This is a genomic window from Kerstersia gyiorum (assembly GCF_004216755.1).
Taxonomy (GTDB): Bacteria; Pseudomonadota; Gammaproteobacteria; order Burkholderiales; family Burkholderiaceae_B; genus Kerstersia; species Kerstersia gyiorum.
In genome coordinates, this window is record NZ_SGWZ01000008.1 from 115,344 (window position 1) to 170,092 (window position 54,749).

At 61.5% G+C, this 54,749-nt stretch carries 52 protein-coding genes and 4 pseudogenes (1 of these 56 only partly in view); 21 read left to right on the forward strand and 35 right to left on the reverse strand.

What is annotated here, in order from left to right; genetic code table 11:
• The 6 genes from EV679_RS17225 to EV679_RS17250 form a co-directional block, all read right to left on the reverse strand.
• Positions 1–504 carry the 5' portion of an efflux RND transporter periplasmic adaptor subunit gene (locus EV679_RS17225; RefSeq protein ID WP_130487875.1) on the reverse strand. Its footprint begins 426 nt before the window's first position, so only the first 504 of its 930 coding nucleotides appear in the window; the start codon lies at positions 502–504; its stop codon lies off the left edge, out of view.
• Positions 497–730 carry a DUF1656 domain-containing protein gene (locus EV679_RS17230; protein WP_341272974.1) on the reverse strand — a complete coding sequence of 78 codons (234 nt, stop codon included), beginning with the start codon at positions 728–730 and terminating at the stop codon, positions 497–499. Before EV679_RS17230 ends, EV679_RS17225 begins: the two co-directional genes overlap by 8 nt.
• Positions 681–2,819, reverse strand: a complete 2,139-nt coding sequence (locus EV679_RS17235) for an FUSC family protein (RefSeq protein ID WP_242611520.1) — start codon at positions 2,817–2,819, stop codon at positions 681–683. The genes EV679_RS17230 and EV679_RS17235 overlap by 50 nt, the downstream gene beginning before the upstream one ends.
• A 117-nt stretch (positions 2,820–2,936) precedes the next feature.
• The gene (locus tag EV679_RS17240; RefSeq protein WP_130487876.1) at positions 2,937–3,869 is read right to left on the reverse strand and encodes a LysR family transcriptional regulator; all 933 of its coding nucleotides are present in this window, start codon (positions 3,867–3,869) and stop codon (positions 2,937–2,939) included.
• A 128-nt stretch (positions 3,870–3,997) separates the two neighbouring features.
• Positions 3,998–4,858, reverse strand: a complete 861-nt coding sequence (locus EV679_RS17245) for a DMT family transporter (RefSeq protein ID WP_130487877.1) — start codon at positions 4,856–4,858, stop codon at positions 3,998–4,000.
• Between the two features lie 7 nt (positions 4,859–4,865).
• Positions 4,866–5,750: a MurR/RpiR family transcriptional regulator gene (locus tag EV679_RS17250; protein WP_130487878.1), complete on the reverse strand. Its 885-nt coding sequence runs from the start codon at positions 5,748–5,750 to the stop codon at positions 4,866–4,868.
• Between the two features lie 75 nt (positions 5,751–5,825).
• On the opposite strand from EV679_RS17250, the gene EV679_RS17255 reads away from it, so the two are divergent.
• Positions 5,826–6,722: an oxidoreductase gene (locus EV679_RS17255; RefSeq protein WP_130487879.1), complete on the forward strand. Its 897-nt coding sequence runs from the start codon at positions 5,826–5,828 to the stop codon at positions 6,720–6,722.
• 31 nt (positions 6,723–6,753) lie between these two features.
• On the opposite strand, the gene EV679_RS17260 is transcribed toward EV679_RS17255, so the two are convergent.
• The 9 genes from EV679_RS17260 to EV679_RS17315 form a co-directional block, all read right to left on the reverse strand.
• Positions 6,754–8,751 (reverse strand): relaxase/mobilization nuclease domain-containing protein, encoded by a 1,998-nt coding sequence (locus EV679_RS17260; protein WP_130487880.1) that lies wholly within the window; start codon positions 8,749–8,751, stop codon positions 6,754–6,756.
• A 448-nt stretch (positions 8,752–9,199) separates the two neighbouring features.
• Positions 9,200–9,799 (reverse strand): S26 family signal peptidase, encoded by a 600-nt coding sequence (locus tag EV679_RS17270; RefSeq protein ID WP_130487882.1) that lies wholly within the window; start codon positions 9,797–9,799, stop codon positions 9,200–9,202.
• On the reverse strand, positions 9,796–10,341 hold the full coding sequence (locus EV679_RS17275; protein ID WP_130487883.1) for a DUF2840 domain-containing protein: 546 nt from the start codon (positions 10,339–10,341) through the stop codon (positions 9,796–9,798). Before EV679_RS17275 ends, EV679_RS17270 begins: the two co-directional genes overlap by 4 nt.
• The gene (locus tag EV679_RS17280; protein ID WP_130487884.1) at positions 10,338–10,622 is read right to left on the reverse strand and encodes a chromosome partitioning protein ParB; all 285 of its coding nucleotides are present in this window, start codon (positions 10,620–10,622) and stop codon (positions 10,338–10,340) included. The genes EV679_RS17275 and EV679_RS17280 overlap by 4 nt, the downstream gene beginning before the upstream one ends.
• Positions 10,619–11,257, reverse strand: coding sequence for a ParA family partition ATPase (gene parA / locus EV679_RS17285; protein WP_130487885.1), 639 nt, complete (start codon positions 11,255–11,257; stop codon positions 10,619–10,621). Before parA ends, EV679_RS17280 begins: the two co-directional genes overlap by 4 nt.
• Before the next feature lie 289 nt (positions 11,258–11,546).
• Entirely contained in the window at positions 11,547–12,395 is an 849-nt protein-coding gene (locus EV679_RS17295; RefSeq protein WP_207224962.1) for a replication initiator protein A, read from the reverse strand.
• Positions 12,396–12,421: 26 nt separating this feature from the next.
• The gene (locus EV679_RS17300) at positions 12,422–12,706 is read right to left on the reverse strand and encodes a helix-turn-helix transcriptional regulator (RefSeq protein ID WP_027016806.1); all 285 of its coding nucleotides are present in this window, start codon (positions 12,704–12,706) and stop codon (positions 12,422–12,424) included.
• A gap of 111 nt (positions 12,707–12,817) precedes the next feature.
• Positions 12,818–13,588 (reverse strand): DUF2285 domain-containing protein, encoded by a 771-nt coding sequence (locus EV679_RS17305; RefSeq protein ID WP_130487888.1) that lies wholly within the window; start codon positions 13,586–13,588, stop codon positions 12,818–12,820.
• A gap of 321 nt (positions 13,589–13,909) precedes the next feature.
• On the reverse strand, positions 13,910–14,257 hold the full coding sequence (locus EV679_RS17315) for a DUF2958 domain-containing protein (protein ID WP_130487890.1): 348 nt from the start codon (positions 14,255–14,257) through the stop codon (positions 13,910–13,912).
• Between the two features lie 271 nt (positions 14,258–14,528).
• Between EV679_RS17315 and EV679_RS17320 the strand changes: the two genes are divergently transcribed.
• Positions 14,529–14,825, forward strand: a complete 297-nt coding sequence (locus EV679_RS17320; RefSeq protein WP_130487891.1) for a helix-turn-helix domain-containing protein — start codon at positions 14,529–14,531, stop codon at positions 14,823–14,825.
• A gap of 9 nt (positions 14,826–14,834) precedes the next feature.
• On the opposite strand, the gene EV679_RS17325 is transcribed toward EV679_RS17320, so the two are convergent.
• The 6 genes from EV679_RS17325 to EV679_RS17355 all read right to left on the reverse strand — a co-directional run bounded on the left by EV679_RS17325 (position 14,835) and on the right by EV679_RS17355 (position 21,121).
• The gene (locus EV679_RS17325) at positions 14,835–15,782 is read right to left on the reverse strand and encodes a restriction endonuclease (RefSeq protein ID WP_130487892.1); all 948 of its coding nucleotides are present in this window, start codon (positions 15,780–15,782) and stop codon (positions 14,835–14,837) included.
• A gap of 703 nt (positions 15,783–16,485) precedes the next feature.
• Positions 16,486–16,659: a hypothetical protein gene (locus tag EV679_RS17695; protein ID WP_165390084.1), complete on the reverse strand. Its 174-nt coding sequence runs from the start codon at positions 16,657–16,659 to the stop codon at positions 16,486–16,488.
• A gap of 108 nt (positions 16,660–16,767) precedes the next feature.
• Positions 16,768–17,082 (reverse strand): DUF736 domain-containing protein, encoded by a 315-nt coding sequence (locus tag EV679_RS17335; RefSeq protein WP_028624809.1) that lies wholly within the window; start codon positions 17,080–17,082, stop codon positions 16,768–16,770.
• A 774-nt stretch (positions 17,083–17,856) separates the two neighbouring features.
• Positions 17,857–18,066, reverse strand: a complete 210-nt coding sequence (locus EV679_RS17345; RefSeq protein WP_130487893.1) for a hypothetical protein — start codon at positions 18,064–18,066, stop codon at positions 17,857–17,859.
• Positions 18,067–18,127: 61 nt separating this feature from the next.
• A complete protein-coding gene (locus tag EV679_RS17350; RefSeq protein WP_130487894.1) occupies positions 18,128–20,212 on the reverse strand; it encodes a ParB/RepB/Spo0J family partition protein in 2,085 nt (694 codons plus the stop codon).
• 81 nt (positions 20,213–20,293) lie between these two features.
• Positions 20,294–21,121 carry a DUF932 domain-containing protein gene (locus EV679_RS17355; RefSeq protein ID WP_130487895.1) on the reverse strand — a complete coding sequence of 276 codons (828 nt, stop codon included), beginning with the start codon at positions 21,119–21,121 and terminating at the stop codon, positions 20,294–20,296.
• An 865-nt stretch (positions 21,122–21,986) separates the two neighbouring features.
• Here EV679_RS17355 and EV679_RS17360 point away from each other — a divergent pair.
• On the forward strand, positions 21,987–22,658 hold the full coding sequence (locus EV679_RS17360; protein ID WP_130487896.1) for a hypothetical protein: 672 nt from the start codon (positions 21,987–21,989) through the stop codon (positions 22,656–22,658).
• 407 nt (positions 22,659–23,065) lie between these two features.
• On the opposite strand, the gene radC is transcribed toward EV679_RS17360, so the two are convergent.
• Positions 23,066–23,575 carry a RadC family protein gene (radC, locus tag EV679_RS17365; protein ID WP_130487897.1) on the reverse strand — a complete coding sequence of 170 codons (510 nt, stop codon included), beginning with the start codon at positions 23,573–23,575 and terminating at the stop codon, positions 23,066–23,068.
• Positions 23,576–24,078: 503 nt separating this feature from the next.
• Between radC and EV679_RS17375 the strand changes: the two genes are divergently transcribed.
• Positions 24,079–25,383, forward strand: a complete 1,305-nt coding sequence (locus EV679_RS17375) for a hypothetical protein (protein ID WP_130487898.1) — start codon at positions 24,079–24,081, stop codon at positions 25,381–25,383.
• A 101-nt stretch (positions 25,384–25,484) separates the two neighbouring features.
• Here the strand turns inward: EV679_RS17375 and EV679_RS17380 are convergent, their stop codons facing one another.
• Complete coding sequence (locus tag EV679_RS17380; protein ID WP_130487899.1) at positions 25,485–26,552, reverse strand: PDDEXK nuclease domain-containing protein; 1,068 nt, start codon at positions 26,550–26,552, stop codon at positions 25,485–25,487.
• The gene (locus EV679_RS17385; RefSeq protein WP_130487900.1) at positions 26,549–27,751 is read right to left on the reverse strand and encodes a tyrosine-type recombinase/integrase; all 1,203 of its coding nucleotides are present in this window, start codon (positions 27,749–27,751) and stop codon (positions 26,549–26,551) included. Before EV679_RS17385 ends, EV679_RS17380 begins: the two co-directional genes overlap by 4 nt.
• A gap of 803 nt (positions 27,752–28,554) precedes the next feature.
• Here EV679_RS17385 and recA point away from each other — a divergent pair.
• Entirely contained in the window at positions 28,555–29,628 is a 1,074-nt protein-coding gene (recA, locus tag EV679_RS17390; RefSeq protein ID WP_068374759.1) for a recombinase RecA, read from the forward strand.
• Between the two features lie 5 nt (positions 29,629–29,633).
• Positions 29,634–30,500, forward strand: coding sequence for a recombination regulator RecX (recX, locus tag EV679_RS17395; RefSeq protein ID WP_242611521.1), 867 nt, complete (start codon positions 29,634–29,636; stop codon positions 30,498–30,500).
• Positions 30,501–30,578: 78 nt separating this feature from the next.
• Here recX and EV679_RS17400 read toward each other — a convergent pair whose 3' ends face one another.
• Positions 30,579–31,493 carry a LysR family transcriptional regulator gene (locus EV679_RS17400; RefSeq protein WP_068374763.1) on the reverse strand — a complete coding sequence of 305 codons (915 nt, stop codon included), beginning with the start codon at positions 31,491–31,493 and terminating at the stop codon, positions 30,579–30,581.
• A gap of 411 nt (positions 31,494–31,904) precedes the next feature.
• Between EV679_RS17400 and metE the strand changes: the two genes are divergently transcribed.
• Entirely contained in the window at positions 31,905–34,202 is a 2,298-nt protein-coding gene (gene metE / locus EV679_RS17405; RefSeq protein ID WP_130487901.1) for a 5-methyltetrahydropteroyltriglutamate--homocysteine S-methyltransferase, read from the forward strand.
• A 225-nt stretch (positions 34,203–34,427) separates the two neighbouring features.
• Here the strand turns inward: metE and EV679_RS17410 are convergent, their stop codons facing one another.
• A complete protein-coding gene (locus tag EV679_RS17410; RefSeq protein WP_068374769.1) occupies positions 34,428–34,895 on the reverse strand; it encodes a MarR family winged helix-turn-helix transcriptional regulator in 468 nt (155 codons plus the stop codon).
• Positions 34,896–34,945: 50 nt separating this feature from the next.
• Between EV679_RS17410 and EV679_RS17415 the strand changes: the two genes are divergently transcribed.
• Entirely contained in the window at positions 34,946–35,566 is a 621-nt protein-coding gene (locus tag EV679_RS17415) for an FAD-dependent oxidoreductase (protein WP_165390085.1), read from the forward strand.
• 63 nt (positions 35,567–35,629) lie between these two features.
• Positions 35,630–36,043, forward strand: a complete 414-nt coding sequence (locus EV679_RS17420; protein WP_130487903.1) for an FAD-dependent oxidoreductase — start codon at positions 35,630–35,632, stop codon at positions 36,041–36,043.
• A 215-nt stretch (positions 36,044–36,258) separates the two neighbouring features.
• On the opposite strand, the gene EV679_RS17425 is transcribed toward EV679_RS17420, so the two are convergent.
• From EV679_RS17425 to EV679_RS17450, 6 genes are all read right to left on the reverse strand, one after another.
• Positions 36,259–37,677 carry an efflux transporter outer membrane subunit gene (locus EV679_RS17425; RefSeq protein WP_130487904.1) on the reverse strand — a complete coding sequence of 473 codons (1,419 nt, stop codon included), beginning with the start codon at positions 37,675–37,677 and terminating at the stop codon, positions 36,259–36,261.
• A 10-nt stretch (positions 37,678–37,687) separates the two neighbouring features.
• On the reverse strand, positions 37,688–38,617 hold the full coding sequence (locus EV679_RS17430) for an efflux RND transporter periplasmic adaptor subunit (protein WP_130487905.1): 930 nt from the start codon (positions 38,615–38,617) through the stop codon (positions 37,688–37,690).
• Positions 38,610–38,804, reverse strand: coding sequence for a DUF1656 domain-containing protein (locus EV679_RS17435; protein WP_130487906.1), 195 nt, complete (start codon positions 38,802–38,804; stop codon positions 38,610–38,612). Before EV679_RS17435 ends, EV679_RS17430 begins: the two co-directional genes overlap by 8 nt.
• Positions 38,794–40,806 carry an FUSC family protein gene (locus EV679_RS17440; protein ID WP_130487907.1) on the reverse strand — a complete coding sequence of 671 codons (2,013 nt, stop codon included), beginning with the start codon at positions 40,804–40,806 and terminating at the stop codon, positions 38,794–38,796. The genes EV679_RS17435 and EV679_RS17440 overlap by 11 nt, the downstream gene beginning before the upstream one ends.
• Positions 40,807–41,049: 243 nt before the next feature.
• Positions 41,050–41,982, reverse strand: coding sequence for a LysR family transcriptional regulator (locus tag EV679_RS17445; protein WP_068374787.1), 933 nt, complete (start codon positions 41,980–41,982; stop codon positions 41,050–41,052).
• Between the two features lie 152 nt (positions 41,983–42,134).
• Positions 42,135–42,749 (reverse strand): DJ-1/PfpI family protein, encoded by a 615-nt coding sequence (locus EV679_RS17450; RefSeq protein WP_130487908.1) that lies wholly within the window; start codon positions 42,747–42,749, stop codon positions 42,135–42,137.
• A 115-nt stretch (positions 42,750–42,864) separates the two neighbouring features.
• Between EV679_RS17450 and EV679_RS17455 the strand changes: the two genes are divergently transcribed.
• The 4 genes from EV679_RS17455 (at position 42,865) to EV679_RS17470 (ending at position 46,264) form a co-directional block, all read left to right on the forward strand.
• Positions 42,865–43,416 (forward strand): TetR/AcrR family transcriptional regulator, encoded by a 552-nt coding sequence (locus EV679_RS17455; RefSeq protein ID WP_130487909.1) that lies wholly within the window; start codon positions 42,865–42,867, stop codon positions 43,414–43,416.
• Between the two features lie 161 nt (positions 43,417–43,577).
• The gene (locus EV679_RS17460; protein WP_274519722.1) at positions 43,578–44,489 is read left to right on the forward strand and encodes a helix-turn-helix transcriptional regulator; all 912 of its coding nucleotides are present in this window, start codon (positions 43,578–43,580) and stop codon (positions 44,487–44,489) included.
• Between the two features lie 172 nt (positions 44,490–44,661).
• Positions 44,662–45,912, forward strand: coding sequence for a multidrug effflux MFS transporter (locus EV679_RS17465; protein ID WP_068374862.1), 1,251 nt, complete (start codon positions 44,662–44,664; stop codon positions 45,910–45,912).
• Between the two features lie 64 nt (positions 45,913–45,976).
• Positions 45,977–46,264, forward strand: coding sequence for a YciI family protein (locus EV679_RS17470; protein ID WP_068374795.1), 288 nt, complete (start codon positions 45,977–45,979; stop codon positions 46,262–46,264).
• 175 nt (positions 46,265–46,439) lie between these two features.
• On the opposite strand, the gene EV679_RS17475 is transcribed toward EV679_RS17470, so the two are convergent.
• A complete protein-coding gene (locus tag EV679_RS17475) occupies positions 46,440–47,312 on the reverse strand; it encodes an EamA family transporter (protein WP_130487910.1) in 873 nt (290 codons plus the stop codon).
• A gap of 62 nt (positions 47,313–47,374) precedes the next feature.
• On the opposite strand from EV679_RS17475, the gene EV679_RS17480 reads away from it, so the two are divergent.
• Positions 47,375–47,917, forward strand: coding sequence for a MarR family winged helix-turn-helix transcriptional regulator (locus tag EV679_RS17480; protein WP_068374806.1), 543 nt, complete (start codon positions 47,375–47,377; stop codon positions 47,915–47,917).
• Between the two features lie 28 nt (positions 47,918–47,945).
• Here EV679_RS17480 and EV679_RS17485 read toward each other — a convergent pair whose 3' ends face one another.
• A complete protein-coding gene (locus EV679_RS17485; protein WP_068374807.1) occupies positions 47,946–49,085 on the reverse strand; it encodes a hypothetical protein in 1,140 nt (379 codons plus the stop codon).
• A gap of 419 nt (positions 49,086–49,504) precedes the next feature.
• Here EV679_RS17485 and EV679_RS17490 point away from each other — a divergent pair, with 419 nt between their 5' ends.
• The 6 genes and pseudogenes from EV679_RS17490 to EV679_RS17510 all read left to right on the forward strand — a co-directional run bounded on the left by EV679_RS17490 (position 49,505) and on the right by EV679_RS17510 (position 54,089).
• Positions 49,505–50,887: a replicative DNA helicase gene (locus EV679_RS17490; RefSeq protein ID WP_068374865.1), complete on the forward strand. Its 1,383-nt coding sequence runs from the start codon at positions 49,505–49,507 to the stop codon at positions 50,885–50,887.
• 242 nt (positions 50,888–51,129) lie between these two features.
• The gene (locus EV679_RS17495; protein ID WP_130487911.1) at positions 51,130–52,329 is read left to right on the forward strand and encodes a tyrosine-type recombinase/integrase; all 1,200 of its coding nucleotides are present in this window, start codon (positions 51,130–51,132) and stop codon (positions 52,327–52,329) included.
• Positions 52,326–52,757: pseudogene (locus EV679_RS17500) on the forward strand (DUF1016 N-terminal domain-containing protein); the annotation flags it as partial. The gene EV679_RS17495 and the pseudogene EV679_RS17500, both read left to right, overlap by 4 nt.
• Positions 52,756–53,106, forward strand: a pseudogene (locus tag EV679_RS17505) (DUF2285 domain-containing protein); the annotation flags it as partial. The pseudogenes EV679_RS17500 and EV679_RS17505, both read left to right, overlap by 2 nt.
• Positions 53,100–53,204: pseudogene (locus EV679_RS17770) on the forward strand (DNA-binding protein); the annotation flags it as partial. The pseudogenes EV679_RS17505 and EV679_RS17770, both read left to right, overlap by 7 nt.
• A 26-nt stretch (positions 53,205–53,230) precedes the next feature.
• Positions 53,231–54,089 (forward strand): annotated as a pseudogene (locus EV679_RS17510) (replication initiator protein A).
• 162 nt (positions 54,090–54,251) lie between these two features.
• Here EV679_RS17510 and EV679_RS17700 read toward each other — a convergent pair.
• On the reverse strand, positions 54,252–54,392 hold the full coding sequence (locus tag EV679_RS17700) for a hypothetical protein (RefSeq protein WP_165390078.1): 141 nt from the start codon (positions 54,390–54,392) through the stop codon (positions 54,252–54,254).
• On the opposite strand from EV679_RS17700, the gene EV679_RS17515 reads away from it, so the two are divergent.
• The coding region (locus tag EV679_RS17515) for an AAA family ATPase (protein WP_165390086.1) at positions 54,391–54,749 on the forward strand (359 nt) is incomplete at its 3' end. The two genes, EV679_RS17700 and EV679_RS17515, sit on opposite strands and share 2 nt — an antisense overlap.

Genomic DNA, 54,749 nt, shown 5'->3' on the forward strand with positions numbered 1-54,749 from the left:
TGTGATATAGCCATCCGCTGGCGCGCGCAGGACAGTGCGCGCCAGGTCGAGTTTGGCCTTGTCCACATCGACTTGCGCACTGCGCTGTTCAGCCTGAGCCGTCGCCACTGCTTGGGCCGCTCGCTGGATTTCTTCAGCAGGAACCAAGCTCTCCATGCCCTGACGTCGCTTAGCATCCTCGACTTTTTGGCGCAACAGAGCCGAGGCAGCAGTCAGTCGAGCTTCAGCTTGCGCCAAGGCCAGAGTGAAACTGGCAGGGTCAATGCGGTAGAGCATCTCACCCTGTTTCACGTACTGATCGTCTGACACAGCGACTTCGACCACGCTACCTGAAACCTCTGGTGCCATGCGTACGATCTGCGCACTGACGCGGCCATCGCGTGTCCAAGGAGCCAGAACATAGGCGTGCCAGAGCGCATCCACGAGCCATCCGGCAGCCACAACAACAATCAATGTAAGTCCCGCCCGTATGAGCGGCTTTACTGAAAATGAAATCTTAGACATAGATAATCAACACTGAAACGAGACAGAGAGAGAGGGCGAATTCGAACAGGCCGGGGTGCCAGACCCACCGCAATACGCCGCTACGCGCAAGTACGAACCGAACCCCCAAATAAATCGGCAACGTGATGCACGCATAAACAAAGAATGGCGGCAGGTAAATGCCTCCCAACGAAAATTCACTGAGCATTGGTTTGGCTTCCAGATCGTTTGGAAAAGTAATCAGCATGGTTTTCCAGCAATACAGCAATGTCGAACAGGACGACTTTGAGTTGCTGGATTTCGGCCATCGTGGTGCCATCTATGGCCGCTAGTCTCGCCAATGACTTGGCGGCACGGCGTGCGTGTTTTGCAGCCAAATAGGGCTGGCTCGCACGATGACTCATGCTGCGAAGCGCATTCGCTAGAACATGATGTAAGCCGGAGTTCTTTGGAGCTCGCTGCAGCCACTTGCGCACACGCAGGACTTCACGGCCCAAATGAATGCTGGCCAGAGCATTGGATATGGCTCGATCCATCACCTCCGGCTGGGTCTTGAGTAATGCACCGAGTTGTGCCGTACGATGCTGTTGACGCCATTGCCATGTGTTCACATCCGTCCGCACCCCTCTCAATGTGCCGATCGCTTCATCTCGGATTGTTTGACTTAGTCTTGCTGCGTCACGTGACAAGTTGCGCGGCAGCACGACCCTGAACCCGAGCAGCGTAAAGAACGTCGCCAATATCCAGGCCACAGAACCATTGAGAAATACGGCAAAGTCGTATCGCATTAGATTGTCTGGGGCCGCTAATGTCGTGAATGCAACGAGATAGGCCACGCCAGCCAATGCATAACGAGGCACCGTCGTTGCGTATATAGCTGGCAACCAGAACAAACCAAGGATCAGCAACAACAATGGCAGCCCGGAGACATAGGGAAGAATGACAAAAGAGCAGAGAAATGCCATCACAACCGCGGCCACTGTTCCTTTGATGAATTCGACAGCACCGAGCGCAGGATTGGGGGCGGTAGATAGCAACGCACAAGCGGCGGCCAAACCCGCCAACATCATGGCTCCGTATGACCATCCGGTTGCTATCCAGAACGCGCCACCGAACACGACCGTCAGCAACGCTCGCAGCCCGTTCTGAATCGCTGCCGACGTGTCTCGATAGAACGGCACAGAAACTTGGGCTGCTGTGGGACGGGGGAAATGGAAGCGCTGTATTCCCTTCAAAGCCTCCAGATAATCGTCAAGTTGTTCGATCAGGCGGTCGCCCGCGATCATCAGAGCGGAGTGTTCCAGCGCATCATCGACCGCAGCCTCAAAGAGCATGTTCATCAATCGTGCTCGCACATCTGACAAGAGCTGAATGGCATGCGCCATTTCTTTGGTGCTTGGCTCCTTCGCGAGTGCCAGACTTGCTTGCTGCCATGCCTGTTCCCACGCAGGCTGTAGTGATCTCAATGCGTTAAGACTTGCACTGTTCTCCTGCATAGGAGGAGCGCCACCTACCAATGCCGAAAACAAGGACACCATCGTCTGGCGCACCGTGCCAGCACGCTGCGCCAGGTCAGCGGATTCGGCTTTACCTAACGCAAGCAAGTCGTCCACCCCATAGACTTCGGTGATGAGGTTGCGCCTACCAAGCTCCAGAGGTTTTCCACCAGGCGCGTCACCCCCATGAATCGCTTGGTGATTCGTTGAAAGAATGCTTGCCGTTGTCGCTGCAAGGCGATTGAGCTGACTCGCCAGGCGACTGCGCACGCTTTGGGTACTGAAGAGGGCAGACACCACCGCCAGGCACACCACACCAATCAGCACGGACGCACCGCGTCCCATGACTTGATCGAAGGTGAGTTCGGGATGCTGCATGGCACCGTACGCAGCCAACCCCACGGTGTATCCCGCCAGAGTTGCACCGTAGGCGCGAAAATGGCGCAGGAGTGTCATACCCGCTACACAAATTCCCAGCCATAGACCAAACCCCAGCAAGAATAGCCAAGGCATCTGACCAAATGCGCTCATCAAAACGAAGGCTGCCAACATGCCGGTCAAGGTGCCCAGTACCCGCCAGGTTCCTTTTCCGATCACGGCCCCCTGTACCGGGCTAATGACAAGCAGCACGCTGGACGCAGCAGAATACGGTGCGTGCAGATCCAATAAGTAAGCGACAACGAGTGCCAACCAGGCGGCAAGAATTGAACGCATGACATAGGTCGCGCGCGGTGTCGTCAGGTCGAGGTACGGCAGCCCATGCGCGAACCACCCCAAAATTTGGGAAAAACAGCGCGAAAGGATGCTTAGAGATGCCGAAGGCACGTTCGCGGAACGCACGATAAAGCCCTTCTACAGTGATTAATACGCATCACTGTAGGCATCGCCGATGATTCCGAAAAGTGAATTTATTGCACCATTATGAGTGCATGAAACGCACTCAATCCGGGATTGATCTCATTTTTTTGAACGTTTGGGTGCCTGAGCTTCATCCATGTTGCAGAGTACATGGATCGTATTGCGCAGCCATTGATGGGCAGGATCACTATCCAGGCGCGGGTGCCACGCCTGTGTCAGCAGCACTGTCTCCAGGGGCGTCGGTAGTTCAAACAAGCGAATATTCAGTCCTGCCGCAAGCGCGCTACTGGCCAGGTGCTTTGGTAGCGGTAGCAGCAAATCCGAATCCTGCAGCGCAAACAATGCGGTGTAGGGGCTGGGTACGACCAAAGCGACATGTCGGCGCAACTCTTGCATCTCTAGAGCGGCGTCAATCGGCCCTACAGCCTTCCCGCGTCGCGACACGTTGATGTGCTCCCAACGAGTAAGGCGCTCGGGCGTGATTTCATCGTCAAAAATCGGATGATGTGCTCGTGCAACGCCTACGAACGTTGTGGTGAAGAGCGACTGCACACGAATCTCTGGCCCTAGCTTACGCGAAGCACTGATAAACAAATCAATGCGGCCATTACGCAGTGCCTCTTCATCTACGTCGTCTTCCTCCGGAGAGAAGCGCAGCATTGCACGCGGCATGTCTGAGGCCATTGCGGCCAACAGATGGCCCAAATAGATACTCACGAACTCATCTGTGGCACGGACGTTAAAGCGCCTATCCAGCGATTTCAGGTCGATCTCGGTGTCAGATTCAAAAACCTGCGTGGCTTGCTCGACTGCCATGCGCACCTGCTCGCGCAGCGCGAGCGCCTTCGGCGTGGGCATAAGCTTGCGGCCGACCTGGACAAACACCGGGTCGCCGAGGGCTTCTCGAATGCGGCTCAAGGTGCGGCTCATTGCTGGGGAACTCAAATTCATGCGGCGCGCAGCCCCGATGACGCTTCCTTCATCAAGTAACGCATCCAACGCCAGTAGCAAGTTGAGATCAGGGCGCGACATGGCTGGCCTCCTATAGTTTACCTTCATGCAATCATATGGTCTTTTTAATTGCGAATAAAGCACTCGTTGGACAGAGCCCATTCGGTTCAGCGTTAAGTGATGAATGCACACCAAGGTGGCGATGAGCATCACAGACTGATCGCCGCGATTCCGATCAGCACGACCACGGCACCCACGATGCGGCGCGCGAGATGGTCCTCACGAAAGAGCAGATACGCGAAGAGGGAACCGATGATGATGGACGACTCGCGCAAGGGGGCGACAAGCGCAAGGGGTGCCGCCAGCATGGCATTCAACACCAGGACGTAGGCCAGTGGGGAGAAGATGGCCACGATTAGAATAGGCACGGCATTGGTACAAAGTGCTGCGGGGATGTGTTGTCGCTGCCGCAGTGCGCCCGGTGTCAGAGTCAAGCTTTGCAGCAGAAGCGTTCCCGCGTAGTAGCTCACTGGTGCGACATGCAGCGACGTGACCGCGTAGCTGTCCCAGATGGTATAGCTGGCGATGGTGGCACCAGTGGCGGCCCCCCAAAGCATCCCTTGGAGTGGGCGGCGACTGCCGCTTCGCAGCGGGTTGCCTGTGACGACAAGCGCGCCTGAGACGACCAGGAGTGCTCCGAACAACGCGACGATGTTTAGCCGCTCGCCCAGAACGAGAATCGCGAACAGCATCGTCAGCACTGGCCCCGTGCCACGAGCGATCGGATAAACCACCCCAAGGTCGGCGCGATCGTAGCCAGCCTGCAAGGTCAGCGAGTACGCGATGTGCAATGCCGCCGAAACAGCCGCTGCCACCACCAGCTGCCCATCCATCGTCTGCTGCCCTTGCACCATAAGACCGACCGCGACAGGGATCCACAACAGCGTCGAAGCGCAGCTGTAGGCCCAGACGAACAGCAAGGTGTTTCCCCGTTTGTACTTCGACGCCAGGTTCCACACCGCATGCGCTACCGCTGCGGCAAGAACCATGGCAATGGTATCGGGCTGCATCAGGGGGTCAGGAAATGTCAGGCAGATCAATGCCTGCCCGCTCCGCCAAGCGGCTGCGATCTGGGTCGCGCAGCGCAAGAGTGGCGACCAGCGCGTCAAGAACGACGAGTTGCGCCAACCGACTTCCCGCAGCGGCCATCTGTGCCGGTAGCGGCGCGCCGCCGACGACAAGTGCGACATCCGCGAGAGTTGCCAAAGGCGTGTCGTACTGGTTGGTGATAGCAATCAGCGAGGCACCGGCCGATGACGCTGCGTCGGCGACAGCAAGCGTCGATGACGTGCGACCAGTCGAACTAACCGCGATGAAGACATCGCCTGAGCCCATGAGCCGCGCTGCGATCATAGCCGACAAGTGATCCGGAACGCCCACAGTCATCACGCCGACCGCGCGCAGACGGAAGACCGCATCGGCGGCCACCGTCGACGAAGGACCGGCACCGAACGCAAAGACCTGCCGCGCGTCCTTGATCAAGCCGACGGCCTTGTCAAGCGAAGAGATTTCGATAGCCCCGCCCAGCGCAGTCAATGCGTCGGTACCGGCACGAATGGAGGTTTCCAGCACGGAGCCCGACGTTGCATCCGCGCTGAGTACTTCGGGCGGAGCGAAGAACCGGGCTGTACCGCGAGCACGCGCAATTTCGATCTTCAGCTCGGGAAAGCCGCTGAACCCAAGCGCACGCGCCGCGCGGATAACCGTCGGCGGTGAAACGCCGGCCCGGGCAGCAACCTGGGCGGTCGTGCTGGCCCCAACGAACAAAGGGTCGGTGAGCAGCAGATCGACAACTTTCGCCTCGCTCGCGGCGAGGTCGCCACTTCGCGCTTGAATGCTACCGATCCATTGCCGCAATTGTCGCTTGCTATCTGTAATTTTATTACCAGTATCGTTATTCATGTGTAATATATTACTCTCACCGAGCAAGTAGCACAACAGGCCCATGCACAGATGCCGTTAAAGGAATCCGCTTTCATGAACACTGAAATCAATACTGCTGTCGCTGTCGTGGGGCCCGGCGCGATCGGCACCACGGTCGCGGCAATGCTGCATGAGGTAGGCCGAACGCCTTTGCTGTGTGGAAGGACTCCCCGCGATCACCTGACGCTGCTGGAAGATGGCCACTCCATTACCGTGCCCGGCCCGGTTCGGACGAGCCAGAAGCAGATCACTCACACGGCTGATCTTGTGTTTCTGGCAGTCAAAGCCACACAGATTGAGGCGGCCGCAGACTGGCTGGCCGCGCTGGTCGGGCCGCAAACCGTTGTGTGTGTTTTGCAGAATGGGATCGAACAGGTGGAAATAGTTCGCTCACACTTGCCACGCGGGGATATCGTTCCCGCTGTCGTGTGGTTCCCGGCACAGGCGCAATCCGATGGCTCGGTCAGCCTGCGCGGCGAGGCGCGTCTGACTCTGCCAGACACGGCTGCCGCTCGTGTCGTGGCCCAGGCACTGCAAGGGACGCGGTGCGCCCTGGACTTGGCCGAAAACTTCAGTTCCTTGGCTTGGCGCAAGCTGTTGCAGAACGCGGTGGCTGGACTCATGGCGCTCACGCACCGCCGTTCGGGCATGTTCAGCCGATCTGACATCGCTGGCCTAACCCTTGCCTATGCGCGGGAATGCCTGGCCGTGGCCCGGGCTGAAGGCGCAGAACTCGGCGACGAAGTGCCGCAGGAGATTCTCGAAAAATTCCAGATGGCACCGGCGGACATGAGCACCTCCATCCTCACGGATCGGGAAGCAGGACGGCCACTCGAATGGGATATCCGCAACGGCATCATCCTGCGTCGCGGCCGGATTCATGGGGTTTCGACGCCGATCAGCGACATCCTGGTGCCGCTGCTCGCGGCTGCGAGCGACGGTCCCGGCTAAGGTGCATTTGCTCTCTTGAATACACGCCGTTTCAACCAACGGTTGGCCCACGCTGCCTCCCAATCTCCCAGGACACGCCACTGCCGCGCATGGTCGCGGCTATCTGCTGCCCCAGACGCTGTTCGATCATCGGCCGCCACGGCACTAGGCTGAACCCCATGCCGTCATCCAGCATCGCGTAGCGACCGCTGGCGAGCATGACGGAGCGCTGGTAGATGCCGGCCACGCGCTGCCCGTCAGTGATAGGTCGATGCTCCAGGCCGGTTTCAGCGGCGATGTCCTGTGCGGCCTGTGTTAGTTCCCGGCTGCGCAGCGTCGCCAGCAGATTCCGAGCGAGGATCACGCGCTGGCCGCGCCGCTCGGCCAGCCCCTGTTCTTCGAGGAAGTCGGCACGCTGCTGTATGGCCTGCTTGGCTTCACCGCCAAAGCCCAGGTCGCCCAGGCCCGAGCCGCCGCCGATCAACTGCTGGTCGAGCCAGGTTGCGCCGATCACGCGGGCCTGCCGTTCGATGGGCAGGTGCGATTTCAGCTCCACCGCCACACCGCCCAGCCGTTGCGCGTCGTACTGGCGGCCACGCTCGGCTAGGTTGTCCGGCACCTTCCATAACCCCTCGGCCACGCGCTCCACGATGCCGGCCCGGCGCAGGGCTTCCAGCCGGCGGACGTGGGCCGCGACGACTTCCTGCGGGTCGCGGCCGGGCTTGGCTCGGCCTTGCTCGATCGCCAGGTGATGATGCGTGCGGTACAGGCCACCGCTCGCCAGCGCGGCGATGTTCTTGTCGGCTGCGCGCACGTCGGCCGAACCCTTCACTTCCACTACCGCGCCAGTGGGATAGTTCGCCAGTTCGTCGCGGGCATTGAGCGCGACGTAGTGAGCCTTGCCGTCTGTGCCGTCGATGACCAGATAGCCGCGGTCGTGCAGTTCGTCGGCCAGCCCCTTGCCGGCCACGCGGCCGACGATGATGCGGCCGTCGTCGCCAGGCTCGAACACCGCCAGCTCGCGCGGCTGGCCGCTCATGGCCCGCTGCATCGTTCGGATGATGTCGCCACGCTCGCCCAGGGCGCGCAAGGTCTTCTCCGCATCCGCATGGACGGCCCAGGTGCCGGGCTGCGTTTCGTCAGCCAGGCCCAGGCGCTGCAAGCGTTGCAGGCGGCCAATCAGCAGCAGGCGCTGGCGTTGCAGTCGGGGTTCGCTGAAACGCTCGATCTGCACCCGGCCGTCCTCGCCGGCCTCACGCTGCAACGTGCGGTCGAGGCTCGTCCACCGCTCTTGCTCCACCTCGCGCTGCAAGGTCTGCTGGATCTCCAGCTCGGTGCGCGGCCCCAGCCATTCCGTCGCCAGTTCGGCGGCCCGGTGGCGGAAGCCGTGGGCGATGTAGTCGCCGGCGATGATGAGGTCTTTACCGGTGTCGTCGCGCCCGCGCACGATCAGGTGGGTGTGCGGGTTGTCGGTGTTCCAGTGATCGACCGCCACCCAATCCAGCCGCGTCCCCAGGTCGGCTTCCATCCGGTTCATCAGGTGCCGGGTGTAAGTGCGCAGGTCGTCCAGCTCGGCCCCGTCCTCCGGGGAGACGATGAAGCGGAAATGGTGCCGGTCGTCGGCGGCCCGTTCCTTGAAGCCATCAAGGTCAGCCTCGTCGGTCTGCGGCCCGTAGGCCCGCCCAGGTTCGCCATCGCGGCCCGCGCCGTCGCGCTCGATGTAGCGCAGGTGCCTGGCGAGCGATTGCGGGCTGGCGTTGCGCTGGTTGACGAGCAGAGTCTTAATGGTCACGCGCCGCGACATGGGCGTTAGCTTCGCCCCGGCGAAACGCGCTGCAGTATGGCCGCGCCCCAGGCGCGAGCCGGGCCGCTGGCCTGCGCGCTGGCCCGGGCCGCCGGACGCGGCGGAATGGCGCATCGAGGACTTGCCGCCGCTGGCCTTGCCAGCCTGCTTGAGGACCTTGGAAACAAAGCTCTGGCCCTGGCCTTTGCCCCGGCTCTTCGGGGCGCTGGGGCGCACCCGGAAATCGTCGTCGCGGCGGTCGGTCATGGCTGCGCTCCCTGCAAGCTGCGGCGTGTCCTGTCGGGCGAAGCACGCGGACATGCCAGCATTGGTGCGACCCTCGCGCCCCACGCGGCACGGCGGCGAAGCCGCTGCGTGCCGCGCCACCCCCATGTGCAGACAGGCTTTCGACGCGGCCCGGTGCCGCGTCCTTTTGTCTTGCCTTCCGCCTTTGCCCTTCGCTGTCGCTCCGGGCATCGTCGGCCCGGTGGCGCTGCTGCACCCGCAGCCAGCCCACCGGCGAACGCGCAGATAGACAAGCCTGGGGCCGCAGGCCAAGCGCGTTCGAGGCAAGACGCCTGCACGTTGGACGGCTGCGCCGAAGGCAGCGCGAAGTGCGGTGCGAATGCACCCGCACTGCGCGCGCGACGACACGGCGACGAACCGTAGAACGACATGCCCGATGGCACGCCGGAGCGCAGCGAACTGGTGGCCATCATGGGCGTGTCTCCAGCCAGATCGGATGCGCAACGCCGATCACGGCGGATGCGCTGACCGGCCCGAAATACCGGCTGTCGAACGACGCCGGATTGGTCACGCTCAACAGGAACAGTTCGCCCGGTTCAAGGCGGCGGCAAAGCGGCAAGGATGGCAGCGGCCGGCCCAGCCGGTCGGCTGGCAGCGCGGCGGCCACCGGCACGCCGTCGATGTGTACTTGACCGGCAACGATGCAGACGTGTTGCGGCGCGACCGCGCCCACACGTTTGAGCAGCGGAACGTGTGCCGGTAGGTAGCCGCGCTGCGCAGCGAGCGCGGCAACATCTGGCGGCAATGTGGTCAGGACGATGCTGCCCACGGACAAGGCACGTGGCAGCGAATCGGCACCGTGGCGCTGCGGATCGACGCGATACCAACCGACCGGAACGCTGTCGGACGGGTTGTAGATCAGGCGTGGCAGCGGCTGCACGAAAGCCGCCCAGGCCAGCGCAGCGAAGCCGACGGCGGCGAAGCCCGCCAGCATGAGGCGAGCGCGCAGGTGCGAGCGAGGAAGCGGCGCGGCTTTGGGTGTGCCTGCGGCGGTGGGATGGGCCGTCATGGCAGTGCCCTCCCGGCCAGCCAGGCGGCGTGCCGCTCGGCGGTGTATTCGGGCAGCGGCAAATGCGCGGCGAGCCGGTTGGCGAGCATGCGCCAGTACGCGGGCGACACGTCAATGGCAGCGATGCCCAGCGCCTCGATGCCGTCGATGCGTTCCAGCACGGCGCGCACATTGGCGTCACCTTCGGCATGCACCAGCAGGCACGCGCCTGGCTGCACGCCGGGGATGCGCTGCACGGCATCAAGCGGTGTAGCAGCCTGCATCACCATGAGCTGCCAGCGAATCGTGCCGTAGTCGTTGGCCTGCCAACGAACGCGGCAGAGCATTGCACCCGGCAGGAACACAGCGCAGCGCCGCCAGCGGTCGAGCTGAAGCGTGCGCGCCGGTTCGCCGAAGCGCAGGTAGAGCTTGAAGCGCGGTTCAATGTAGGCAAGCGATACGCGCGTCAACGGCGCGCTGCTTGGCTGGCTGGGCGGCGCAGCGCGCGCAGCCGTGACCGCGATGGTGGGCGGTGCGGCAGCAGACAATGCGGATGTGGTCATGGCGTGTTCTCCCTGCGGTGTTCTGGAAACTCGCGCTCCAACAAACCGCGCAGCAGGTCGGCCACGGTCATGCCTTGCGTAAAGGCCGACACCTTGATGCGCGCCCGCATGGCGGGCGTGATGTCGATGGTCAGGCGCGCGGCGTAGAGGTCGCCCTTGCCCAGCGCATCGGCATCGCCCTGGCGAATCCAAGCCTCGGCGTGTGGATTCGCAGGTGGACGTGCGCCAATGCCGACGCGCTTGGGCGGGCGTTTGCCGGTGGGTGGCGGTTTCGCTGTCATGACGGCCACCGCAGTAGTTCATCAACCAGCGCGGTGATTTCCTGCGCTGCCGCGCTATCGGGGGCTGTCTCCCGCGCCAATCGACCCGCAGCCACGCTGTCGGCAAAGACGATGCGCTGACGCACCTCGCTGCGCAGCGCTGGCAACGGCTGTTCGGCCAAGGCTTGCCGTGCTTCGCGCCCGATTACCGTGGTGCTGACGCGCCGGTTGATGACGAAGGCCGCGCGTAGCGCAGGCCGGAACACCTGAGCCTCACGGATCAGCGCCACCATCTCGGCGCTGGCCCACAGGTCGTAGGGGCTGGGTTGTACCGGGATCAGCACCCGTTCGGCCGCCAGCAGCGCAGAACGCGCCAAGGCGGCAATCCTGGGTGGCCCGTCGATGATGACGTGATCGGCTCGCCTGGCAAGCTCTGGGGCTTCCTGGTGCAGTGTTTCGCGCGCCAGGCCCACGGCGCTGAACAGCCGGGGCAAGCCCTGCTGGCTTCTGCGCTGTGTCCAGTCCAGTGAGGAACCCTGCGGGTCGGCATCCAGCAGGACGACTTGCAGGCCGCGCAAGGCCAGTTCACCCGCGATGTGCGTGGCGAGCGTGGTCTTGCCGACGCCGCCTTTCTGGTTGAGCAAGGCGACGATCATGGCGCGGCCCTCCAGCTTGGAGGGCCGGACTGTCTTTGCCGTGCCGAACGGGGTGATTTTTGCGGCTTTGCCTGGCTGGTTTTTCGGCCTGCAGCAGTTGTCCACCGCAATGCTGTTTCTCTATCAATAGTTAGAGAATTTAAGTTAGTAATGTTAGAGGGGGCGCAAACCTGCGCCGTTACTGGCTTTCCGGCGTTTTCGTACTCCTGATAGCACGATAGGCGTACTCCTGATAGCACGACACCTCTTACTCCTGATAGCACGATCCCATCCACAGCTTGTCCCGCTGTTATCCCCGTGCCGTCTGCGGCACGGGCCGGAAGGTCAGCAATTCCATGTTGTCCTCGGGAATCCGCACGATGCCAAGCTCGTACCCCGGCAGCGATTGCCGAGCGACCAGCGCCCGCAGGTCGTAGGCGAAATCCGAAAACCGCGTGCTGCTGCCCGACTTGCGGTGCAGGTGCCGGAAGTCGAACTGCCAGCCGTATTCCTGCCTGCCGCCATGCTTGCGCACCAGACGGTACAGCCATCGCTCGATGCCGCCGGTCAGCCGGAAATACGTCGGGTCGATGGTCAACACTAGGGCCGCATCCACCACGCCCGCATAGAACCAGTCCGGCAGGATCAGCTCGATGCCCAGCGGTGTGCCGTTGGCATCGGCCAGTTCCTTCCATTCGTTGATCCACGAAAAGCGGTGCAAGCGCCTTCCCGTGGTTTCGCGGATGGACGTGGCCACCGTGGTCGATTGCAGGCGATCCAGCGCGGCTTTGAGGCGCTGGTAGTCGCGTATCGACTTGCCGCGTCCGATGAAGCGCAGGATCTCGTAGGGCGTGGCCTGCATCCGCCGGGACGGCTGGATGCCCGCGTCCTTGGCTTCGACGATCTGGCTGGCGGCCCAGATCAGGATGTCCGCATCCCAGATGGTGGCGATGCCGTGCTCCTGCGTGCCTTCCACGCGGATGGTGATGTTGCCTCTGCGGAAGTCGATCGGCGCGGTGCGCCGCGACTTCGCCAACGAGAAGAACGGATAGGCCATCAAGTCCTGGGCATCGCGCGGTGCCATGTCCTCGCCCGGCAGTGCGCGAAACAGGTCGAGCTGTTCGCGCTGCTGCAAGGCGTGCCCTGGCGGGCGAGACATGGCGATGACCACCCACGCGCCGACGGTCAGCGGCCGTCACGGTAGTCACCCGCGTGCCGTTCGGCATATTCCGGGTCGGAAGTCGCCTCATAGCTGCGCGCATCGGCCCAGGCATCGAGGTCGCTAACGGCGTACATGACGCGCCGACCGAACTTGCGGAATTTCGGCCCACCGCCGATCACGCGCTGCTTCTCCAGCGTGCGTGGCGAAAGGCGCAAGTAGTCGGCGGCCTCGTCGTTGGTCAGGTAGCGTTGGGGCTGCGCGGGCGCAGCGACAGCAGCGGCGGCAGGCCGCAAGGGAGCGGGTCGCATGGGGTGTACCTCCATCAAGCCCGGCCACACCACGCGGCCGGATAGAGGCACTTTCAAGAAAGATGGGCTTCTTGCTAAGGGACGAAATGAAGGGGCTGCAAAACGTCCCCCTCACTGCGCTGCAACTGGCGGGAGCTGCGCCAGGCTGCGATAGCCGCCGCGCATCAGCGCCTCGCCACGCCGCACCAGCCGGCGTACACGAGCGCGCAAGGCGCTGTCCTTGTGCCAGTCGGCCGCGACGGCATCCGCGCCGAACAGCCCTTCGGCCACTTCGCGCAAGGACGCGCCCGCCAGGGTCGCGTCGAGCGCCTGCAAGGTGTGCACTTCCTGAAGCTGGCTTAGCGAAGGCCGGGGCCGCGCAGTGGCGACAGGAGCGGCATCCACCGCAGCGGCCAGCCTGTCCCACTCGACGGCAAGTGCGTGGTATCGAGCACACGGTACGGCGCAAGCCCGGATGGCATAGGCGTAAGCAATGCCATCGGCCAAGCCTGGCGCGAGCACGAAACGCAGGCAGCAGCCGGGCCAGCGCGCCATCAGCACCAAGCGCTTGCCGTCATGGATCAGGTGTTTGTGGCCCGGCAGCTTCCAGAACTCAAAGCACATGGCATCGGGCGGCGGATCGGCATCCGGGTAGAGCTGCACCACGGCATCGTGATCGGGGAACCAGGCCGGGTGCGCGTCCCGCGCATCCAGGGCGGGATCTTCCAGCAGGCGCAGCCCCCAATGCCCGGCGGCATCCGGTTGGCGACGACGGCGCAGCCAGTCGTGCCGATAGTCTGGATGACGGCGCAGGTACTCCCATGCCAGCGCCGGGCCATCCAGGTGCAGAACGAAGAGATAGGCCGCCGTGGCATACCACGGCTCGGCACTGCGATCAGCCATACGGCAACCTCCCTGTGCTGGGGGTGCGTCGCCACGGCGAAACGGCGTGCTACGAGGCCATCGTCAAAACGTCATGGGTGAAGCGTAAACTGGCAGTGTCAAGACCGATGAACTCCGATGCGTTGCTGAAATCGTCCGAGTGCGACGGCGGCAACGTACTCCAATGGCATGCCGCGTCGGTCAGCTTGCCGCAGCCCGCGCCAGGCATCATGACCGTTTCGATCTGGCACGCACCGCTTCGGTGCAACACTGCCGATTCAGACCGAACGGGTCACAGACCAGACCGAAATAGACACAGTGCGCCTCGCTTCGCGGTGGTGCTCAATCGGTGATGGAGCCGTTGTCTTCGGCCAGTCGCAGGTATTCCGACAGCCGCCGCGCCGGCTGGAAGTAGCGATCCCGCATCACGGGCTGCTGGCGCGGCCCGACGATGGCGGCCAGGTCGGACAGCTTCACCGTTCCCAGTGCAGGCATGCCAATCCCCAAGTCGATCAGGCCTTGGGCGGTATCGCCATCGGCTGGGTCGAGCGAGGCCAGCAGCCAAGTGGCATGCGCATCTGGCGTGAACAGGCGCACCACAGGTAGCGGGTCGGTGTCCTGCCCGGCAGCGCGGGCCTGGCCGTTGGCCAGCAGGCGCGTACGCTCGTCGGCGGTGATGAGTGGAGTCATGGCCGTACTCCCACGGATGTACGGAGCAGTTGAGACGCTTCGCCGCTTTCCCTCGAAAACGCAGATGCGCAAGCCCACGCATCCGCAGAAGCGTGGAAGCACGAAGGCACATGCACGGAAGTCAGGAAAGACACAGATCAGGCTCTCCGCTTTTGAAGAAAACCGCCAATGCGGATTTCAGTAAAGGCACAAAAGTGAGAAATGAACACTATAGATTGTAGTCCTATAGGGCGCAACGGGTTGTCATTCTGGATTTTGGGGAAAGTTCAGAATGACAGCGTTCAAGCCATCGTTGCCCGATGCACTGCGGCGGATCAGAAAGGCGCGTGGTCTGAGCCAGGAGGCGTTCTCGGATGTTTCCAGCCGCACCTACATGAGTACGCTGGAGCGCGACCTGAAAAGCCCAACGCTGAACAAGCTGGCCGAACTGTGCGAAGTCATGGAGGTTCACCCCCTCACACTGCTGACGCTGGCTTATGCTGGCAACGATGCGCAACGGATCGACCAGCTCTTGGTACAGGTGCGGGGGGAGTTGGGAGCTATGTTTACCGACGGCAATGCCCCATAGGGGAATTGACTAGACGCCGCCAAGTCGAGGGTGCCGAGACTTAGGAGCCATCAGCCGACCTTGAGCATCGAAATTAAACTCCCTCAGTTTTTCATCTGTGAGAATACGCGCGGGCTTGCCTGTCTCATCAAGTACAACAAGCCGATATGTACTGTTATCAGTGATCTCGAATGTTGACGTATGGGTTTCGACTGGGATCTCATATTCGATCCCACTGATGCAGGCAAGGATGCCATTGGCCCGGATGTAGTGATCGGGCAGCCAATAGCACGCCCGATATACACCATCCCCCGAAGTATCGCCGTAGCCCCTCGATGTCAGTTCGTAGAGTGACGTAATTCTTTCACCGCTCGAATCAAATAAATGGTCAACGACTGCAGCGACTTCCATCTGAGCCTCAGCCTTTGGCATGGACTCGAATAGTCTGGCACGCCCCTTGGGCGACCAATGAACCGTCCAGACTGCCTTGTCTAATTGGGCTATGTGATACCTACCAGTGACACGAATAGTCTTGACGAACCCCTGTTCGTCAAGCTGTGTACTTTCCCTCAAGCCTCTGAGTAGGATCTCTTTGCCAGCCATTTCCTTGGCTGCCCTGGCATACTGCAGGGCGGGTTTTGTATAGTCTGTGGCAGACCAGAAAACTCCTGCGGCCACATCTGGAAGATCTATCAGCGCACCAGCAAGTTTTTGCAAATCGGGGCGACCAACCTTTCCGCCACGATCTGTGTAGTCCTTCGCTTCCCCCATCGTTTTGGCATCTGCAGATTGATGAAGGACATCTACCTGGTAATTGCTACCTGAGTACGCGCCCTTAAGAGTGGTGTCGTGAGTGACATCGCCATTCTCCTCGGTGACGTAGGTGGCGATTGCTGCCAGCCGTTCGAAAGCAGCTCCCGCTTTCGCAGGTGCCGATCCAAAGATTTTTCGATAGAGGTCGTCAATAGGCGAAGTCATCTTTTCTCGTATTTCTCAGTGAATGGGCAGATGTCGATATAAAAGAATGCCCGCCAAAAGGCGGGCATTCCGAAGGCAAGCACCAGCTATTACTTATCAGTTGCCTTTACCAAGAACTTCCAGGTATTAGCCCCCTTGCTGTCGCTGCAATTGGCACAAGGCGGGAGTTTGGTGCACTCGCGATTCATCACATCTTCAAACCCACACGCCTGGCATTTATAGATGCCAGGCCCCCCGGGCTTCTCCCCAATCTTCCGCACCAGCGCATACTGATCCGGTTTGTTGGATTCCATTACCACGTTCTTGTCAGCGTAAAACGCCATCGTTTGCCCCCCCTTTACGTTGATGTCGTAATATATCGGACGCCCTGTGCATGCCGATCTTCCATATGTGATGCTCGATGGGGGAATTTCAAGAGCGATCAACGCATCGCTCCGATGAAACAACCCGAGGACTTGCGCAAAAGCAAGCAAAGCACGCAACGCCGAAGGTGCGAAGGCGTTAAGGATTGGAGCCGAAGGGCCGTGACGCCAAAGGTGGCACGGGGCGAAGCCCGCAAAGCCTGGCGGTGCAGCGCACCGTAACGCCATGGACTTCCGATTGATACCGCACAGGTCACGCGTGCAGGAAGCCCGACCGAACTAAAAATTAGGGTTCCAGTCGCAACTTTATTGTCATCGCCGCCGTCCCTACGAAAGCCTCTTCACTGGCCTGCAACCATTCCATGATCTACAAGCGTTAGTCCTGCAAATGCGGGGACTCGGCTTTGCAGTAGCTCCAGCAGCTCCCTGATTTCATCGACACGCTTGTGCGCGCCGCCGCCAACATCCTCCAGCGACAGCGCTGGCGAAACTCTGGATTTGAAGAAGTCGGACATCCGCCCCTCCCGAGAGGAAGAAGCTGGCCCGCCTGCTTCTGACATTACGTTGTGCTGTAAAAGCAGCACAGCACCACGCCACTCCGGCGGGGTGCTGGCGACGGTCGGTTACGCCGCCTTGGGCTTGCTGCGCGACCAGATCAGGTCGTGCGTGCCGTCCTCGCCTTCGATCAGACGGGCATAGACCGTTGCAGGGAACGAAGGATCGTCCAGGGTCACGGACACATAGGGGCGTCCGGCCTCACTGGTTTTCTTCCATGCCGCGCCTATGTCGTGACCAGCCGCTTGCAGGCGGTAGTCGGGTGCGCTTTCGTTGTCACCTTTGTCGTTGGGAACCAGCTTGACCTTGACGTTGAGCGTCAGGGTGCGAAGCGTGCCGGTGAAGCCGTCTTTCTCTGCGGTGAAGGTGCCGATGTTAGCCACGATGATTTCTCCTTTCGGGTTGAACAAGGTCGCGCCAGTGCGTCCTTGTTGTGATCCGCCCGGCGGGGGATGGGCTGGCCGCACCGCGGAGCGGTCGCAACAATGTGGAGAACCTGGAGGCGAAAAGAATTTGCCCCGCGAGGAATGCGCGCAGCGCAGGGGAAATTGTTTTCGCCGCAAGGTTGCGGTCATAAAGCCCAAGGCGCAGCCGCGCCACCGCCAGGATTCACGACAAGCCAAGGACGCACGGGCCGCCTCTCCCGAATGGAGACATGACCGACTCGGCATCCTCGCATGACAGCTTCACCGGCTTGCGCTCTGACGCGGCTAGGTCAATGCCCCAGCAACAAGGTAAGAGCGCTCCTGCCACAACTCGCGGCCACATACTTGATGCGTGGCGTGGAAGCTCCACATCGAGGCCAGGTGGTGTGTCGGTGAACCGTCCTTCGTGACGTACAGGCAACGAACCGCCAGCGTCGAGCACGGCACGCTTTCGTGCAACCTGCCGCAGCAAGCCGGGGCGTAGCCCCACAAGCGCCGCCCATTGCGGCGAGGTGCTGTCGGAATGTCGGCGGCGCGTGCGCCGCTGCACTTGCATGGCTTCAATGGCTTTTGCGCACAAGGCGACTTGTGCGCGGCCCCTTTGCCGCCTGACCGAAGGCGGCAAAGGGGCGTTTTGGCTTTGAGCCTTGAAACCGGGCGCGGCCACCGCCGCGCCCGGATTTTTGGTATTCCCGCGCCCAAGACGGAACGGCTTGGGCGCGGGGCTGCTCCCTATTCTTTAGTTTCGATGATCCACCACACGACACGCGGCAAGGCGCGGCCCGTGATGGGGTGTAGGTCGGTCAGGTCGGCGCGGGCTATCCAGCCGCGAGGCGGGCGGTAGCCACGCACGTCGCCATCGCCATGCCAGCGGCGGGCACGTATCGTGCCGTGGGCGTAGGTCGCGGCCATGCGTGGGCGGTTCGTGGTGTTGTGGCTCATGGGGGAATCCTCGGCATGATAGCGCCCCGGCCGGAACCGGGGCGCTATCTGTGGTGCGGGGTCAAGCGGCCAGTGCCTCGGCTTGCGTCTGCTCATCCGCCACGGCGGCGACTACCTCCTGTGCTTCGGCTTCCTCGTCTGTCGTCACGTCCTGCGCGGCCTGCTGCGTGGCTTCGGCGGCGAAGATGGCAGGCATCCAGCCGGTGCCAGCGGCCAGCCGTTCTGCTTCGCTGGCAATGTCGCTTTTTTTCAACTTCGCCAGCCGGCTGACGCTTTCCGGCGCGAAGGCGCCCACAGCTTCCAGAATCGCGGCCTTCGGCACATGCTGGAAATAGCCGTCTGCGGTCGGTTGCCACCATGCCGCCATGTCCAGCCCCACCGCCTGCGCCAGTTCGCCACCCGGCTGGTGCTGCGTGGCGCGGGGCGTCACCACATCGACCGTGGATGCCACGCATACGGCCAGCAGGCGCACCAGTTCATCCTGCGACTTCGCCAGCAGTGCGGCAAACAGTTCGGCGCTGTCCTCCGGCAAGGCTTCACCCGCTACCTGTTGCAGTTCGCGCAGTGCCACGGCGGCGGGCGATTCCGGCCAGTCCGGGGCCATGCCTTCCAGCCGGTCTTGCTGGGTCAGCTTCACGCCCAGCGGCAGGTCGTGGCCGTAGTAGCTGCCGTGCAAGGCGGTCTGCACCATGCCATGCACCAGCGCAGCCAGCGCGACTTGTGGATGCCGTGCGACTTCGATTTGCAGCGCGGCGGTACGGTGGGCACTCAACCGCTGCGCCAGCCGGTCGGACATGGCGGCGGGCTTGGGGGCGTCGTCGGCTTCCTCGCCGGTGTCGTCGTTCCCGGCTTCGCCCTCGCTGCCGAAACCTTGCCGCAGCCGTTCAAGGGTGCGCAGTGCCTTGGCCTCGGCTTCGCGCAGCAGGCCACGATGAATCACGGCCTCGCCGTTGCGGTCGATGGTGACGATGGCACCGGCGGCAGCCTTGACGGCTTCCCCGTAGTCCTGCAAGCCATCGTCCAGCGCCTGCAACTGCTCGCCCAGGCGTTCGCCTTCCTCCTGCAAGGCATCGGCCTTTTCTTCATCGTCGGCGTCCAGGGCGGCATCCACGGCCTCGGCCAGCGCCTGCATCTTGGTTTGCAGCTTCTCGATGCGTTGGGCTTCGCGCTTGTTCGGGCTGCGGCGCTGTCTCGGGGCGCGCTGGAAGGCTTGCAGGTCGGCATGGGTCGTGCCGGGGGTGGCATCCACCCACGCCCAGCCTTCGGCCTTCACCTCGGCGGCAAGGCTGGCCAGCTTGTCCTGCGCCAGCCGTTCCAGCAGCATGGCATCGGTCAGATACACGCCGCTATCGGCTTCAGCGAACAGATCGCGGCGGGTGCCACCGCCTGCGGCCTCGTAGGTGTCCAGCCCGACAAAGCGCACCAGCGGATGCCGATGGGCATCAATCTCGCGCTCGGTCAGGCGGTCGCGCAGGTTGTGCGGGCTGCGCTGCCATGTGGGCGCATCGTAGAACGCGGCTTCTTGTGCAGCATGGTCGTCGGTGATGGCAAGGGCCATCAACTGGTCAAGGCTCACGGCCTCGGCTCGGTAGTCGGCCAGCAGGCGCGGCGACACGTTGGCAAGTTTCAGGCGGCGCTGCACCACCAGCGGCGTGACGCTGAAATCTGCAGCAATATCCTCGATGGGGCGGCCTTCGGCCACCAGCGCGGCAAATGCCTCAAACTGGTCGGCGGGGTGCATGGCTTCGCGCTGCACGTTCTCGGTCAGGCTGGCCGTGCGGGCGGTGCCATCGGCCACCAGCAGGCAAGGCACCTCCCATTCCTTGCTGATGCGGTGCTTTTTCGCCAGCAGCTTGAGGGCGGCAAGGCGACGGCCTCCTGCCACGACTTCGTAACGCTCACCGTCAGCGGTCGCGGTCACGATCAGGTTCTGCAACAGGCCGACACGCTGGATGCTGGCGGCGAGTTCGGGAATCGACATGCGCGGGGTCTTGCGCACGTTGCGGCCCGTAGGGCGCGATACCAGCCGCGACAGCGGCACAAGAATCAGATTCTTGCTCGGGTCGGCGGCTTCCAGCAGCACGGCAGGCGCGGCGCTGGCCGTGGCGTCGATGGCTTGGGCTTCGGTATGGTTGATGGCGTTCATGGTGAAAACTCCTTGCGATGATGGAATGCAGCAGCGAATGACGCGGCAAGGGTTGCTGCCTGCCCCTGCCGCGCAGGGGAATCAGGCTTTCAACTGGCGCAGGCCATCGGCCAGCAGCCACAGGGCGCGATTGAGGCGAATATCGGAATCAATGCCCTGCACCGGACGGGTCTGCTGGCGGCGTCCGTTGGCGCTGCGCCCATGCAAACCGCCTTTGGTCAGGTTCTCTTGGGTGCGGTTGAACACGCTCCACAAGTCCGGGCGGCGGTCATCGAACCGGCGCGGCATCAGGATTTGCGATTCGGTAATGGGTGCGGGCTTATTCGGGTCGTCGTACTTGAGCGACAGCGCGGCGCGGGCGAACACTTCGGCCTCGCCTTCGTTCAGCGTGATGGCCTGCATGGATTCGCGGGATTCCAGCGCACGGTCAAAACCGTGCAGTACCTGATAGGCACCTTCGATCACTTGCCCGGCCACGTCGCCTTTATGCGGCACGCGCACATCGGCCACGGTGTCACCGCACACCAGACCATTGCTGCACACGAAGCGGAACATCCCGGCCAGCATCTGGTAGCTACTGGTGCCATCATGAGAGTTCAGCAAGATGATTTCGTTGGCTTCGCCTCGGGCGCTGATCTGGCTGGCATGGCGCAGCCGGATCATGTGTTTGGTGTAGTCGCGCCGGTCTTCGTAGCGGGTGCGGGTCTGCGTCACCATGAAAGGCTGAAACCCTTCCTTGCGCAGTTCAGTCAGCACCGTGGCGGTGGGGATATAGGCGTACCGCTGGGAGCGGCTTTCGTGGGGCGCTTCCGCAAAGATGGACGGGGCCACGCGGTGAATCTGGTCATCGGACAGCGGGGAGTCGCTGCGCAGTACCGGGGAACGGGAAGCGAAACGGGATGCAAGCATGGTCTTTCTCCTGACGAAAAGGGTTTGCTGTTCAAACCGCACACCGGATTCCTAGATTCGGAGCCCAGCCTTTCGGCTGTTCGGTGCGGTTGGCACGAGGAACCCGGTTGGCCCTGTTGCCACCGTCTTTCCTGAGTTCATCGCCCGCGACGGTCAGGAGCCCACGGACGTGGGCCGTCAAGGAGACAAGCGGCAGGTAGGTGCGGCCCGCAGGCGCAGCCGAGGACACGGCCTGACGCGCCTTGATGGCACGCGGCCACGGGCTACAGTCGCGAGCAAGGTGATGGAGTCAGGAGAGACGGCTGGACATGGCAACGGCCGCCGCGATGTGCAGACCGCACGCAAGCGAAGCGCGCAGGCCCGAAGCTGGAAGCCGGGCCGTAGGCGTCAGCCGAGCGGAGCGAGGGAACGATGGAAGCCCGTCAGGGGCGAGACTCGCGTAGCGAGGCTCGATGCCACGCACGACAGCGCGACCCGGCCATGCCTTCCCGGCCGGGGGACGCTCAGATCCTAAAACGATGGCCACGAGCGCTGTTCATTCGAGCCCACGCAACCAGTTTTACAGACCCTCTTCCTACAACCATTACCCCGGAGCACATAGAGCACAGCGAGCACATGGAGAAACGGGAGAACATTGAGCACCACAAAACTATATCAAGCCAATGATTTATATGTGATTTTTTAATATTTATGCGCGGATTCGCGCATCACAACCATCCTAATTGCTCTAGACAGACCAACTTAACCATGAACAATCCATTCAAAGCATCACCCAGCAGCGTGAAATTCAGCGCATTGAATCATTGAAGTTGCGCGGATTCAGGGCTCTAATCTGTCCATCCAATAAATTACTTTGAGGACTGACATGGCAACCCAAAAGCAATCTCGGAAACGGCGGCTCAACATGGCCGAACGGGCCAAGCAGCAGATGGAAATCCAGTTTCCAGACCATCCGGACGAACTGCTCTGGCACCGCACACTAAATGATGGCTATTCGACCATCCCCCGCACGCTGCCGCTAGCGATGCAGGCGATTGACGCCCAATCCAAAGGGCAACCGGCTGGGCACACGCTGTTGTGTTTGTGGATTCGCGCTCCTGACTATCCCTTTCTCATGATTGAGGCGCCAGCGACTTTCGCAGCTGAAACCGGATTCGACGGCGAACGTGCAGTTGATACCTGGCGGCGTCGCATGCGTACGCTGCGCGATCTCGGATTCATTGAGGCGAAGAAGGGGCCAAGCGGCGACTTTCATTATGTGCTGCTGCTCAACCCCAACGTGGGCATCGAAAAGCTGAGGCGTGCAAACAAAGTACAGGATGTACTGTACGGACGCTTCCGTGATCGCTTGATTGACATCGGTGCGCAGCATGACATCACGGACTACGACGAATACTGTGAGCACATCAATAAGGAAAAAACTAAGGCGACCACGAAGATCGCAAAGAGCCCTGCTGCGTCCAAAGTATCGACCAAAGCGCCCAGCGTCTCTGCAACGCCTAAGTCGAGAACCCGTTCAAGGCGCAAGGAGATCTGACAATGATCAGAAGCAAAGAACCTCCAGAAGAAAGCAGCTTGTTTGGTCGCTGGGCGCGATGGGCGGCGGCACCGTACTGTGAGTTCAAGGACGACCGTGCCCGCTTGGCTGCACTTGTTGCGCGTGATGTACGCAAAGTGCTTATCACGGTTGTACTCGCGTTTACTGGCGTTTCGCTACCTTGGAGTGGGTGGCTTGGCCTTTTCTTGGGATGAGTCTGGTGTCTCGCTCAACACTAGCTATCCAAGCGCTAACCTGGCGCAGCCTGTTCAGCGATATGCGGGAGCCCCAAGTCGGCACAACGAGAATATCCGGCGCAAGGATTGAATTTCCGAGACACTGTCTGGGATTTTTAAAGCAACACTCTGCACAGGAAGGCGCAGAAAAAAGGGGCCGAAGCCCCAGGCTCAGATCAGGCCACGTTCAGCGAAGGACGTAGTGTCGCTACCGGCGACAATGACGTGATCCAGCGTGCGCACCTCGACCAGCGCCAGCGCCTCCTTGAGCCGCTGCGTCAGCACCTTATCGGCCTGCGACGGCTCAGGACTCCCGCTCGGATGGTTGTGCGAGAAGATGACCGCCGCTGCATTGAGTCGCAGCGCCTCCTTGAGAACTTCACGCGGATACACCGATGCACTGTCGATGGTGCCCCGGAAAAGCTCGCTGTACTCGATCAGTCGATGCTGCGTATCAAGAAACAGCACGGCAAAGACTTCATGCTCCAGGCAAGCCAACTTGGTGCCCAGATACTCCTTTACCGCCATCGGTGATTTAAAAATTTCACCACGCGGCATTTTCTGGTCGATGACCACGCGAGCTGCTTCAAGGATCTGATCGACAGAAGCTGGCTGGTAGCGCCCACGCGCACTGCGAACCATCAGAACGGAATCGAAGGAAGAAAGAGAAAGTTGCGACATGATCGTGCTCCGGTTGCGCGGGCGGAATTGCCCGGAACCGTGGAGAGCACGGCGCAGCGCAAGCAGTCAGGGGTCGCAGACGGCCAACGGGCCGCAAGCGCGCATGGCGCGTGCAGCCATTGACGGCGAGAACGCCGTGATACGGTGAAGGAAACAGCAAGACCGCCTAAACCCGCCCACTGCACACGGTCGGCTTTCGGGCAAGCGGAGCGCGCAGGCACCGTTGGTGCCGAAGGCTTCAGCGATGTGAAAGGCCGGAGAACGCCAGTCCCGCTAGGGATGAGTGAATCGCGAACCAGGAGCAACGCGACTCACAAAGTGGAGACGCAGAGCCACATTAATTGTATTGATTCGCATGAAAGCGAACCTCTTACATGATTTAATCCAGTGGAAAATGCCACTAGCATGGAGTCACTAGGTGACGTTATCTGCCACACCCTGAGTTCAGAAATTTTTCTCAGGCTGTGTTTGGGATGAAAATCTTTCTTGTATTGGAGCAATCTATGAACGAAATTGATGTTCTGAAAAAAATTTCATCAAACCTCACTGAGCGCAAGAATTCCGCCGCCCTAAGCAATTATCATGTTCTTTGCAGCAATATTGGATTTTTGAATAATTCCTTCTCGGCTGCAATTCATACACTGCGCAGCTTGCACAAGAAAATCGAAGCTTCACTATTGAATGATTTGCAGTTAAACCCGCAATATAAGCTTGGCGCCGACCTGAACTCATTTATTCCAATAGTCAGTCGAATTCAACTCAACAGCTTTTCTGTTTTTGATAAGCTGGCCACACTAACAAAACCGGATGATAGGTCCCACATAACCCTGGAAAGTGTTTCGCTACTTTCCAGAGGGTTCGATGACTATAACAATCTTGTTACTGCAACCCGGCAATACATAGATAGCATAGTCTCTGACTCCTATCAGTTGTGTTTACTCGATCCAAAATCGTTCAATTACCACGTCCTTGTCTCTCTCAATAGTTTTGGCAAGTACGCGACAAAATCATTGGTTCAGACTCTATTCAATGCCGAGGTTGAAAGTGCCATGAATGAGTTTGGAACTATCAAATTTAAGGATTGGGAAAATTCTCACATTACTGAATGCAAACATAAAACTTTCGCTCAAAAAGTGGATTTTCTTTTCTCTATGTTTGGTGTGCCAGCAGATCCAGGTCTACCGGATGACATGAAAAATCTATTCAAGTTCTCCTCCGAATTTACTCACATTGGGTATACATCTACTTTCTTCACATCTACAAGCGGCGCAGAAGTAATCTTTGGAGATGATGAAGGCCCATATCTGCCGAGCACGGAAAATTTCAGTGAATTGAAATATGAAATACTGGAAACTGCGTGTAAAACTTTGGCCGCAACCTACATCCCAAGTCTCGTAAAATGCCTAGAGAAAATACTAATCAACTCTCAAGCGAAAAACCATTCAATTTTATTGAAAAAAACTGCCGATGAGCTTTCTCGTGCGATTTCCACCCGCAACTCTGAATATTTTTTCTTCATTAAGAAAGGACTAATCGGATCTAGTACTTCAATCCCGCTAACTTGTATGTGTGGCGAAACAAGAGCATGGATTCCGCCACATAAAGATACATGCTTGTATTGCGCCTCATGCGGCAGTTCGTTCCGACTTTTGGAAGTGGACGGTGATAGTGGCTACATAATTACGAGCAATGGGCCAGCAAGAATTATTGGATCTAATTCTCCGGATTTTCATGATTTACCAAAAGCCGAACAGTTGGAATTGCTGAGGCAGTGCGGAGAAGTAGCTAAAGGTGCGGGTGGCTCTTAACCTCGAAATCAAATCGGCGCTGTGCAATAGAGTCGTATAGCACCGATTAAACCGTATCCGCGAACCCGACGGCGGCACGCCGGGACGAACGTATGCTGCTGTCAGGACTTCTCGCCAGGCTCCCGCTGCTCGATCTGCAACCGTGCCCGCTCGGTCGCCTGCTGCAACTTCTCGCCCAGCACCGCACGCGGCGGCAAGCTGGTCAGGTACTCGGCAACATGGATGCCCGACCTATCCAGTTCCAGCAATTCGATCTGCTCGCGCTTCTTGCCGGTGCAAAGGATGATCCCCAGCGGCGAGGCTTCTTCCGGCTCCCGCTCATGCTTGTCCAGCCAGCGCAGGTAAAGCTCCATCTGCCCCTTGTAGGCCGCCTTGAACTCGCCGATCTTCAACTCCACCGCCACCAGCCGCCGCAGCTTGCGGTTGTAGAAAAGCAGGTCAAGGTGAAAATCGTCGTCATCAATTTGGATGCGTTTCTGCCGCGCGACGAAGCAAAAGCCAGCCCCCAGTTCCAGCAGGAAGGCTTCCATTTCTCGGATGATGGCCGCCTCCAGATCACTTTCCTGCCAGCTATCCCGCAGGCCCAGGAAGTCGAGGATGTACGGGTCACGCATCACCAGCGCCGGGGTCATGCGCTGCGCATCGCGCAGGGTCGCTAGCTCCTGCGCGATGGTTTCTTCCGGCTTTTGGGACAGCGCCGTGCGCTCATACAGCATCGAGTCGATGCGCTCGCGCAGCGTCCGCACGCTCCAGCGTTCGGTACCTGCCATCTGCGCGTAGTAGTCCCGCTGAAGGGGGTCTTTCAGCGGCAGCAAGGCCACGAAATGCGACCAGCTCAATTGTCGTGACAGCGTCACGACAATTGGCTCCTGGGGGTAAGTGGCCGCGAACTGCACCATCCGGCGCAGGTTCTTGTCCGCGAAGCTGCGCCCGTAGTCGCGGACAAGCTGCTCGGCCAGGGACGGCAGGATCTCCTCGCCGTACTCGGCACGCTGTCCAGCCAGCACCTCCGTATGGATACGCTGGCCGATGCGCCAGAACAGCAAGGTTAGTTCGGCATTGACCGCCGAGGCGGCGCGCTGGTGCGCAGCCTCAATCAGTGCCCGAATGTCACCCAACAGTGCCTTCGGCGCTGCTGGTGAAGGGCTGGATACCTTGCGCCTGCTCATGCCGTCACCTCCGCAGGGGATTGCTTGGCGCCGGTGATCGCCTTGCGCCGGTTCGCCACCAACTCGGCGGCCTCCCGCACGGGCTTGTCTTCGGTGTGGACGTAGCGCATGAACATCGCCACGGTCTTGTGCGCCGTCAGAGCCATACCGACCTTCACCGGGATGCCAGAATTGGCAATGTCCGTCGCCGAGCGGTGACGGATGCCGTGCGTACCCACATGCGTCACGCCAGCGGCTTTGAGAGTGCGGCTCCAACCGTTGTAATACTCCCCGTCGGTCAAATGCCGATCAGGGTGACGCGGAGACGGTAATACATGGGGCGTCGTAGCATTGCGAGCCGCCGTCGAAAGAAGCCGATAGGCTTCTTCGCTCATGGGCTTGGACATACCGCCAGTCTTGCTGTCAGGCCACACCACCCGCCGGTTTTCCAGATCAATCCAATCCCATTGGAGTGAGACAATCTCAGAAAGGCGAGCGGCAAACTCGAATTGCAGGCGGATGGCCAGCGGGATCACTGCATGCTCCAGCCCTTCCGCCTCCAACTGGTCAAGGTAGCGAAACAACTTGCCCATTTCCTCATCGCTGATGAGGTGAGTCGCCTTCCCGTTCGGGTACATGGGCACATGGCGGCATGGGTTGGTGCCGTCAGGACGATAGCCCCACACTTCGGCCAAGTTGAACATCTTGCGCATCACGCTGAACGTGCGGTTCGCATCGGCGGGCTTGTGCGCCATCTTCTTCATCATCGAAGCCACGTCGGGCCGCTTCAGATCCTGCACCTTCATGCGGCCAAGCATCGGGATGATGTTGCGATCAATGACGCTCTGGTAGCCTTCCTGCGTGCTCGGCTTGTTACGCTGGCTGGAGTAGTCCTCCATGAACTTGATGCACAGTTCCTTGACGGTGGGTGCCTGACGCGCTGCAGCCTTCTCTGCGGCAGGATCTCCACCCCGGCGCACTTGCGCCAGCCACTCCTGAGCCAGCGACCGCGCCTGTTCGACGGTCAGTTCTCCGTATAGGCCCAAGGCAGGTTTGCGCCGCTCTCCGGCGTTTGTGCGGTACTGGAGCATGAATACCTTGCGGCCTGCCGGCGTGATCTTGCACAGGAAGCCAGGAACCAGGGTATCGCGCAGTTCGATGGGCTGCGCCTGGGCTTGTGCCGCATCGACTGCGGACTTGGTGAGTTTGATTTTCGCCATGATGACTCCTCGGAAGACCCGATTTCCAGGAGCCTGTTGGGAGCCAAGCGGATGGAAGCCGGGTCAAGTTTCAGAAAGCACCGGCATATGATGAATCCGCCTAAGTTATTGATAAACCTGCTGTATCGGGCTGCGGCGTAGTCCAGCGAAGTTCGGTGCTGGAGTCATGGTGAAATAAAAAAGACCCCCACGCTGCGCCTTCGGCTTGCTGCCCCCCAAAGGGGGCATTTTTGTCTTGGGGCGGCCCGGCGACAAAAAAACGGCCTGGTCAAGGACCAGGCCGTTGGGGAACGCTCGGCGTCGTGCGAATTGCTCGCGGGGGCACGGCGCCAGCGATGAAGCGGTACCGGACATGAGGTTCAGGGGGGCTGATCCGTTCATGCGGGGGAACCGGTGTCCGCCATCATGGAAGCCAGTCTAGTCGCTCTGGTCTGACAGAGTCCTGAATAATTTACTGCGCTGATTTCACCGGTTTTCAATCACCTGGGACGGGCGACGGCAGTGTGAGGGGATGGCCGGGATGCCGGCCGGGACTGTCAGGAAAGGTCAGCAACCGGCGTGGACATGGCCGGGGAAGCCTTGATCGGTGTGGCGGATTTGTCATGCTGGTTTTTTGTACAGTATAATCTGATGCCATAATGCCGACGGTACCTGGATGCCGGCGGAGCATGAAAGCCACCCGGCTGCCGGGTGGCCGTGTTACCGGAATGCCCTTGACGGGAGTGTTTCCGGGGCCGGCTCCGCAAGGCAATTCAGCAGCTCCGGGCCGCTTCCGGGCATCTATTCAGCTTAAGGATTCATACATGGACGACAAACTCAGCAAGGCCGCCGCATCGGAAAAGGCCAAGGCGCTGTCCGCCGCGCTGTCGCAGATCGAGAAGCAGTTCGGCAAGGGTTCCGTCATGCGTTATGGCGACAACGAAGTCGAACATGACATCCAGGTGGTGTCCACGGGTTCGCTGGGGCTGGATATCGCCCTGGGCGTCGGTGGCCTGCCGCGTGGCCGTGTGGTGGAAATCTACGGCCCGGAATCGTCCGGCAAGACCACGCTGACCTTGCAGGTCATCGCTGAAATGCAGAAGATCGGCGGCACCTGCGCCTTTATCGACGCGGAACACGCGCTGGACGTGCAATATGCCTCCAAACTGGGCGTAAATCTTGCCGACTTGCTGATTTCTCAGCCGGATACCGGTGAGCAGGCGCTGGAAATCACCGATGCACTGGTGCGTTCGGGCTCGGTCGACCTGATCGTCATCGACTCGGTTGCGGCACTGGTGCCCAAGGCTGAAATCGAAGGCGATATGGGCGACTCCCTGCCGGGCCTGCAAGCCCGCCTGATGAGCCAGGCGCTGCGCAAGCTCACCGCCACCATCAAGCGCACCAATTGCATGGTGATCTTCATCAACCAGATCCGCATGAAGATCGGCGTGATGTTCGGCAATCCCGAAACCACCACTGGCGGCAATGCGTTGAAGTTCTATTCGTCCGTGCGCCTGGACATTCGCCGCATCGGTTCGATCAAGCGTGGCGACGAGGTCGTCGGCAATGAAACCCGCGTCAAGGTCGTCAAGAACAAGGTGTCGCCGCCGTTCAAGCAGGCCGAGTTCGACATCATGTATGGTTCGGGTATTTCGCGCGAAGGTGAAATCATCGACCTCGGCGTGCAAGCCGGTATCGTTGAGAAATCCGGCGCCTGGTACAGCTATAGCGGCACACGCATCGGCCAGGGCAAGGACAATGTCCGTGAATATCTGAAAGAACACCCCGAAACAGCCATCGAGATCGAAAACCGGGTGCGTGAAAGCCTGGGTATTTCGCTGCGCGCCCCGAGCACCGCAGGCAGCAACAGCGCACCCGAAGGCGACTTCGCCGGCTGAGCGCAGTGAGTTCGGACTGGCGCAAGGGCGGCAACCGCCAGGGCGGGAGGCCGCCAGGGCAACGTCCGTTTGACGATACGTCCGCGACGGCGCGCAAGCCCGCACGGGCCACGCTCGGCGATGCCTACGTGCCGCCGGATGAGGACGAGGATTTCGAGTTCGAATCCGGCGCTGGCGCAAGCACCTGGGGCTCCTCCGATGCGGCTGATGGCGCCGTCGGCACCACCGGTGCAGGGGATGTATCTGAAGCATCTGGTATGGATGACGGCTTCGCGCCGCCATTGTCCAGGACCAGCCGTTCGGCATCTGCCCGCTCCGGCCCGGGGTGTCAGCGCCGTGCCGGCGGCTACCTGTCGTCCGACCCTGAACAGGCGCCCGCCGAACGGCGCGGACCGACACTCAAGGCCAGGGCGGTTGGCCTGCTGTCACGGCGGGAATATAGTCGCAAGGAATTGAGCGGCCGGCTGGCGCCGCATGCGCCAGACCCTGAAACCCTGACCGCCTTGCTGGATGACCTGCAAAGGGAAGGCTGGCTGTCGGATGAACGTTATGCGCGCAGCATGCTGAACCAGCGCAGCGCCCGCCAGGGCGAGCGCCGCATCATCGGCGACTTGCGCCGCCAGGGGGTTGCCGACGAATTGCTGGAAACCTTGTCCGAAGACCTGCGTGCGACCGAACTGGAGCGCGCCGTCCAGGTATGGCGCAAGCGTTTCGAAGGCAAGGCCCTGCCCGACACGCCCCAGGAGTATGCTCGTCAGGCACGTTTCCTGGCTGCCCGGGGCTTTGGCGGCAATGTGGTGGGCAAGGTGCTCAAGGCCGCTTTGCGTGGCCATTCGGGGCCTGAGGGCCTTGAGGATTTCCTGCTGGATTGATGCTTCAGGCGAGTGCCCGGCCCACAGACAGGGCAGTCGTCATGGCAACTGCTGGGGGGCGCCGCTGCCCGCGCAAGTTCATGCTTCGTGTATGCCCGACAGCGTCTTGAAGCAGACGGTCCGGGCGATTTTCAGGAATTCCTGCATGTAGGGCGCCTGCTCGTCTTCGGTGCGCATGGCGGCATAGAGCGTGCACCAGACGCCTTGGCGGCCAAGCTTGGCGATGTGCAGCCATCCCTGGTTGAGATATTCCGTGAGCGCCCAGTTGGGCAATGCCGCCACGCCCCGGTTGCTGGCCACCAGTTGGGCGATGATGGGGGTCAGCTCGGCCTTGCGGATAGCTGCCGGTTCGATGTCCTGCGGGTCAAGGAAGGCGGTGAATACATCCAGACGCTGGCGTTCCACCGGATAGGTGATCAGGGTCTGGTCGGACAGGTGCGAGGCTTCTATATAGTCAAGTTCCGCCAGCGGGCTGCTTTGCGATACGGCCAGCACCACCTCGTAGCGAAACAGCGGCACATAGGAAATGGCATCCAGCGCTTGCGGGTCGGAGGTCACGACCAGGTCCAGATCGCCGCGCAGCAGGGCGGGCAGCGGTGCAAAGGAAAATGCGGCTGACAGGTCCAGCGCGACTTCCGGCCACTTGGCGCGGAATTCGTCCATGGCGGGCATCAACCACTGGAAGCAGGAATGGCATTCGATGGCCAGGTGCAGCCTGCCAGTGCGCCCTGCCGCCAGCCTGGTCAGTTCCCGTTCTGCGGTACGCACCTTGGGCAGAATGTCATCGGCCAGGGCCAGCAGGCGCAGGCCGGCTGTTGTCAGGCGGGCAGGGCGGGTGCGACGGTTCAGCAACGATACGTCGAGCCGGCTTTCCAGTTCGCGCAGTTGGTGCGATAGCGCGGATTGCGTGACGTGCAGGCGTTCGGCGGCTTCCAGCAGACTGCCGCCATCGCGGATGGCGCACAGGGTTTCCAGGTGTCGGATTTCTATCATGGTGTGTCAGGGGCAGGGGCGATGGCAGGCACAAACCGGTCTAAGGGGGGGCCTAAGAGACGTTTCCCAGGTCGCCTGCCTGGCGGCCAGACCGGCGCCTATCGTTACGTCCGGGGCAGGTTGATCTTGGTCGGGGCTTGGGGCCTACTGGCATTCCAGTGGGGGTGGAAAACGCCGTCGCTGCTGTCTTTTGATAATTTCTGGTAATGAGAATATGGGGTGGAGCCGGGGAAAAATGAACCCCGATGCGCCAAGTTTGAGGCAAGGGCGCATTGTCATGAGATCCGCTCATGTTTGAGGCGTAGTATGAGTTTAACTCATTTTATGCATGCGATATTTGATTTTGTCATTGCCGTAATCCCTAGCAAAATGTTCTTGTCTTGAAAATTATTTGCACAGAGATATTTATATATGACGAAAATTCATAATTTGGGTTTCCCCCGCATCGGTGCTCAACGGGAACTCAAACGTGCAGTGGAAGCCTATTGGGCGGGCAAGCAGGATCAGGCAGCGCTGGCGGCCACGGGGGCGCAACTGCGCGCCGCGCATTGGCGCGTGCAGGCCGATGCAGGCGTCTCGCAGGTGCCGGTGGGGGATTTCGCCTGGTACGACCATATCCTGGAGTGGACCACGCTGCTGGGCGCAGTGCCTGCGCGCTTCGGCCATCCGTCCGGCGCCGATGTCGATCTGGATACCCTGTTCCGCATGGGCCGGGGCCGCGCGCCGAGCGGCACGCCCGCCGCCGCATGCGAAATGACCAAGTGGTTCGATACCAACTATCACTACATCGTGCCTGAACTGACGCCGGGCCAGACGTTCCGCATTGCCCGCGACTACCTGTTCGCGCAGGTTGCTGAAGCACAGGCGCTGGGCTATCAGGCCAAGCCGGTGATTCCGGGCCCGCTGACCTGGCTGTGGCTGGGCAAGGGCGATGCCTTTGCCGGCGGCGCTGGTGATGAAGGCAAGCTGGCACTGTTGCAGTCGCTGCTGCCGGTGTATGCCGATGTCCTGGCGCGCCTGGCCACGCAAGGCGTGGAGTGGGTGCAGATTGACGAGCCCATCCTGGTGCTGGACCTGCCCCAGGCCTGGCGCGATGCCTTCGTGGCGGTTTACGCCCGCCTGGGTCATGTCGGCCCCAAGGTCTTGCTGGCTACCTATTTCGGCGGATTGCAGGACAACCTCGCCACGGCGGCCGCGCTGCCGGTGGCCGGCCTGCATGTCGATCTGGTGCGTGCGCCGGAACAACTGGGCGCGGTATTGGAGGCGCTGGGCAAGGACAAGATTCTGTCGGCAGGTGTGATCAACGGCCGCAATATCTGGCGTACCGATCTGGATGCGGCGGCGGCGCTGCTGGCGCCTGCCAGGGAACGCCTGGGCGAGCGCCTGTGGCTGGCGCCTTCGTGCTCGCTGCTGCATGTGCCCGTCGATCTGGTCCATGAAACCGAACTGGATGGAGAACTCAAGAGCTGGCTGTCCTTTGCCGTGCAGAAGCTCGATGAACTGAAGTGGCTGGCCGCTGCGGTGGGCGGCAATGCCGACGCAGCCACGCAGGCGGCGCTGGACGCCCAGCGTCAAGCGCTGGAAGCCCGCCGCAGCTCGCGCCGCATTCACAACCCCGCCGTGGAGCGCCGCCTGGCTGCCGTGGCCGAGGTCTCGCGTGAGCGTGCGCCGTTCGACGAACGCATCGCTGCGCAGCAGGCATTGCTCAAGCTGCCAGCCTACCCGACAACGACGATCGGCTCCTTCCCGCAAACCGCAGAAATCCGCGCGCTGCGGCGCGACTGGAAAGCTGGTGCGCTGACCGATGCCGCCTATGAAGCCGCCATCCGCAAGGAAATCGAAGAAGTGGTTCGTTTCCAGGAAAAGATTGGCCTGGACGTGCTGGTGCATGGCGAGCCCGAGCGCAACGACATGGTGGAATACTTCGGCGAATTGCTGGCCGGTTTCGCCTTCACCCGCAATGGCTGGGTGCAGAGCTATGGTTCCCGCTGCGTCAAGCCGCCCATTATCTTCGGTGATGTTGCCCGTCTGGCGCCGATGACCGTTGGTTGGTCGTCCTACGCCCAGTCCCTGACCGATCGCCCCGTCAAGGGCATGCTGACAGGGCCGGTGACCATCCTGCAATGGTCCTTCGTGCGTGATGACCAGCCTCGCGAAGACACCTGCCGCCAGCTGGCGCTGGCGCTGCGCGACGAAGTCGTGGACCTGGAACAGGCTGGCATCCGTGTCATCCAGATCGACGAACCGGCCATACGCGAAGGCCTGCCCCTGCGCCGCGCCGACTGGGCGGCCTACCTGAACTGGGCCGTGGACAGCTTCCGCCTGTCGGTGGCCGGGGTGCATGATGACACGCAGATCCATACCCATATGTGCTATTCGGAGTTCAATGACATCATCGACTCCATCGCCGCCATGGATGCCGATGTCATTACCATCGAAACCTCGCGCTCGAACATGGAGCTGCTGGAAGCCTTTGAAACCTTCCAGTATCCCAATGACATCGGTCCTGGCGTCTACGACATCCATTCACCCAACGTACCTGAAGTGCAATGGATGGTGGAACTGATGAACAAGGCAGCGGCCCGCCTGCCCAAGGAACGCCTGTGGGTGAACCCGGACTGCGGCCTGAAGACGCGCGCCTGGCCGGAAACCAAGGCGGCATTGGAAGCCATGGTGGAAGCTGCGCGCGAACTGCGCAAGGCAGCCTGAGCCTGGACCCGGCGGCAGCGCGAGCTGCTGCCGGGTGCTTCAGGCTTCTGGCAACAGGGCCCGGCAATTTGCCGGGTCTTTTTTTCATGAACGCCCTGTATGACAGGCTGGGGGGAGGCGTGTAGGCCGGCAGCAAGCGCTGGCTCAATGCTGCGCGCCGCCAGCACCAAGCCCGGAAGTCCTGCAGTCCATGATGGCTGCTTACGGCCATGGCCGGCCGTTTCGTCAACTATGTACTTCCCGTTTCAGAACCTCTGCGATATGCAATAACGTGCCGAGGAAGCGCTTTCTTTCTTCCTGACTCAGCCCAGCACAGACTTCCGCATCGATTTGCTTCAATGCCACGCGGCCGGGTTCAAGCCGTTCAAGAGCCATCCCAGTAAGCATGACGAGACTCTTTCGTCCATCTATCGGTGACGGTTCTCGGCGAAGCAGCCCATCCCGCTCCATGCGCGCCAGCAGTTGCGCCATGCTCGGCTGTTCGACGCCCGCGATTCTGGCCAGCTCCATCTGTGTACGCTTCTCACCGTTTTTCAGCGCTACTAGCACCGGAAGCTGCGACGCCGTAATGCCAATGGCCTTCAGATCCTGGTCGACCAGTTTTGATAGTTGCCTGGCGACATGACCGATGACCAAGGTCGGGAGCGAGTGCGGCAGCCAGTCATTGGAAGCAGTATCAGCTTGATTATCCATAGGTGCCTATTTATTATTGATAGGTGCCTATGTTATCAAAAGGAACAGCAATGCAACAACACCCGAATGTCGTCATCGTCGGTGCAGGTCCGGCGGGACTGACCGCAGCCAATATCCTGAGTCAGCACGGTTGGCCCATCACTGTCATAGAAGCCGATGCCACACCCACCAGCCGCGATCAAGGTGGTTCCCTGGACCTGCATCCTGACGACGGACAACTGGCCTTGGCGAAAGCAGGATTGCTTCAGGAATTCTTGTCTCTCGCGCGTCATGAGGACCAGGAAAGCCGGGATGTTGATGCAGTCTCGGGAAAAGTAATGCAGGTCGAGATCCCGGAACCAGGCACCGGCAACCGGCCGGAAATCGACCGTGTAGTCTTGCGTCAGCTCCTGCTGCAGCGCCTGGACACTGGTGCGATCCTATGGGATTCCCCTGTGCAGGGCATATCCGATCGCCCGGATGGACGTTATGACATCCACTTTTCACACTGCACGCGGGGTCCCTTCGACATCGTTATTGGGGCCGATGGCGCGTGGTCACGCGTGCGTACCGCTTTGTCCGACGTGCGGCCGAGTTACACCGGCGTGACCTTCATGGAGTTATGGCTGCACGATGTGGATAGGCGCCACCCGGCGCTTGCCGACCTGGTCGGTCACGGCACACTGTTTTAGCTCCATGGCGAAGCGGGGATTTTTGCCCAGCGCAATGGCGAAGCCACGATCCGGGTTTATGCCGTGTTCAAGACAACTACCGAAGAAACCGAGCGCACCGATCAAACGCTGGCCGGCATCAGCACTGCCGATATTGTGAAACGCTTCGATGGATGGGCATCTTCCCTCCTTACGCTGATCACGGATGCGGATCGCATCGTGGCCCCACGACCAATCAACGCGTTGCCGGCCGATTTCCGTTGGCCACATCGACGAGGACTCACGCTGATCGGTGATGCAGCGCACGTGATGCCGCCGCTAGGTGAAGGCGTGAACACGGCCATGCTCGATGCTGCCAAACTGGCGGAAGCACTGGTTTCGACGCCACATTGGGATGAAGCGATCAGCGCCTGCGAGGAATCCATGCGGCAGCGAGTCGCTCCTATCGCTGCGCGCTGTATCGACGAGTTTGCCCAGTGGTTCTCGATTAGCGGGTGAACTGACTAGGGTTTCGTAGACATCCAACTTCCGCTTTGGGTCATTATCTGCCGGTGACCAGCCCCCACCGTTGCAAAAGCCCCCTGTATTGCACACGCCAACGTGCTCAATACAGGGGCGGTAGTATCTCAAAATCTGTCAGGGGGGAATTAGGCGCTGGTCGTTTTGCCTGCTGCGGCAGGTTGATTGGCTTCAAGGTCTAGTACTGTGCCCGGTTATCCGTCCCCCAGCGCTTTGTATAAGGCAATCCCTGCGCGCAGCTGCGCCAATTGGCTGAGGGCCAGCGCATCGCGTGCCTGGTTCAGGCTGCGTTGCGCCACCAGTACCGGCAGGTAGGCGCTCAAGCCGCGTGCGTAGAGTCGAGTTGCCTGTTCCAGGGTTTGTTGGCTGTCGGTCACGGCGTTCTGCAGTGCGGCTTGCCGCTGGCGTTCGCTGTTCCAGTGGGTCAAGGCGTCTTCCACGTCGCGCAGCGCCGAACGTACGTCCCGCTCGTAAATGCGCAGCACGGCGTGGGCGTTGGCCTCTGCCGCCGTTACACCTGCGTGCGCGCGGCCGGCGTCGTAGAGGGATTGGCTGCCCTGTATCGCCGTCGACCATGCCAGGCTGGCGCCCGAGAACAGGTCGTGGATGAGGCTGGCGGTAGTGCTCAGCCCCAAGGGAATGCGAAACGTGGGGAAGCGCTCGGCCTGCGCCACGCCGATCTGCGCGGTAGCGGCGGCCAGGCGCCGTTCGTCTGCGCGCAGGTCAGGGCGTTGGCGAATGACGTCCGAAGGCAGTGATAACGGCAATTCGGCAGGCATGGGCAAGACCGGCGTGGGCGTGGCGAGGGCGACATGCCAGTCGCCCGGAAACCCGCCTGTCAGCACGCCGATGGCATGGCTGAAACGGGCGATGTCCGCTTCCAGTAAGGGCGGTTGTGCCTCGGCCGCTGCGCGTTCGGCACGGGCCTGGGTGGCGTCGGCCAGCGTGCCCAGGCCGCTGCGGTGCGCCTGTTCGGCCAGGCGCTCGGCTTCGGCCAGTGCGCGGATGTTGTCTTGTGCAATGGTCAGGCGCAGCTGCGCGGCGCGCAGCCCGGCGTAATGAGACACCAGCTCGGCCACCAGGCTCACTTGCAGCGCACGCTGGTCTTCTGCCAGCGCCTGGATGCCGGCGTCAGCGGCTTCGACCGCGCGGCGCGTTCCGCCGAATAGATCCAGTTCCCAACTGGCATCGAAACCCAGGCGCCAGGATCTAGTCTGTCCGCCGGGCGGCGGGCTGAGTGCCTTGCTGCCGCGTATGGCTGAGCCGGCAGCGCCGGCCGAGACCTCAGGCATGGCTGCAGAGGCGATCTGCTCACGCTCGGCGCGTGCCTGGCGCAGGCGTGCCAGGGCGATGTCCAGATCCTGGTTGTGAGCCAGGGCCTGCTCGACCAGGCGATCCAGCAAGGGATCCTGGAAGGCGCGCCACCAGGTGCGCATACCATCATGGTTGTCATTGGATGTGGCGGCGTCGGCCTCGATCCAGTGCGCGGGCACGTCCAGCGTCGGTGCGTGGTAGTCCGGGCCCACGGTGGTGCAGCCCATCAGGACGGCCAGTAACGAGGCCAGCAAAGCCGGCCGAAGGTGCGGTTGCGTGTCGGGAATAGGAATATGCATGGATTTGTTCTCACATCCAGCGGTGCAGCAGCGAGATCAGCCGGCCTTGGGGCACCGGCGTGTCTGAGGTTGGCGTGACTTCAATGCTGCCGGTCATGCCAGCCGCCAGCACGAGTTCTTGCGGAACATGCTCGAACTCGACGAGCACTGGAATACGCTGCGCCAGCCGGACCCAACTGAAGCTGGGTTCTACGTTAGGCAGGCCTTGCGCGTCGGCCTGTTGGTTGCTGTCGGTGACGCCTCGCCCGATGCTGGCCACCCGCCCTGACAATAACTGGTCGAACGCCATCAGGCGGATCTGCGCCGTCGCGCCAGGCTGGATGTCGCGCAGTTTTGTTTCTTCGAAATATCCGGTAATCCAGAAACTGTGGGCGTCGATCAGTGCAAGGTTGGGCTGGCCCGCCATGGCGTAGTCGCCCTTGTTCAACCGCAAGCGTGTGACGTAGCCGTCGGTCGGTGCGCGTAGTTCGGTGTGCGCAAGATCCAGCTTCGCCCTGTCCACAGCGACCTGTGCGCTGCGCAGGTCGGCATGGGCGATGGCCATCGCCTGATTCGCCCGCTGTATGTCCTCGGCGGGGACCACGTTTTCCATGCCGCGGCGGCGCCGCGCTTCCGCCGTTTTCTGGCGCAAGGACACTTCTGCCGCCGCCAACTGCGCCTCGGCCTGCGCTAAGGCCAGCGCAAAGCTGGCCTTGTCGATGCGGTACAGCAGGTCGCCCTGTTTGACGTATTGATCGTCAGTGACCGAGACCTCGGCGACGGTGCCTGACACTTCGGGAGCGATGCGTACGATCTGAGCGCTGACACGGCCATCGCGGGTCCAGGGAGCGACAACATAGGCGCGCCACAGCGTGCTGACCAGAAACCCGGCGGCCACGACCACTGCGAGGGTAAGTCCTGCACGCAGCAGGAGCTTGGCGGGAAATAAGCGTTCAGACATAAAGCACCAACAGGGAAACAAGGCAAAGAGAAATGGCGAATTCGAACAGGCCCGGATGCCACACCCAGCGCAGCATTCCGCAACGCGCCAGCATGAAGCGAAGGCCCAGATAAAGCGGCAGGGTCAGGCAGGCGTAGACAAAGAACGGCGGCAGGTAGATGCCGGCTAACGAGAACTCACTGAACATGGGTGTGGCTTCCAGGGGGATGTGTCATGTCGTTGGCGTGGCGTTCGAGCAGCGTGGCGATGTCGAGCAACACGGCGGTCACGCGCCGGGTATCATCCGTTGCGACGTCGGGCTGAGCCGACAAACGCGCCAAAGCGGTTGCCGCGCGGCGGGCATGGCGTGCGGCCTGAGCGGGATCTCCCGCGCGCAAGCGCATATGGCGCAGTGTGCGTGCCACCACTCGCAGCCACTCAGCGTCCTGGGGAGGCAGGTGCAGCCAGCCGCGCAGGCGAAGGACTTCCCGGCCCAGGTGCAGGCTGGTCAGCGCCTGGGCGATGGCGCGCTCCATCGTCTGTGGCTGCGTCCTGAGCAAGCCCCCGAGTTGCGCGATGCGGTGTTGCTGACGCCATTGCCAGGCGGGTGCATCGGCGGGCTCGCCGCGCAAGGTACCCAGCGCCGTATGGCGGATACGCTGGCGCAAGCGCGTGATATCGCGCGTCACCTTGCGTGGCAGTATGATCCTGAAGCCCAGCAGCGTGAAACACGTCGCCAGGATCCAGGCCACGGCGCCATTGAGGAACAGCGCAAAGTCGTAGCGCATCGGATTGTCCGCCGCCGCCAGCGTCGTGAACGCGACCAGATAGGCTATGCCGGCCAGTGCATATCGCGGCATCGTCGTGGCGTAGACGCCGGGCAGCCAGAACAGGCTCAGGGTCACCAGCAGCAGAGGCAGGCCCGAGACATGCGGCAACACGATGAAGGTGCACAGGAAGGCCATCGCCACGGCAACCACCGTACCCTTGATGAATTCGATTGCTCCCTGCTCCGGATGCGGAGCAGTGGATAGCAGCGCACATGCCGCCGCCAGGCCTGCCAGCATCATGTTGCCATCCGTCCAGCCGGTTGCGAACCAGAAGGCTCCTCCCATCAACACGGTCAACAGGGCGCGCAGGCCATTCTGGAAAGCCGCCACTGTGTCGCGGTGGAATGGCACGGACACGCGCGCCGGTGTCGGCCTGGGCTGGTGGAATTGCTGGATGCCTGCGAGGGCTTGCAGGTAATCGTCGAGCTGCTCGATCAAGCGATCTCCCGCGATCATCAGCGCGGCCTGCCCGGCGGCGTCGTCCATTGAGGTGGCAGTGAGCACGTCCACAAGCCGGGCGCGCAGGTCGGTCAGAAGCCGGATGGCACGTGTCCTCGCGGCCGGGCCGGGTTCCTGCCCCAACGCCTGACCGACCTCCCGCCATGCCAGCTCCCAGTCCGGCTGTAACGCTCTCAGTACAGCGAGGCTGGCGCTTTGCCCGTGCAGGGGAGGTGCACCGCCCACAAGAGAGGAAAACAAGGACACCATTGTTTGCCGTACTGTGCCGGCACGCAGGGCCAGGTCGGCAGACTCAGCCTTGCCCAGCGCCAGCAGGTCGTCCACGCCATAGACCTCGGTGATGAGAGAGCGCCGTGCGGCATCGAGGGGCTTGGCATCTGGTCCGTGGCTACCTTGAATGGCCTGGTGATGCGTCGCCAGCACGCCCGCCGTGGCCGCCGCAAGGCGGTCAAGCACAGCGGCCAGACGGCTGTGCACGCTGCGGCTGCTGAACAGGGCCGAGACCAGCGCCAGGCAAACCACGCCGATCATCACGGATGCCCCGCGTCCCATTACTTGGTCGAAGGTGCGTTCAGGATGCTGCATGGCGCCGTAGGCCGCCAGGCCCACGGTATAGCCTGCCAGTGTGGCACCATAGGCCCGGAAATGGCGCAGCAGCGTCATGCCTACCACGCAGATGCCCAACCACACACCGAACCCGAGCAGGAACAACCAGGGCATTTGGCCGAAGGCGCTCATCAGTACGCAAGCCGCCAGCATGCCGGTCAACGTGCCCAGCACCCGCCATACTCCTTTGCCGATCACGCCGCCCTGGACGGGGTTGATGACGAGCAACACGCTGGAAGCTGCGGCATAGGGCGCGTGCAGTTCCAGCAGATAAGCCGCCACCAAGGCCAGGCAAGCGGCCAGGATAGAACGCATTACATAGGCCGCGCGTGGTGTCGTCAGATCGAGATAAGGCAGTCCGCGCGCCAACCCCTCCCGCAACCGGGAAAGGCGCGCAGAGACGCCTGAATCCGCGTCAGACACGTTCGCTGAATGCACGATGCAACCCTTCTGCAGTGATCAATACACATCACTGTAGGCAGGCTAAATCGTTCCGAAAAGTGAATTTATTGCAATCGGATGGATGCACCATACGCATGCATAGGTATGGGCACGCCGCTATGGCTTGGCGCGTTTTGCTGCCTGCGCCTGGTTTTCATTGCAGAGCATATGAATGGTCTTCCGCAGCCATTGGTGGGCCGGGTCGCTATCCAGGCGTGGGTGCCACGCCTGTGTCAGCAATACCGTTTCCAGCGGCGTCGGCAGGTCGAACAGGCGAATGCCCAGGCCTGCAGACAGCGCGGTACTGGCGAGATGCCGGGGCAAGGGCAGCAGCAAGTCTGAATCCTGCAATGCGAACAACGCGGTATAGGGATTGGATACCACCAGGGCGACATGCTGGCGTAGCCCCTGCGCTTCCAGCGCGGCATCGAGAGGCCCGGTGGTCTTGCCGCGTCGTGATACGTTGATGTGCTCCCAGCGCGTGAGGCGTTCGAGCGTGATTTCTTCGTCGAAAATAGGATGGTTGGTACGCGCGACGCCCACGAACGCCGTGGTGAACAGGGACTGTACGCGAATCTCTGGTCCCAGTTTGCGCGAGGCGCTGATGAACAGGTCGATACGGCCACTGCGCAGCGCTTCTTCGTCCACGTCGTCCTCTTCTGGCGAAAAGCGCAGCATTGCACGTGGCATTTCTCGCGCCATTGCATCCAGGAGATGGCCCAGATGGATGCTGACGAACTCATCGGTGGCGCGCACGTTGAAACGTCGATCCAGCGATTTCAGGTCGGTCTCGGCATCGGAGGCGAACACCTGCGAGGCCTGTGCGACCGCCAGCCGCACCTGCTCCCGCATGGCCAGCGCCTTGGGCGTGGGGATGAGCTTGCGGCCGACCTGGATGAACACCGGATCACCCAGCGCCTCTCGAATGCGGCTCAATGTGCGGCTCATCGCCGGCGCACTCAGATGCATGCGGCGAGCGGCGCCGATAACACTACCTTCGTCCAGCAGCGCATCCAACGCCAACAGAAGATTGAGATCGGGACGTGGCATGGCTGCCCCCTTTTTTAGGTTTACCTTTTTGCAATCATAGGTTCTTTTGAATATCGGTACAAACATGAAAGAGCAGGGCGAATCGACGGCTTGGCATCACGTGCAGGGCACATTGCGCTCCACTTGGAGTAGTGGTCGTGAAATTGCGGTGGTCAGGCAGCTGGGAGGTTCTGGCCTTGCCTTATGCTGAGCCCGATCAATGCCTCGTAGGGTTCTTGCTGCCCCGCCGGCAGGACGGGCTGCAAAGCGGCGCGGCGCTTTTCGACATCAAACAGGCTTTCTATCATCCAGCCCACCAGATAGAGCGCAGCCAGGCAACCGCCGGCCGTTGCGATGTTGCCTTGGCATATCAGGGGCTGGTCCACCGGCTCCAACCCCAGGTCTTGCAAGCTGGCGCGTGCCTCAGGATGTGTGGTGGCTCGACCGCCGGCAAGCAGCCCTAGCCGTTCAAGGATGAAAGCGCCGGCGCAGATGGAGCCTATGATCTGCCGAGAAGGATCGAGCTGGAAGGATGGCAGGAAATCCGGGTCGGCAAGCGCAGCTGGTATGCCCTGCTTGCCGCTGGCAAACAACACGGCATCGGCGTGATTGGCGTCGGACAGGGAGCCATGCGCCGTCACGCAAAGACCATGCGCCGATTGCAAGTGGGCGTGGGATGCCAGAATGCGCACGCGCCAGTCCTGGTTGTTGCGGCCCAGTATGTCCCACATCAGGAAAAGGTCGATATCGGTGAATTGGTCGAATGCGACCAGTGCGATTTCTTTCATTGCGGATTCCGGGGAAAATGCGGCTGCTTTGCTGAAAGGCAGCGGCGGTCTATGCTAGGAGCTTGCAGCGTATCAACCCGGATCGCACCATACACAGCCTGTATGGTGCATGAATATGACGAAACTGACTCGTAACCACTGGGTCGCGGCTGGCCTGGAAGCGCTTGATCAAGAGGGGCACGCCGGGGTCTCGGCTGACAACCTGGCTCGCCGTTTGAATGTCACCCGTGGGTCGTTCTATCACCATTTCAGCAATCGCGCAGACTTCCTGCGTGCCTTGCTGTACAGGTGGGAAGAGGACTACACCGAACGGATGCTCGCCTATGCAGCGCAGGGGCGCAGTGCCCCAGAAACCCTCATGCGCTATTTGAGCATTGCCGCCGAGAAGCAGCCGGAACGGGAGGTTGCCATCCGGGCGTGGGCCTTGGTCGACCCGCTGGTGGCCGAGTTTCAGCAGCGAGTCGACGCGGCCCGCCTGGCATTTGCGGTCAAGACCAGCCGTCAATGGGGGCGCACGCCGGGCCAGGCGGAAATCATCGGCCAGGCGGCCCATCTGTGCCTGATTGGTGGTCAGCAGGCAGGGATGCGGCGTGACGCCAACCGCTTCAATGGCTTCCTGCAGGATGCGTTTGCCATTTTCAAGGACACCCTTGTTCCGCGAGCCTGAGACAATACGGTCGCCTTCGCAATGCGGAGTACAGGCCTGGGATGCGCATGGATAGGCCATGCGCTCAAGCCCAAGGGGTGCAGTTTAGGGAAACCTGTGCGGATAGCCCCCTTGCACGGACATCTTCCATAACCAGATTTACCCTGTCCGACTTCGATGAGTTGGGCGTGCGTGCGGGTTTTCGCTACGACCTGCCTGGTTACGTCGGCCCCACCAGCAGCGTGGAGCATCTTTGCATCGCGGAAGGTCGTGTCCAGGAGTACAGCATCCGGCCAGGCGTCAAGCTCGTGCTGTCAGACATCGTGTCCCATCACCAGTACGTGGCGGCGGCTGCATCAACCCCGCAGTTTTCCGCCATTGTCATGTTGCAAGGCCGCGCCCTGGCCCAGCTGGATGCCAATGAGGCAACCAGGTTGGTGGCGCAAGGCGGTGTCAGTATCGCTTGCCGCGATGCGATCGCCTTGGCAGCATTGCATCCGGCCGGGCAACGGCTGCGCAGTCTCAATATTTCTTTCAATCCTGCGGATGCGGCAGCGGATACGCCGTTGGCCGATGCCGTCTCCAAGGTCATGAGCGCGCGCGGAGGACGCTTGCAGCGATGGGGGGTGCCTGCCCATCTTTTGCAATCCATAGAGCCTTTGATGCAAAGTGCATGGCAGGGCACCATGCACAGCCTGCTGCTGGAGGGGGTGAGCCTGCAAGTGCTGGCCCATGCATTGGCGGGATGCGCCCAGGCACCTGCTCGGGCGACAAGGATTTCGGCACGAGACCGGCAACGGCTGGAGCAGGTGCGCGAACGTCTCCACAGTGCGCCGGGTGCCGATTACACGCTGGCCGAACTGGCTGAACTGGCCTGCATGAGCCCCAGCACACTGCGCGTCAAATTCCAGGCTGTCTATCGCCGATCGGTCTTCGGCTGGTTGCGCGAGCGAAGGCTGGAGGTTGCCCGCGATTATCTGTCACAGGGATGGAGTGTGCAGCAAGCGGCGCATTTCGTGGGCTATCGGCATGCCACGAACTTCGCCACGGCGTTTCGTCAACGCTATGGCATTGCGCCCAGCGAGTCGAACTGAAGGTCTAGGTGCCAGGCCGTTCCCTCCCGGCCAGTTTCGTCATTGCACAAAGGTTTCCAGGCATCTGGCATAGCCCCATGGCCCCGGTTTGCGGCACGATGAGGGCTTCGTCCCTTTGCTGGTTCCTTGGTTAGCCCCATTGCTGGGTCATTCATTCAGGCGCAACAAGACCGTGTCCCGTTCTTCTCCTCCGTCCTATCCTCAGATGGTACTGATACTGGGCCTGTTGGCCTGTATTGCGCCTGCCACGATAGATGCCTATCTGCCTGCCTTCGGTGCCCTGGAAAGAGAGTTCGGCGTTCCCCCCGAGGCCGTGCAGCAAACCCTCGGCGTCTATATGTTGGCCTACGCTTCGATGCTGCTTTTGCATGGCACTCTGTCGGATGCATGGGGCCGCCGGCCTGTCATCCTCGCTTCCCTTGTCGTGTACATCGCAGGATCATTGACGGCGGCGCTGGCACCCAGCCTCGGCTGGCTACTGGCTGGCCGTGCGTTGCAAGGCCTGTCAGCAGGCGCGGGGCTGGTGGTAGGCCAAGCCATCGTGCGTGATTGCTATGAAGAGGGTGTTGCGCGGCGCACCCTGTCCTATATCGTCATGGTATTCAATGTGTCGCCGGCGCTCGCGCCCCTATTGGGAGGCCAATTGACTGCGCACCATGGGTGGCGGGCGGTATTCCTGATGCTGGTTGCGTTGGCGCTTGCTGCATTGCTGCTGTGCGGCATGCGTTTGCCGGAGACGCTGCCGGTAGCCAGGCGTCAGCCTCTGGCGTGGCGCGAATTGGGTAGGGATACGTGGCGGCTGCTGCGCAACCGAAGCTATATGGGCATGATCCTGGTAACCAGTTTACTGGTGGCGGGCCAGGCCTTCCTGATCGGCGGAGCCCCTGATTTCATCGTGCATACCCTGCACCTGTCAGAGACGGCCTTTGCCGTCCTTTTCGTTCCCCTGGTGGCAGGTGCAATGGCCGGCGCGGTGGCGGCTGCAGCGCTGTCTACCCGTTGGGACGACGGCAAGACCATTCGCTGCGCCTACCTGTTGATGATTGGCAGTTGTTCGGCTTACACGGTCTATCTGTTCGCATGCCCGATACCCGAATTGCCTTGGGCGGTGCTGTGGCCTGCGGTCTTTACCGGGGGCCTGGCGATGGTGATGCCCGCACTGACGTTGCGGATACTGGCCCACGCGCCCGGGCGTACCGGGTTGGCGGCTTCCTTGTTGGGATTCTTTCAGATGGCGGGGTTTTCGGTGGTGAGCGGCTGGTGCGTCCCCTTGGTCTACGGCCAGCCGCTAGGCATGGCGCTGGCGATGCTGGCTTGTGTGATGGCCAGTGCTGCTGGATGGGGGATGTTACGGAAAAGCGCGGCTCGGCAGGGCGGGAGCCGTCGGTCCGGGGCAGCCGATCAGTCAGAGCCGCCGTGCTGATCCCGTCGGAATTTTATAATTCACGAGGATATCATCACATCAGTTTCTCTATGGGATCTCAAGCATGTATGTCATCGAACTCACTTATCAAAAGCCGCTGGAAGCGATAGAAGCCCAACTGGAAGCTCATCGCCGCTATCTTGATTTGCAGTATGAACGAGGTGTTTTTCTGGCATCGGGCCCCAAGAATCCGCGTGACGGGGGCATTATCCTGGCGACGGGCAAGCTTGCTCGTGCCGAGCTGGATGACCTCCTGTTGCAGGATCCCTTCCAGCAGCATGGTCTGGCCAGCTACCGCGTGATCGAGTTTTCGCCGGTGAAATTCCATCCCGTCTTGAACAGCGTGCTCTGACGACACCTTGCACGCTTTGACTGCTGTGGCGGTGATCGCTCGTCCGTAAAGCCTGGGGCCTGACCCCCACAGGAAAATCCTGGGGGGTGTTTGCGAAAGGAAGGGCAAAGCCGCAGTCTCGGTTTGCCTGTATTTGACACAGACGCAGGCGTAGCCTGCCGGGTCAGGAGAAGTGTCAGCGTGGGCGGGTGGCAGTCCATTGGACGGCAAAGATGCTGGCCAGGACGATGACCAGGCCCAAGAGGGCCGGGCCGGTCACGGATTGCGAGAGCAAGACCCACCCCAGCACCACGGCGGTCAGGGGGCTGAGCAGGCCCAGGGATGCCACGGCCACGGTAGGCAGCCGGGCGACGCCGCGGAACCAGAGGGCGTAGGCCAGCATTGCGCCCGCCAGGCAGAGATAGGCATAGGCCGACCATTGCGTTAGTGTCAGCGCAGGCAGTGGCGGTTCGAATAGCCAGACGACAGGGGCCAGCATCAGGCCGCCGATCAGCAGTTGCCAGCCGGTCAACGCCAGCACCGGCAGTTGCAGTTTCCAGCGGTGGGTCAGCCAGACGCCGGTGGCCATGGCGGCGGCGCCCAGTAGCGCGGCAGTAATGCCGACGGGCTCGAAGACGGTCTGTGGCGATAGCAACAGGATGGCCATGCCCAGCACGCCGGCAATGGCCGCCCAGAGGGTGCTGCGCAAAGGCGCGCGGCCGTCAATGGACCAGCTCAGCAGCATGATCAGCAAAGGCTGGATGGCGCCCAGCACGGCAGCCAGGCCGCCGGGCAGACGATAGGCCGCAACGAACAGGAAGGCCTGGAATACGCCGATGTTCAGCGCGCTCAGCACGATGAGGCGCCACCAATCCTGGCGTGCCGGCAGGCAGCGTGTGAGCAGCAGCAACAGGATGCCGGCGGGCAGTACGCGGATGAGCGCGGCGGTGAAGGGCAGGCCCGGCGGCAGGATTTCAGACGTCACGATATAGGTCGAACCCCAGATCGTGGGGCCCAATGCAGTCAGCAGGATATCGCGCCACTGACTGGAGGCAGGAGAGACGTGCATGATTTTATCTTCAGTTCAAGATAAAATGATTGCGTACATCAATTAACTTGAAGTCAAGATAAATGGACGATACCAATACTCGCAGGCCTGCAGACTCGGTGGATGCCATTCTTGCGCAATGGCGACGGGAACGTCCGGAGCTGGATGCATGGCCCATGGGGCCGATTGGACGCATCAAGCGCTGCGCGGCGCTACTGGAGCCACCGCTGGAGGCCGCACTGGCCGAGTTCGGGCTGGTGCTATGGGAATTCGACATGCTGGCAACCTTGCGGCGCGCCGGCCATCCCTATCGGCTAAGCCCGACCGAGTTGTTTTCTTCCCTGATGGTGACTTCCGGCACGATGACCCACAGGCTCAAACGCCTGGAGGCCCGGGGTTTCATTGAGCGCTTGCCCAATGCCGAGGACGCTCGCAGCATGTTGGTACAACTGACCCCGCCTGGCGTGGCGCTGATCAATCGTGCCGTGGATGTTTTCGTCGAGCACGAACGGCGGATATTGTCGGTGCTTCCCGAGGAAGTCCTGGTTGATCTCGACGAGAACCTGGCCAGGCTGCTGCTTGCCCTGGAAGGTGGACAGGGCGAGGCTGGCCCGGGCATGGCTTAGGCAGTTCAACCACAGGGTCCGCCATTGTTCAGCGTGGCGGCCGCAAGGACGAGTGCTCGTAGATTGCCGGTGTCGCTCGCCGGGAGATGTCCGAGGGCCGGAGCTGGGCCAGGCGGGCATACTTGCTGAGGAAGTCGGCATCCAGCCCGAGGTCCGGCCGGCCGCTGGTGAGGATCTTCCGGGGCGGGTGGCCGGCTGGCAGCGGCGCCGCGATGGGGGGCGCCAGCAGCTTGCGGGGTTCGCAGGGCGCCAGCGGCGTCTCCGTGCCGGTCTCGGCCGCATTCAGGCTTGCCCTGAATTTCATGGCTTCCGGCATGGGAGCCTGCGGCGGATATTGGTTTTGCAGTATCTGGTTGAAAAGCTGGTACAGGGGCAGCCGGGTGGGCAGGTTGGCCTGCAGGCGGGCCTGCGAAAGAATAGGGTAGAAGGGCGGATGGTTGATGATCAGCCCTTCGCCTTCGGCCTGCGCCTGCCTGACCGCGCGTTGCAAGGGCGAGCCTTCGTACAGCCTGTGGTTGCTGATCCAGGTCTTGATCACCAGCAGGCCGGGCTGGTGGACGTCGCGTGCCAGGACGAATACGCCGCGCGGCGTGGTGATCATCCAGTCGCGCTGCATGGGCGAATGCTGGTAGAGCGTGAGCAGGCCATGCAAGTGGGAAATCAGGTTGCCCAGTTCCGCCAGCACGGTCTGGTGGTCGATGGTGCCCAGGCGGTGATAGAGCCGCATTTGCGCATGTTGGCTGAGGCGCACCAGAATATGGACATGCAACTGGTGCGTGCGGGCAGGGATGGTCAGGACTTCCAGCTGCAAGTGGACGCGGCCGTCGAGTTCGCTGGCCATCCAGTGCATCTGCCGGTAATAGCCTTTGCGGAAGCCCGTTTTTTCAGGGATATGGGTTTCGCTGTAGATCAGCAGGCCGGGAGCAATCATGCTGCGTGCCCAGCGCGTCAGTTGCTTGAAGGACGAGATGCGTTTCCTGCCGCGTTCCGGGCGGGCGTATCGGTTAAGGCTGGACTGCTGCTGCCTGGCGGCCTGGCTCAGCAGGTGTTTGCTCATGCCATAGGCCAGGGTTTCGTTGACGCTCAGGACGGTATGGTCGCGGTGGAGGGAGTCGTCTGATACCGGGCGACAGGATGGCGGTTGGCTGGGAGGGCCTGAGCTGGACATGGCGGGCTTCTGTAGTTGGTATGGGGCAACGAGGATCCGGCGAAGGCAGCCCCGGCCATCAGTGGCATAGAGGCTGCGTCCTGCTTGACGCAACAATGATAATTATTTGTATGTCTTTTTTGGAAAGGGTTCCCCGGATTAGGTATTTTCCTAGCCCTGGCGTGTCAGGCGGGTTTTTTCGCGGGTGCTGCGCTGCGGTGCCGCAGCCTTCGCAGCCTCAATGCCTCGCTGTCATGCGGCCTGAGGGCGGCCTGCGGGCGGGTGTCCAGGCGTTCCAGGAGGATGCAATCGTCGCCGGCGGGTTTAGTGCGACAATATCGGCTTTGTATACGTAGTTTCCGCCGTCTGCTGCTTGCCGGACGGCGGGGCGTATGCCTGTCTGACTGGCTGTTTATGGAGTACTGCGCGCCGTGAGTGCCTTGCCTGCCGAATCTCAACTGGATTACCTGCGTGTGCCGCCGCATTCCATCGAAGCCGAACAATCGGTGCTCGGTGGCCTGCTGCTGGATAATGGTGCATGGGATCGCATTGCCGATGTTCTGAATGAAGAAGATTTCTACCGCCATGATCACCGTCTGATCTGGCTGCATATCGTCAGGCTCATCAACCTGGCGCGGCCGGCGGATGTCATTACCGTCAACGAGTCTCTGGCCAGTTCCGGCAAGAGCGAGGAAGCGGGCGGGCTGGCCTATTTGAATGCCCTGGCGCACAACACGCCGTCGGCGGCCAATATCCGCCGTTATGCGGAAATCGTGCGCGAGCGCGCCATGCTGCGCAAACTGGTAACGGTGGCCGACGACATCGCTGCGGCAGCCTTCAATCCGCAAGGCAAGGATGCGCGCCAGTTGCTGGACGAAGCCGAAGCCAAAGTGTTCCAGATCGCCCAGGAAGGCGCGCGTGGCGCCGCTGGTTTCCAGGAAATCCAGCCGCTGCTGCAACAGGTGGTCGAACGTATCGACGAGCTGTATCACCGTGACAGTACGTCCGACGTGACGGGTGTGCCGACGGGCTTTGCCGATCTGGACAAGATGACTTCCGGCTTGCAGCCGGGTGACCTGGTCATCGTGGCGGGTCGTCCCTCCATGGGCAAAACTTCGTTCTCGATGAACATCGGCGAGCATGTGGCCATCAACGAAGGCCTGCCGGTTGCCGTGTTCTCCATGGAAATGGGCGCAGTGCAGCTGGCCATGCGTATGCTGGGTTCGGTGGGGCTGCTGGACCAGCACCGCATGCGTACCGGCAAGTTGCTGGCCGAGGATTGGCCGCGTGTGACCCATGCGGTGAAGACCATGCAGGAAGCCCAGGTCTACATCGACGAAACCCCGGCATTGACGGCCATCGAACTGCGTGCTCGCGCGCGACGCCTGGCGCGCCAGTGCGGGCAGCTGGGCCTGATCATCATCGACTATATTCAGCTGATGTCAGCCAGTTCCGCCGGTGAAAACCGGGCAACCGAAATTTCCGAAATCAGCCGTTCGCTCAAGGGGCTGGCCAAGGAGCTGAATTGCCCGCTGATCGCACTGTCGCAGCTGAACCGCAGCCTGGAACAGCGCCCCAACAAGCGTCCGGTGATGAGTGACTTGCGCGAATCCGGTGCTATCGAGCAGGACGCCGACGTGATCCTGTTCATCTACCGTGATGAGGTTTACAACCCGGATTCCCCGGACAAGGGCACTGCGGAAATCATCATCGGCAAGCAGCGTAACGGCCCCATCGGTACCGTACGCCTGACCTTCCAGGGCTCCAGCACCCGCTTCCTGAATTACACCCAGGGCAATGCCATGATTGATTCGGGGTATTGATTTCCCTGCCCGGGCGTTTGAGCCAGGAATGTGGCACGCCAACCCCGCCCGGGCTGGCGTTTTTTTGTTTCACGATGACTGCAGTACCGCATTTCGCTGGACTACGCCAAGGCTCGATACAGAAGGTTTATCAATCACTTAGGCGAGTTCAACATATGCCGGTGCTTTCCGAAACTTGACCCGGCTTCCCCTCGTGTGGCTCCCATGCGGCTCTTGGAAACCGGGCTTTCCGAGGAGTCATCATGGCGAAAATCAAGCTCACCAAGTCCGCAGTCGATGCGGCGCAACCTCAGGCCAAGGCCGTCGAACTGCGGGACACCGTGGTGCCGGGTTTCCTGTGCAAGATCACCCCGGCGGGCCGCAAGGTGTTCATGCTTCAGTACCGCACGAACGCCGGCGAGCGCCGTAAGCCCGCCTTGGGTCAGTACGGGGAACTGACCGTCGATCAGGCGCGCACGATGGCGCAGGCGTGGCTAGCCGAGGTGCGCAAGGGCGGCGATCCCAGCGCGGTCAAGAACGCCGCCCGCAAGGCACCGACCGTGAAGGAGTTTTGCCACACGTTCATGGAGGACTACTCCAAGCAGCGCAACAAGGCCAGCACGCAGCGCGTCTATCAGGGCGTCATTGACCGCTGCATCATCCCGATCATGGGCCGGATGAAGGTGCAGGACGTGAAGCGCCCGGACGTGGCCGCGCTGATGAAGAAGCTGGCCTACAAGCAGGCCGAAGCCAACCGTACCTTCGGTGTACTGCGCAAGATGTTCAACCTGGCCGAAGTGTGGGGGCTGCGCCCTGACGGCACGAATCCTTGCCGCCATGTTCCGATGTATCCACCTGGCAAGGAAACCCGGCTGATCGTGGACGATGAGCTGGTGCGGATCTTCCGCCATCTGGAACATCTGGAAGCCGAGGGGCTGGAGAACTACGTCATTCCGCTGTCGATCCGCCTGCAATTCGAGTTCGCCGCCCGCCGCTCGGAAATCTGCCCGTTGGAATGGGACTGGGTTGATCTGGAAAAGCGTCGTGTCGTCTGGCCGGACAGCAAGACCGGCGGGATTTCCAAGCCCATGAGCGAGGAAGCCTATCGCTTGCTGTCCACCGCGCCGCGCCGGGAAGGCTGCCCCTACGTGCTGCCGTCGCCGAACGATCCGACCCGGCACATGACCCACGGTGAACACTATGGCGGCTGGACGCGCGTGCTCAAGGCCGCTGGCGTCCCGCACGTCGGCACGCATGGCATCCGTCACCGAGCGACGACCGATATTGCCAATTCGGGCGTGCCGACCAAGGTGGGCATGAAGCTCACAGGTCACAAGACCGTGGCGATGTTTATGCACTATGTTCATACCGAGGACAAGCCGGTGCGGGATGCGGCCGAACTGGTGGCGAATCGGCGACTGGCGATTACCGGGGCGTCCCGTTCTATGGAGGTGACAGCATGACAAGGAAGACGCCCGTGGCAGCGCGGAAACCCACTGCCTTACCGGCCGGCTATGCCGGCATCCACGGCGGCATCGTGGAACTGCTGGATGCGGCGCGCCAGGCCGCAGCGCGCAGTGTCAATGCGCTAATGACGGCCAGCTATTGGGAGATTGGCCGCCGGATCGTCGAAGCCGAGCAGAAAGGCAAGCGACGGGCAGGTTACGGCGAGCAGTTGATGGCACGGTTGTCCGCCGACCTGACGGCACGATTTGGGCGCGGTTTCAGCCCGGACAACCTGGAGAACATGCGGCGCTTCTTCGTCGCTTACCCCCTTGAGGCAATTTCCGAGACACTGTCTCGGAAATCTGGAGACGGACTGCCCATAGAGAATTCCGAGACGATGTCTCGGAAATTCGACCTCTCCGAACTGGCCCAGGCCTTCGCTCTATGCCATCCGCGCCTGCGCGGTGCCATGCGGCCGCTACCAAGCGCTGATCGCCCAGTTGAACAAGCTGGCTGGATTGCCGGAGGCTGCGCACGCGGTGACGACTCGGCCACGCCCGTCGGCGGTTGCGTTGTTGGAGTTGCACACCCTGCAGGCGCTCGATGCGACCCAGGCGGGTGCATCCTTGCGCGAGGTGGCTGAAGGCTTGTTCGGTGTGGATGCCGTCGCGGCTGACTGGCACAAAGACAGCGCCTTGCGTGCCCGCGTGCGGCGGCTGGTGCGTCGTGGCGAGGCGCTGATGCGCGGCGGCTATCGCAGTCTGGCGCAGCTTGCGCCAGTTGCATCGCAGTAGCCGACCTGGATGCCTGGGCCGATGCGCGCAGCTTCGATGCCACTTCCGACCCGGAGTATGCCGAGCGCCATGCGGGTGACTACCGTGATCGCCGCTGATTGGTGCATCGCCGGTGGCCATCACCATGTCCAGCCCATCGCTGCCATCCCGGCAGCGACCGCCGCAAGAGCGCGAACAGCTCGATCTGTTTCGCGCCTTGCCGGGCGACATGGCGCCGCGCGATGCCCAGGACTTGATGGCCTATCCGTTCTTCTCGCTGGCAAAGTTACGGCGCACAGTGCCGATCGACTTTCGCAGCGGGAACATCACCATCCGCGTGGAAGGCACGCAGGAGCACGGCATCGCCACGATCTGGGATGCCGACATCCTGATCTGGCCTGCCAGCCAGATCGTCGAAGCCAAGGATGCGGGTTTGCCTACATCCCGGCTGATGCGTGCCACACCCTACGAGATCCTGCGCTTCATCGGGCGAGGCACCGGCTCACGCGACTACCAGCGCCTGAAAGCCGCGCTGGATCGCCTGCAATCGACCACGGTGTCCACCTCCATTCGCGAGACGACCGGGAGGCGGCTGCACCGCTTTTCCTGGATCAACGAGTGGAACGAACTGGCCGATGCCCAGCGGCACGCCGCTGGGCATCGAGCTGATCCTGCCGGACTGGTTCTATGCGGGCGTGGTGGATGCCGCCCTGGTGCTGACCATCGACCCGACGTACTTCCGGCTCACTGGCGGCATCGAGCGCTGGCTGTACCGCCTGGTGCGCAAGCATGGCGGCAAGCAGGAATATGGCTGGCAGTTCGATTTTCGCTATCTGCACCAGAAATCCGGCAGTACCGCCAAACCCTACGATTTCGCCTGCGATCTGCGCGCATTGGTTGCGCGGCAATCGTTGCCTGGCTATGTCCTTGGAATCGAGCGCATGCCGGACGATGGAACGGAATTGCTGACTTTCCGGCCCGTGCCGCAGACGGCACGGGGATAACTCCGGGAAAGCATGTGAATAGTGTCGTGCTATCAGGCGTGCGGGGTATCGTGCTATCAGGCGTGTCCCTATCGTGCTATCAGGCGTGCCAATCGGCTGCAAAGCCGCGCCAGTATTGGAGTTTTCCGCCCTCTAACTTACCTAACTTAAATTCTCTAACTTTTAGTAGAGAAGCGCCGTTTCGTTGGACAACTGCCGAAAGTCAAAATCAGAACCAAATCCGGCAGCGAAATCGAGGGCAAAACCAACCCCGTTCGGCAAGGCAAAAACAGCCCGATCTTCCAAGCTGGAGGGCTGCGCCATGATCCTCGCCTTGCTCAACCAGAAAGGGGGCGTCGGCAAAACCACGCTCGCCACGCACATTGCCGGTGAACTGGCCCTGCGAGGTCAGCAGGTCATCCTGCTCGATGCCGACCCGCAGGGTTCATCGCTGGATTGGACGCAGCGCAGAAGCCAGCAAGGCTTGCCACGGCTGTTCAGCGCCGTGGGTCTTGCCCGCGAAACGCTGCATCAGGAAGCGCCAGAACTCGCCAGGCGGGCCGATCATGTCGTCATTGATGGGCCACCCAGGATTGCCGCCTTGGCGCGCTCCGCGCTGCTGGCGGCCGAGCGTGTGCTGATCCCGGTGCAGCCCAGTCCCTATGACGTGTGGGCCAGCGC

Bases quoted from the DNA above. Each gene is read 5' to 3' on its own strand.
- EV679_RS17230 (WP_341272974.1), bottom strand. From the start codon at position 730: ATGCTGATTACTTTTCCAAACGATCTGGAAGCCAAACCAATGCTCAGT.
- EV679_RS17240 (WP_130487876.1), bottom strand. From the start codon at position 3,869: ATGTCGCGCCCTGATCTCAACTTGCTACTGGCGTTGGATGCGTTACTT.
- EV679_RS17245 (WP_130487877.1), bottom strand. From the start codon at position 4,858: ATGCAGCCCGATACCATTGCCATGGTTCTTGCCGCAGCGGTAGCGCAT.
- EV679_RS17250 (WP_130487878.1), bottom strand. From the start codon at position 5,750: ATGAATAACGATACTGGTAATAAAATTACAGATAGCAAGCGACAATTG.
- EV679_RS17255 (WP_130487879.1), top strand. From the start codon at position 5,826: ATGAACACTGAAATCAATACTGCTGTCGCTGTCGTGGGGCCCGGCGCG.
- EV679_RS17260 (WP_130487880.1), bottom strand. From the start codon at position 8,751: ATGACCGACCGCCGCGACGACGATTTCCGGGTGCGCCCCAGCGCCCCG.
- EV679_RS17270 (WP_130487882.1), bottom strand. From the start codon at position 9,799: ATGACGGCCCATCCCACCGCCGCAGGCACACCCAAAGCCGCGCCGCTT.
- EV679_RS17275 (WP_130487883.1), bottom strand. From the start codon at position 10,341: ATGACCACATCCGCATTGTCTGCTGCCGCACCGCCCACCATCGCGGTC.
- EV679_RS17280 (WP_130487884.1), bottom strand. From the start codon at position 10,622: ATGACAGCGAAACCGCCACCCACCGGCAAACGCCCGCCCAAGCGCGTC.
- parA (WP_130487885.1), bottom strand. From the start codon at position 11,257: ATGATCGTCGCCTTGCTCAACCAGAAAGGCGGCGTCGGCAAGACCACG.
- EV679_RS17295 (WP_207224962.1), bottom strand. From the start codon at position 12,395: ATGTCTCGCCCGCCAGGGCACGCCTTGCAGCAGCGCGAACAGCTCGAC.
- EV679_RS17300 (WP_027016806.1), bottom strand. From the start codon at position 12,706: ATGCGACCCGCTCCCTTGCGGCCTGCCGCCGCTGCTGTCGCTGCGCCC.
- EV679_RS17305 (WP_130487888.1), bottom strand. From the start codon at position 13,588: ATGGCTGATCGCAGTGCCGAGCCGTGGTATGCCACGGCGGCCTATCTC.
- EV679_RS17315 (WP_130487890.1), bottom strand. From the start codon at position 14,257: ATGACTCCACTCATCACCGCCGACGAGCGTACGCGCCTGCTGGCCAAC.
- EV679_RS17320 (WP_130487891.1), top strand. From the start codon at position 14,529: ATGACAGCGTTCAAGCCATCGTTGCCCGATGCACTGCGGCGGATCAGA.
- EV679_RS17325 (WP_130487892.1), bottom strand. From the start codon at position 15,782: ATGACTTCGCCTATTGACGACCTCTATCGAAAAATCTTTGGATCGGCA.
- EV679_RS17695 (WP_165390084.1), bottom strand. From the start codon at position 16,659: ATGTCCGACTTCTTCAAATCCAGAGTTTCGCCAGCGCTGTCGCTGGAG.
- EV679_RS17345 (WP_130487893.1), bottom strand. From the start codon at position 18,066: ATGAGCCACAACACCACGAACCGCCCACGCATGGCCGCGACCTACGCC.
- EV679_RS17350 (WP_130487894.1), bottom strand. From the start codon at position 20,212: ATGAACGCCATCAACCATACCGAAGCCCAAGCCATCGACGCCACGGCC.
- EV679_RS17355 (WP_130487895.1), bottom strand. From the start codon at position 21,121: ATGCTTGCATCCCGTTTCGCTTCCCGTTCCCCGGTACTGCGCAGCGAC.
- EV679_RS17360 (WP_130487896.1), top strand. From the start codon at position 21,987: ATGGCAACCCAAAAGCAATCTCGGAAACGGCGGCTCAACATGGCCGAA.
- radC (WP_130487897.1), bottom strand. From the start codon at position 23,575: ATGTCGCAACTTTCTCTTTCTTCCTTCGATTCCGTTCTGATGGTTCGC.
- EV679_RS17375 (WP_130487898.1), top strand. From the start codon at position 24,079: ATGAACGAAATTGATGTTCTGAAAAAAATTTCATCAAACCTCACTGAG.
- EV679_RS17380 (WP_130487899.1), bottom strand. From the start codon at position 26,552: ATGAGCAGGCGCAAGGTATCCAGCCCTTCACCAGCAGCGCCGAAGGCA.
- EV679_RS17385 (WP_130487900.1), bottom strand. From the start codon at position 27,751: ATGGCGAAAATCAAACTCACCAAGTCCGCAGTCGATGCGGCACAAGCC.
- recA (WP_068374759.1), top strand. From the start codon at position 28,555: ATGGACGACAAACTCAGCAAGGCCGCCGCATCGGAAAAGGCCAAGGCG.
- EV679_RS17400 (WP_068374763.1), bottom strand. From the start codon at position 31,493: ATGATAGAAATCCGACACCTGGAAACCCTGTGCGCCATCCGCGATGGC.
- metE (WP_130487901.1), top strand. From the start codon at position 31,905: ATGACGAAAATTCATAATTTGGGTTTCCCCCGCATCGGTGCTCAACGG.
- EV679_RS17410 (WP_068374769.1), bottom strand. From the start codon at position 34,895: ATGGATAATCAAGCTGATACTGCTTCCAATGACTGGCTGCCGCACTCG.
- EV679_RS17415 (WP_165390085.1), top strand. From the start codon at position 34,946: ATGCAACAACACCCGAATGTCGTCATCGTCGGTGCAGGTCCGGCGGGA.
- EV679_RS17425 (WP_130487904.1), bottom strand. From the start codon at position 37,677: ATGCATATTCCTATTCCCGACACGCAACCGCACCTTCGGCCGGCTTTG.
- EV679_RS17430 (WP_130487905.1), bottom strand. From the start codon at position 38,617: ATGTCTGAACGCTTATTTCCCGCCAAGCTCCTGCTGCGTGCAGGACTT.
- EV679_RS17435 (WP_130487906.1), bottom strand. From the start codon at position 38,804: ATGTTCAGTGAGTTCTCGTTAGCCGGCATCTACCTGCCGCCGTTCTTT.
- EV679_RS17440 (WP_130487907.1), bottom strand. From the start codon at position 40,806: ATGCGTTCTATCCTGGCCGCTTGCCTGGCCTTGGTGGCGGCTTATCTG.
- EV679_RS17445 (WP_068374787.1), bottom strand. From the start codon at position 41,982: ATGCCACGTCCCGATCTCAATCTTCTGTTGGCGTTGGATGCGCTGCTG.
- EV679_RS17450 (WP_130487908.1), bottom strand. From the start codon at position 42,749: ATGAAAGAAATCGCACTGGTCGCATTCGACCAATTCACCGATATCGAC.
- EV679_RS17455 (WP_130487909.1), top strand. From the start codon at position 42,865: ATGACGAAACTGACTCGTAACCACTGGGTCGCGGCTGGCCTGGAAGCG.
- EV679_RS17470 (WP_068374795.1), top strand. From the start codon at position 45,977: ATGTATGTCATCGAACTCACTTATCAAAAGCCGCTGGAAGCGATAGAA.
- EV679_RS17475 (WP_130487910.1), bottom strand. From the start codon at position 47,312: ATGCACGTCTCTCCTGCCTCCAGTCAGTGGCGCGATATCCTGCTGACT.
- EV679_RS17480 (WP_068374806.1), top strand. From the start codon at position 47,375: ATGGACGATACCAATACTCGCAGGCCTGCAGACTCGGTGGATGCCATT.
- EV679_RS17485 (WP_068374807.1), bottom strand. From the start codon at position 49,085: ATGTCCAGCTCAGGCCCTCCCAGCCAACCGCCATCCTGTCGCCCGGTA.
- EV679_RS17495 (WP_130487911.1), top strand. From the start codon at position 51,130: ATGGCGAAAATCAAGCTCACCAAGTCCGCAGTCGATGCGGCGCAACCT.
- EV679_RS17700 (WP_165390078.1), bottom strand. From the start codon at position 54,392: ATGGCGCAGCCCTCCAGCTTGGAAGATCGGGCTGTTTTTGCCTTGCCG.